58 protein-coding genes and 2 tRNA genes (1 of these 60 running past the window's edge) are annotated in these 57,671 nt (G+C 38.1%); 35 read left to right on the top strand and 25 right to left on the bottom strand.

Annotated elements, in window-relative coordinates; translation table 11 throughout:
- From RM541_RS13385 to RM541_RS13355, 7 genes are all read left to right on the top strand, one after another.
- Positions 1-24, top strand: the 3' portion of a protein-coding gene (locus RM541_RS13385; protein WP_311500646.1) for an arsenic resistance protein. The gene continues 945 nt to the left of window position 1, outside the view; only the last 24 of its 969 coding nucleotides appear in the window; its start codon lies off the left edge, out of view; the stop codon is at positions 22-24.
- 116 nt (positions 25-140) lie between these two features.
- Positions 141-629: an asparaginase domain-containing protein gene (locus RM541_RS13380; RefSeq protein WP_311500645.1), complete on the top strand. Its 489-nt coding sequence runs from the start codon at positions 141-143 to the stop codon at positions 627-629.
- Positions 630-712: 83 nt separating this feature from the next.
- Positions 713-1,546: a helix-turn-helix domain-containing protein gene (locus RM541_RS13375; RefSeq protein WP_311500644.1), complete on the top strand. Its 834-nt coding sequence runs from the start codon at positions 713-715 to the stop codon at positions 1,544-1,546.
- 242 nt (positions 1,547-1,788) lie between these two features.
- The gene (locus RM541_RS13370) at positions 1,789-2,625 is read left to right on the top strand and encodes an RteC domain-containing protein (RefSeq protein ID WP_311500643.1); all 837 of its coding nucleotides are present in this window, start codon (positions 1,789-1,791) and stop codon (positions 2,623-2,625) included.
- A 317-nt stretch (positions 2,626-2,942) separates the two neighbouring features.
- Positions 2,943-3,224, top strand: coding sequence for a helix-turn-helix domain-containing protein (locus RM541_RS13365; RefSeq protein WP_311500642.1), 282 nt, complete (start codon positions 2,943-2,945; stop codon positions 3,222-3,224).
- 6 nt (positions 3,225-3,230) lie between these two features.
- Positions 3,231-3,983, top strand: coding sequence for a hypothetical protein (locus tag RM541_RS13360; protein WP_311500641.1), 753 nt, complete (start codon positions 3,231-3,233; stop codon positions 3,981-3,983).
- Positions 3,967-4,629: a P-loop NTPase family protein gene (locus tag RM541_RS13355; RefSeq protein WP_311500640.1), complete on the top strand. Its 663-nt coding sequence runs from the start codon at positions 3,967-3,969 to the stop codon at positions 4,627-4,629. The genes RM541_RS13360 and RM541_RS13355 overlap by 17 nt, the downstream gene beginning before the upstream one ends.
- Positions 4,630-4,725: 96 nt before the next feature.
- Here RM541_RS13355 and RM541_RS13350 read toward each other — a convergent pair whose 3' ends face one another.
- Complete coding sequence (locus tag RM541_RS13350) at positions 4,726-5,373, bottom strand: N-acetylmuramoyl-L-alanine amidase family protein (protein ID WP_311500639.1); 648 nt, start codon at positions 5,371-5,373, stop codon at positions 4,726-4,728.
- 188 nt (positions 5,374-5,561) lie between these two features.
- On the opposite strand from RM541_RS13350, the gene RM541_RS13345 reads away from it, so the two are divergent.
- From RM541_RS13345 to RM541_RS13305, 8 genes are all read left to right on the top strand, one after another.
- Positions 5,562-5,849, top strand: a complete 288-nt coding sequence (locus RM541_RS13345) for a hypothetical protein (RefSeq protein WP_311500638.1) — start codon at positions 5,562-5,564, stop codon at positions 5,847-5,849.
- Positions 5,850-6,120: 271 nt separating this feature from the next.
- Positions 6,121-8,523 carry a TraG family conjugative transposon ATPase gene (locus RM541_RS13335; RefSeq protein WP_311500636.1) on the top strand — a complete coding sequence of 801 codons (2,403 nt, stop codon included), beginning with the start codon at positions 6,121-6,123 and terminating at the stop codon, positions 8,521-8,523.
- Positions 8,524-8,528: 5 nt separating this feature from the next.
- Positions 8,529-9,098 carry a conjugal transfer protein gene (locus tag RM541_RS13330; protein ID WP_311500635.1) on the top strand — a complete coding sequence of 190 codons (570 nt, stop codon included), beginning with the start codon at positions 8,529-8,531 and terminating at the stop codon, positions 9,096-9,098.
- Between the two features lie 2 nt (positions 9,099-9,100).
- A complete protein-coding gene (locus RM541_RS13325) occupies positions 9,101-9,943 on the top strand; it encodes a hypothetical protein (RefSeq protein WP_311500634.1) in 843 nt (280 codons plus the stop codon).
- A gap of 10 nt (positions 9,944-9,953) precedes the next feature.
- A complete protein-coding gene (locus RM541_RS13320; protein WP_311500633.1) occupies positions 9,954-10,571 on the top strand; it encodes a conjugal transfer protein TraK in 618 nt (205 codons plus the stop codon).
- 41 nt (positions 10,572-10,612) lie between these two features.
- Positions 10,613-11,542, top strand: coding sequence for a conjugative transposon protein TraM (gene traM, locus RM541_RS13315; protein WP_311500632.1), 930 nt, complete (start codon positions 10,613-10,615; stop codon positions 11,540-11,542).
- 31 nt (positions 11,543-11,573) lie between these two features.
- Positions 11,574-12,407 carry a DUF4138 domain-containing protein gene (locus RM541_RS13310; protein WP_311500631.1) on the top strand — a complete coding sequence of 278 codons (834 nt, stop codon included), beginning with the start codon at positions 11,574-11,576 and terminating at the stop codon, positions 12,405-12,407.
- A 7-nt stretch (positions 12,408-12,414) separates the two neighbouring features.
- Positions 12,415-12,780 (top strand): hypothetical protein, encoded by a 366-nt coding sequence (locus RM541_RS13305; RefSeq protein ID WP_311500630.1) that lies wholly within the window; start codon positions 12,415-12,417, stop codon positions 12,778-12,780.
- Positions 12,781-12,835: 55 nt separating this feature from the next.
- On the opposite strand, the gene RM541_RS13300 is transcribed toward RM541_RS13305, so the two are convergent.
- The 7 genes from RM541_RS13300 to RM541_RS13270 form a co-directional block, all read right to left on the bottom strand.
- Positions 12,836-14,203 carry an RNA-binding domain-containing protein gene (locus RM541_RS13300; RefSeq protein ID WP_311500629.1) on the bottom strand — a complete coding sequence of 456 codons (1,368 nt, stop codon included), beginning with the start codon at positions 14,201-14,203 and terminating at the stop codon, positions 12,836-12,838.
- 36 nt (positions 14,204-14,239) lie between these two features.
- The gene (locus RM541_RS13295) at positions 14,240-15,823 is read right to left on the bottom strand and encodes a type IV secretory system conjugative DNA transfer family protein (protein WP_311500628.1); all 1,584 of its coding nucleotides are present in this window, start codon (positions 15,821-15,823) and stop codon (positions 14,240-14,242) included.
- Between the two features lie 9 nt (positions 15,824-15,832).
- Positions 15,833-16,864: a MobB family relaxase gene (mobB, locus tag RM541_RS13290; RefSeq protein ID WP_311500627.1), complete on the bottom strand. Its 1,032-nt coding sequence runs from the start codon at positions 16,862-16,864 to the stop codon at positions 15,833-15,835.
- A gap of 11 nt (positions 16,865-16,875) precedes the next feature.
- Entirely contained in the window at positions 16,876-17,256 is a 381-nt protein-coding gene (locus RM541_RS13285; RefSeq protein WP_311500626.1) for a BfmA/BtgA family mobilization protein, read from the bottom strand.
- 432 nt (positions 17,257-17,688) lie between these two features.
- Positions 17,689-17,886: a hypothetical protein gene (locus tag RM541_RS13280; protein WP_311500625.1), complete on the bottom strand. Its 198-nt coding sequence runs from the start codon at positions 17,884-17,886 to the stop codon at positions 17,689-17,691.
- Positions 17,887-17,908: 22 nt separating this feature from the next.
- Positions 17,909-18,289: a DUF6876 family protein gene (locus tag RM541_RS13275; protein ID WP_311500624.1), complete on the bottom strand. Its 381-nt coding sequence runs from the start codon at positions 18,287-18,289 to the stop codon at positions 17,909-17,911.
- Between the two features lie 75 nt (positions 18,290-18,364).
- Entirely contained in the window at positions 18,365-18,721 is a 357-nt protein-coding gene (locus tag RM541_RS13270) for a single-stranded DNA-binding protein (RefSeq protein WP_311500623.1), read from the bottom strand.
- Between the two features lie 416 nt (positions 18,722-19,137).
- On the opposite strand from RM541_RS13270, the gene RM541_RS13265 reads away from it, so the two are divergent.
- Entirely contained in the window at positions 19,138-19,434 is a 297-nt protein-coding gene (locus RM541_RS13265; protein ID WP_311500622.1) for a hypothetical protein, read from the top strand.
- A gap of 175 nt (positions 19,435-19,609) precedes the next feature.
- Here RM541_RS13265 and RM541_RS13260 read toward each other — a convergent pair whose 3' ends face one another.
- The 5 genes from RM541_RS13260 to RM541_RS13240 form a co-directional block, all read right to left on the bottom strand.
- On the bottom strand, positions 19,610-20,446 hold the full coding sequence (locus RM541_RS13260; protein ID WP_311500621.1) for a DUF932 domain-containing protein: 837 nt from the start codon (positions 20,444-20,446) through the stop codon (positions 19,610-19,612).
- A 254-nt stretch (positions 20,447-20,700) separates the two neighbouring features.
- Positions 20,701-21,108 carry a hypothetical protein gene (locus RM541_RS13255; protein WP_274971848.1) on the bottom strand — a complete coding sequence of 136 codons (408 nt, stop codon included), beginning with the start codon at positions 21,106-21,108 and terminating at the stop codon, positions 20,701-20,703.
- 347 nt (positions 21,109-21,455) lie between these two features.
- Positions 21,456-22,709, bottom strand: a complete 1,254-nt coding sequence (locus RM541_RS13250; RefSeq protein ID WP_311500620.1) for a site-specific integrase — start codon at positions 22,707-22,709, stop codon at positions 21,456-21,458.
- Positions 22,710-22,936: 227 nt separating this feature from the next.
- Positions 22,937-23,011: transfer RNA gene (locus RM541_RS13245), tRNA-Pro, on the bottom strand.
- An 8-nt stretch (positions 23,012-23,019) separates the two neighbouring features.
- Positions 23,020-23,104: transfer RNA gene (locus RM541_RS13240), tRNA-Ser, on the bottom strand.
- Between the two features lie 342 nt (positions 23,105-23,446).
- Here RM541_RS13240 and RM541_RS13235 point away from each other — a divergent pair.
- The 3 genes from RM541_RS13235 to RM541_RS13225 all read left to right on the top strand — a co-directional run bounded on the left by RM541_RS13235 (position 23,447) and on the right by RM541_RS13225 (position 25,632).
- Complete coding sequence (locus RM541_RS13235) at positions 23,447-23,896, top strand: hotdog family protein (protein WP_311500619.1); 450 nt, start codon at positions 23,447-23,449, stop codon at positions 23,894-23,896.
- Positions 23,897-23,994: 98 nt separating this feature from the next.
- Positions 23,995-24,354, top strand: coding sequence for an ApeI family dehydratase (locus tag RM541_RS13230; RefSeq protein WP_311500618.1), 360 nt, complete (start codon positions 23,995-23,997; stop codon positions 24,352-24,354).
- Between the two features lie 75 nt (positions 24,355-24,429).
- Positions 24,430-25,632: a DUF2062 domain-containing protein gene (locus tag RM541_RS13225; protein WP_311500617.1), complete on the top strand. Its 1,203-nt coding sequence runs from the start codon at positions 24,430-24,432 to the stop codon at positions 25,630-25,632.
- A 72-nt stretch (positions 25,633-25,704) separates the two neighbouring features.
- Here the strand turns inward: RM541_RS13225 and RM541_RS13220 are convergent, their stop codons facing one another.
- From RM541_RS13220 to tsaD, 6 genes are all read right to left on the bottom strand, one after another.
- Complete coding sequence (locus tag RM541_RS13220; RefSeq protein ID WP_311500616.1) at positions 25,705-26,883, bottom strand: class I SAM-dependent methyltransferase; 1,179 nt, start codon at positions 26,881-26,883, stop codon at positions 25,705-25,707.
- Positions 26,884-26,893: 10 nt separating this feature from the next.
- Positions 26,894-27,982 carry an AI-2E family transporter gene (locus tag RM541_RS13215; RefSeq protein WP_311500615.1) on the bottom strand — a complete coding sequence of 363 codons (1,089 nt, stop codon included), beginning with the start codon at positions 27,980-27,982 and terminating at the stop codon, positions 26,894-26,896.
- Between the two features lie 22 nt (positions 27,983-28,004).
- A complete protein-coding gene (locus tag RM541_RS13210; protein ID WP_311500614.1) occupies positions 28,005-28,517 on the bottom strand; it encodes a TrmH family RNA methyltransferase in 513 nt (170 codons plus the stop codon).
- Positions 28,514-29,158 (bottom strand): DUF4159 domain-containing protein, encoded by a 645-nt coding sequence (locus RM541_RS13205; protein ID WP_311500613.1) that lies wholly within the window; start codon positions 29,156-29,158, stop codon positions 28,514-28,516. Before RM541_RS13205 ends, RM541_RS13210 begins: the two co-directional genes overlap by 4 nt.
- Before the next feature lie 262 nt (positions 29,159-29,420).
- Positions 29,421-30,128, bottom strand: coding sequence for a 16S rRNA (uracil(1498)-N(3))-methyltransferase (locus RM541_RS13200; protein WP_311500612.1), 708 nt, complete (start codon positions 30,126-30,128; stop codon positions 29,421-29,423).
- A gap of 3 nt (positions 30,129-30,131) precedes the next feature.
- Positions 30,132-31,154, bottom strand: a complete 1,023-nt coding sequence (gene tsaD, locus RM541_RS13195) for a tRNA (adenosine(37)-N6)-threonylcarbamoyltransferase complex transferase subunit TsaD (protein WP_311500714.1) — start codon at positions 31,152-31,154, stop codon at positions 30,132-30,134.
- A gap of 100 nt (positions 31,155-31,254) precedes the next feature.
- On the opposite strand from tsaD, the gene RM541_RS13190 reads away from it, so the two are divergent.
- Positions 31,255-35,655, top strand: coding sequence for a translocation/assembly module TamB domain-containing protein (locus RM541_RS13190; protein ID WP_311500611.1), 4,401 nt, complete (start codon positions 31,255-31,257; stop codon positions 35,653-35,655).
- Between the two features lie 84 nt (positions 35,656-35,739).
- Here RM541_RS13190 and RM541_RS13185 read toward each other — a convergent pair whose 3' ends face one another.
- The gene (locus RM541_RS13185) at positions 35,740-36,087 is read right to left on the bottom strand and encodes a hypothetical protein (protein WP_311500610.1); all 348 of its coding nucleotides are present in this window, start codon (positions 36,085-36,087) and stop codon (positions 35,740-35,742) included.
- 673 nt (positions 36,088-36,760) lie between these two features.
- On the opposite strand from RM541_RS13185, the gene pfkA reads away from it, so the two are divergent.
- The gene (gene pfkA, locus RM541_RS13180; RefSeq protein ID WP_311500609.1) at positions 36,761-37,747 is read left to right on the top strand and encodes a 6-phosphofructokinase; all 987 of its coding nucleotides are present in this window, start codon (positions 36,761-36,763) and stop codon (positions 37,745-37,747) included.
- 3 nt (positions 37,748-37,750) lie between these two features.
- Positions 37,751-38,116 (top strand): methylglyoxal synthase, encoded by a 366-nt coding sequence (locus RM541_RS13175; protein ID WP_311495772.1) that lies wholly within the window; start codon positions 37,751-37,753, stop codon positions 38,114-38,116.
- Positions 38,117-38,271: 155 nt separating this feature from the next.
- Here the strand turns inward: RM541_RS13175 and RM541_RS13170 are convergent, their stop codons facing one another.
- Both RM541_RS13170 and RM541_RS13165 read right to left on the bottom strand, forming a co-directional pair.
- Positions 38,272-38,655, bottom strand: a complete 384-nt coding sequence (locus RM541_RS13170) for a RidA family protein (protein ID WP_311495771.1) — start codon at positions 38,653-38,655, stop codon at positions 38,272-38,274.
- 88 nt (positions 38,656-38,743) lie between these two features.
- Positions 38,744-41,458: a putative LPS assembly protein LptD gene (locus tag RM541_RS13165; RefSeq protein ID WP_311500608.1), complete on the bottom strand. Its 2,715-nt coding sequence runs from the start codon at positions 41,456-41,458 to the stop codon at positions 38,744-38,746.
- Between the two features lie 136 nt (positions 41,459-41,594).
- Here RM541_RS13165 and RM541_RS13160 point away from each other — a divergent pair, with 136 nt between their 5' ends.
- Genes RM541_RS13160 through RM541_RS13145 form a run of 4 tightly spaced genes read left to right on the top strand, consistent with a single transcriptional unit; the run spans position 41,595 to position 45,888 of the window.
- On the top strand, positions 41,595-42,704 hold the full coding sequence (locus tag RM541_RS13160) for an N-acetylmuramoyl-L-alanine amidase family protein (protein ID WP_432264681.1): 1,110 nt from the start codon (positions 41,595-41,597) through the stop codon (positions 42,702-42,704).
- Positions 42,705-42,757: 53 nt separating this feature from the next.
- Positions 42,758-43,708 carry an MlaD family protein gene (locus RM541_RS13155; protein WP_311500606.1) on the top strand — a complete coding sequence of 317 codons (951 nt, stop codon included), beginning with the start codon at positions 42,758-42,760 and terminating at the stop codon, positions 43,706-43,708.
- 10 nt (positions 43,709-43,718) lie between these two features.
- A complete protein-coding gene (locus RM541_RS13150) occupies positions 43,719-45,062 on the top strand; it encodes a 4Fe-4S dicluster domain-containing protein (RefSeq protein ID WP_311500605.1) in 1,344 nt (447 codons plus the stop codon).
- Positions 45,063-45,096: 34 nt separating this feature from the next.
- Positions 45,097-45,888 (top strand): (Fe-S)-binding protein, encoded by a 792-nt coding sequence (locus tag RM541_RS13145; protein WP_311500604.1) that lies wholly within the window; start codon positions 45,097-45,099, stop codon positions 45,886-45,888.
- Between the two features lie 295 nt (positions 45,889-46,183).
- On the opposite strand, the gene moaA is transcribed toward RM541_RS13145, so the two are convergent.
- Positions 46,184-47,191, bottom strand: a complete 1,008-nt coding sequence (gene moaA / locus RM541_RS13140; protein ID WP_311500603.1) for a GTP 3',8-cyclase MoaA — start codon at positions 47,189-47,191, stop codon at positions 46,184-46,186.
- Positions 47,192-47,295: 104 nt separating this feature from the next.
- A complete protein-coding gene (cobA, locus tag RM541_RS13135; protein ID WP_311500602.1) occupies positions 47,296-48,096 on the bottom strand; it encodes a uroporphyrinogen-III C-methyltransferase in 801 nt (266 codons plus the stop codon).
- Positions 48,097-48,265: 169 nt separating this feature from the next.
- Between cobA and RM541_RS13130 the strand changes: the two genes are divergently transcribed.
- From RM541_RS13130 to RM541_RS13110, 5 genes are all read left to right on the top strand, one after another.
- Positions 48,266-49,546, top strand: a complete 1,281-nt coding sequence (locus RM541_RS13130; protein WP_311500601.1) for an alginate export family protein — start codon at positions 48,266-48,268, stop codon at positions 49,544-49,546.
- Positions 49,547-49,742: 196 nt separating this feature from the next.
- Complete coding sequence (locus RM541_RS13125; RefSeq protein WP_311500713.1) at positions 49,743-50,036, top strand: type II toxin-antitoxin system HigB family toxin; 294 nt, start codon at positions 49,743-49,745, stop codon at positions 50,034-50,036.
- Between the two features lies 1 nt (position 50,037).
- The gene (locus tag RM541_RS13120) at positions 50,038-50,394 is read left to right on the top strand and encodes a helix-turn-helix domain-containing protein (RefSeq protein WP_311500600.1); all 357 of its coding nucleotides are present in this window, start codon (positions 50,038-50,040) and stop codon (positions 50,392-50,394) included.
- A gap of 233 nt (positions 50,395-50,627) precedes the next feature.
- On the top strand, positions 50,628-51,656 hold the full coding sequence (locus RM541_RS13115) for an alpha/beta hydrolase (RefSeq protein ID WP_311500599.1): 1,029 nt from the start codon (positions 50,628-50,630) through the stop codon (positions 51,654-51,656).
- 286 nt (positions 51,657-51,942) lie between these two features.
- Entirely contained in the window at positions 51,943-53,181 is a 1,239-nt protein-coding gene (locus RM541_RS13110) for a DUF418 domain-containing protein (RefSeq protein WP_311500598.1), read from the top strand.
- A 440-nt stretch (positions 53,182-53,621) separates the two neighbouring features.
- Here RM541_RS13110 and RM541_RS13105 read toward each other — a convergent pair whose 3' ends face one another.
- Entirely contained in the window at positions 53,622-54,011 is a 390-nt protein-coding gene (locus RM541_RS13105; protein WP_311500597.1) for a hypothetical protein, read from the bottom strand.
- A 107-nt stretch (positions 54,012-54,118) separates the two neighbouring features.
- Here RM541_RS13105 and xerA point away from each other — a divergent pair, with 107 nt between their 5' ends.
- The 4 genes from xerA to RM541_RS13085 all read left to right on the top strand — a co-directional run bounded on the left by xerA (position 54,119) and on the right by RM541_RS13085 (position 57,663).
- The gene (xerA, locus tag RM541_RS13100; RefSeq protein ID WP_311500596.1) at positions 54,119-55,243 is read left to right on the top strand and encodes a site-specific tyrosine recombinase/integron integrase; all 1,125 of its coding nucleotides are present in this window, start codon (positions 54,119-54,121) and stop codon (positions 55,241-55,243) included.
- Between the two features lie 98 nt (positions 55,244-55,341).
- Positions 55,342-55,767 (top strand): hypothetical protein, encoded by a 426-nt coding sequence (locus RM541_RS13095; protein ID WP_311500595.1) that lies wholly within the window; start codon positions 55,342-55,344, stop codon positions 55,765-55,767.
- Positions 55,768-56,809: 1,042 nt separating this feature from the next.
- The gene (locus RM541_RS13090) at positions 56,810-57,331 is read left to right on the top strand and encodes a hypothetical protein (RefSeq protein ID WP_311500594.1); all 522 of its coding nucleotides are present in this window, start codon (positions 56,810-56,812) and stop codon (positions 57,329-57,331) included.
- Positions 57,331-57,663, top strand: a complete 333-nt coding sequence (locus RM541_RS13085) for a hypothetical protein (RefSeq protein ID WP_311500593.1) — start codon at positions 57,331-57,333, stop codon at positions 57,661-57,663. The genes RM541_RS13090 and RM541_RS13085 overlap by 1 nt, the downstream gene beginning before the upstream one ends.
- Positions 57,664-57,671: the final 8 nt, after the last annotated feature.

Below are 57,671 nucleotides of genomic sequence, written 5' to 3'. Positions count from 1 at the left end.
AATGGTGGCAACAATCTATCTTAACTTGTGGTTGTTTGCCACAGGCAATTAGCTTCTCCTGGTCAAAAAAATCCTTATTCAGTATTTACTAAAGAATAAGTACCTTATCTTTAGTACGTAAAATCCCAAATCTTACAATTTTGATACATATACTTACAACAGGTGGCACCATCGAAGGGCTGGATTATGATCAAGAACAAAACACCGGGAAAATTTCACTAAGTAATTTTCTGGAAGCGGCGAATGTTTCATTTTCTTTTTCCATAGAAGAAGTTTTCCAGAAAGACAGCAGATCTATCACATTTGAAGACCGGGAGTATTTGGTAGAAAAAATCCAAACTTCAAAACCTTCAAAAATTTTAGTATCTCATGGTACTTTCACTATGGAAGAAACTGCAAAACATATAGCAGAACGAAAAATAAATAAAACGATAGTTCTCACCGGTTCCTTTATTCTGGGATCCTTTCAAAATACAGATGCTCCATTTAATTTAGGCTATGCAATATGTGCCTTACAATTTTTAAAGCCAGATGTTTATGTGGCTATGAACGGTAAGATTTTTCATTGGAGCAATGTTATCAAAAATTTAGAGACAAATAAATTTGAGCGTAAAGATGAGAAACAATGATGTTTGGCACCTCAATCCATTGGACAACTTTTTTTTACCTGTTGATTGACACCATTATTGTACTTATTGCTGTCATTCAAAATTTGAAACTGAAACGCCTGAGTCTAAGAAGGTATATAACTCTCGGATTGCTGTATATTGCTTATAACTTAACCGGGGGATTCCTGCCAACAGAAAGTTTTCCTGACCCAATAATTGTTCAATACATCATTACTTATGGCGTAGCAATAGCGCTATGTGTATACATAATTTATTATTTGTATAAGGACTATGATATTGAATTTTTAAAATTTGGTTCCACTATTCCCAATATTGCTATACTGATAGGTTGTAGTTTTATTCTGTTATTCTTAATTCCCTACTTCCTTACAAATTCTTTAGATTCAGCAAGGCTTCTTTTCACGATCCCAGTTTCAATTATAGCATTTATTTTTCTCGGCTTATTTTACAGAAGAATTTCAAACATCGACAATCAAAATTCATTTGTTTCTAAAAAAAATAGATTAGCCATCATAAGTATCTCTTGCATAGCCCTTTTGCCCATACTAACAGTTATAGGTGATTATCAATGGTTAACCTTCACCGTAATGAACCTGGCTTTCTATGCAATAACAGTTATTGAAGTAAATAGATTCCTTCGTTTTCTAAAGAATAAGCCTGAAGCCTTCGAAGTCTTTGCTTTTCAAAAAGTAGAAGGAAATGAAGCCCTGAAAAACAAAATAATCTATGGAGATCTGACAAGAAGGGAAGTTGAAATTGCATTATCCATTTTACGAGGATTATCCTATAAAGAAATTGCCAGAGATTTTTTCATAGCAGAAAGCACTGTTTCTAAACATGCCTCAAATATTTTTAAAAAAACTGCGGTCAAGAATAGAGGTCAATTTATATCCCGCTTCGAGCCAAAGAATAAATAGCTTCGGTACTGTATTGAACTTTTAATTCTTGTTCCGTAGGAAAATACGGACTTTTCCGTAATAAAATACGGCATCAATTACTGATAATAACGTTATTTGTAATTATCTTCAAGCAGGTTCTTTAGCTGTCATAAGAGTACCTCCCAATTTCCTTGTGATCATTCGTAGTCGATAGACTCGAATTGACTATCTAACCATTTATATAAAAAAGTGTATGATGCTTTACGGTAAAATTGTTACAGATGGATACAGAATTGCCCTCATACAAGCTATTGGAAGAACTGAAGGAAATCAAACTTCACAGTAAGAATATCCTTGAGCAATCCTATCGCTCTATTGAAGTCTGTCGTAACCTACTCATTACACTTAAAAGAGAAGTCATAGCTAAAGGCTTTGACTCAATTGAAGCCGAAATTGAATTCTTTAAAACGATAAAACAGGCTCCCCTTGTTCATTTAATTTATTTCTCAGAAGTCCATTCCTTTGAAATCCAGTTTCCAAAGGCGGATAAAAACTCCCAGCTTAAATTCATAAAAAAGAAAATTGGTAAGCTAAACCGTTTCTTTCTGTACAATTTAGATTTTGGGCAGTATGTCAATTCCGGGGCAACCCATTTCGACAAAGAATATTACACCCGGGATTATCTGGATAGCTTTCATATAACCACTTCAAAATTCTATTTTCAGGATCCGGATTTTTGTACGCCGAGGGATATGCTCTTAGGTAAATTCAAAGCCTACAATAAATTGGTTATTTATCTGGATGAACGAATGTCCAATCTTGAAAATAATCGTAATGGAAAAGAGGTAAAGCAGCATGCTACCGAAAAAATACAGTGGCCTTTTACTAATTCAGATTGGGTGGAATTGGTTTATGCCCTATGGTATAATGGACTTCGGAACCAGAATGGCCTTAGCATCATCAAGGTTTCCCAAAAGCTTCAGGAAATTTTTGATTATACACCAAGGGATATCTACAAAACCAACCAGGACATCAAGGGCAGAAAAAATAGCAGAACGTTATTCCTTGATCAATTAGCGACTTCACTACTTTCCGAAATGGATAAGAGTGAAGAATAAAAATTTACATTTTTCAATCTTCCAAAATTGTTAAAAAAAGACCGTACTACGGTTGACCTACCGAAATCGGTATTTTATTCCAATCTTCATTTAATTTAATACTATTTGAAGATTTAGGTTTAAAATCTGTAGGATAAAAACAGCCAAAGTCCAACAAATTTCAAGATGTTAATTTTTGACCGTACTACGGTCGTACTGGGGAACAAATTCCAATAAACCTAATCAAATTTGTAGAACGAAAGTCAAACCTTGATAGGGGCTATCAATTAAAAAGATTTAACCATTTGATAGTCCCTTTCTTTAAAAACCGTTCTATTATGCCAACAAGTATTATTACCACCGACGATCTTCGGGAGTTCAAACTAGAATTGCTCGAGGAGATTAGAAATCTCATCACTAAACAGTCATCAGGAACTTTAAAGAAATATTTAAAATCTTCTGATGTGATGGATCTGCTCCAGGTAAGTCCGGGAACTCTTCAAAACTTAAGAATTAACGGCACCCTACCCTACACCAAAGTTGGAGGAATTATCTATTATGATGCCGAGGAAATCCAAAACGTGATGACCGCCAATCGGGTACAAAACAAATTTGAATAATTGATCATGAACTATATTAAGCAACTGAATGCGGCTTTTGAAAAGTTCTTTTTTGATGACCGTTTGAACCCGACCCATATTAGCCTGTATATGGCTTTATTCCATGAGTGGAACAGCAGCCGGTTTGCAAGTGAATTTTTCGTTAACCGCAGGGAACTAATGCGTGTGGCCAAAATCGGCTCAAAATCCACCTACCATCGGTGTATTGTTGAACTGGATAAGTGGGATTATCTCTCATATTTTCCGTCCAGCAATCCGTACAAAGGCAGTAAAATCAAGATGGCCATTATCGAGACAAGTGACGAACCAGATATGGGACAGTACAATCCCAAATTGGAACAGCTTGCGGAACGGTACCATCCCATACGTGAACCAGTAGTGTACCCACACCATCCCACCAATGGACAAGCTGTGTACCAACACCGTCCCGTGAGTGGACAAGCATTGGTATCTAATATAAACAATACTAAACAAGTAAACATTAATAAACAGCCAAAGGACAGGCAGGCTGTTTTATATTTTTTTAAAGAAAAAGGTTTTTCTGCCGATGAAGGAAAAAAATTCTTTGAGCACTACCAGGAAAGAGATTGGAAAACCAGCGATGAAAATGAGGTGAGGGATTGGCGGGCCTTAGCCATAAACTGGATGGATCGTGCTGAATTGTACGGCTCAGAAAACAGTCAAACGAAAAAAGGAGCGTCCCACAACAGGGACAACCTCAAAACCACTAAAATCAAAGACTATGGACAACCCCTCTAAAATAACAGAAGGCGGTGTGGAATATTCGCTGGGAAAGTTTGATGGTAAATCAGTGCTTTACGATTTTCCTAAAATCCTGGTGTACCTCAATGCAAAGGGAAAGCTTCTATTTGGAGAAAAATTCAAGATCTACGAGGAAGACCGAGATATTATACTAAAGTTGAGTTCTTACTTCATCAAAGACAAAAAGAGCTGCCAGAAGTCCGGTATTGATGTTGAAAAGGGCCTTTTGCTGTCTGGTCCCGTAGGATGTGGAAAAACCAGCCTAATGAAACTTCTCCGTCACCTTGTTCCTTTGCAAAGACCTTACGAGATGATTCCATGCCGCAACGTTGTTTTTAGCTTCAACCATCTTGGTTATAAAACCATCGAAGATTACGAAAACAATAAATTATTTTGCTTTGATGATTTAGGGGTAGAACCTCCCGGAAGGTTCTACGGAAAAGATTGTAATGTTATGGGAGAAGTGCTGTTATCGCGCCATGAACTTTTTCTTCAGACAAATCAAAAGGTTAAAACTCACGCCACAACAAACCTGAATGCCGAGGAACTGGAAGAACGTTACGGAAACAGAGTCCGAAGCCGAATGCGGGAATTATTCAATCTTGTTGCTTTTGAAGAGGGGGCTGGGGATAAAAGAAAGTAGTTCAAAGTCTCCAAGAATTATAAATTATTACCACTTCTGAAATAAATTGTCCAATAATTTCCTTAACGCACTTAGTTATTTCAATAAATACTTCTTTCATAATTCATCTTTTAAATAATTAATTACTTCTATTAAAATAGCTGATGCAATGGATTGCTTATTTAAAGGTTCTGAAATGTATTTCAACTCGTCCTTATTCGAAAAAAATCCCAACTCAACTAAAATGGCGGGAAAGAAATTACAGGATTCTCTAATTACTTGAAAATTCGCAAACTTCACACCCCTACTTTCAAACCCCAATTTCTTATTGAACCCAGCTTGCAATTGAAAGGCGAACCAAGTTGAATTATTAGAATGGTTTGATTCATCATTAGATACATATATCTCAATTCCTCTCGCCTTTGGATTATCCGAATAATTACAATGCAACGAAATAAACAAATCAGCTTTTAGAGCTTTAGCTAGCTTAGTTCTATCGGATAAGGAAATTAAGGTGTCATTGTACCTGGTTAAGTAAATGTCTAGTGGCTTATTCAAATTGTTATTTCGTTTCAATATCTCATTTGCGATATCCATAACAACATCTTTTTCCAGAATTCCATTTACCCCGATTGCGCCAGAATCTTTTCCACCGTGCCCCACATCAATAACAACTCGCTTTTGAGTTGCCAATTCCTGTCCAAAAATGAAGCACATTTTTAAGAGCAAAATCACAAAACTGACGTTTTTGAGCACTTTTTTCATTTTCAATTTTCTGGTTATCAACAGCTTGGACTCAAAATTTCATAGAATTTGATGTCAAATAATAGTAACTGAATTCAAACGAAACTAAATAATATTTTATTCACAATTATTTGATTTTCAGATATTTATAATCAAATATATGTATTTTTCCTATATCCAAATCAGTATAATTTTTAAAACCTTTTCTTATGAAAAAATCAAGCTATTTAGCAGCTATCTTCTCTTTTCTGTCTGCTACATCTTTTGCACAAATTGGAGGAATCGAAGAATCTGTAAACGACGTTTCCACTACCATCAGGACCGTCTTTCCAATCATCCTGGGGGTCATTTTTTTAGTTGGCTTTCTATTTAATGCCGGACATTTCTTTGGTGAGAATGCCGATTTAAAAAAGGGGATTACCCGCGTATTGGTCTTTGTCCTTATTGCAGGGGCGGTTGTAGGGATTTTTACCTATTTAATTTCAATCGTAGTTTAAATGAAAAGATTCGAGGTCTATAAAAATATCAGGAAACGGGCGGTCATTTTCGGGCTGCCCATATCCCTGTTTGCTATAATGATGGTATCCATTCTCGCTTCCCTATTGGTCATCATCTTCTCGTTCAGCTTCGGGATTATAATTGGCGTATTCGTCCTTAATTCAGCACTATATATCGCGCTGACCCGAATAACGAGCAACCCACAGCTTTTTCAGGTGGCCAAGGCCTTCCCAAAAATTATCAGTAACAAAAGAAACTCCGAAATCGATTATGAACAAGATTAACCTTTCATCATACAAACCCATCGCGGATATTCAGGACAATATCATTTTTGCCAACAATGGTAATGTGGTCTTGTGCTATGAAGGCAACCTGCCCGAAATATATTCTTTATCAGAAAAAGATTTTGAGGATATGCACGGGGCTTGGTTTCAGGCTCTAAAATCGTTGTCTGTTGGCACGGTGGTTCACAAACAGGATATTTATCTAAAGAAATCCTACGCTTCGGAGCAATTGGCCAATTCTACCTTTTTGGAAAAAGCGACCCACGATCATTTTAAAGGACGCGAGTATATGGAGCACCGCTGCCTCCTGTTCTTTATTCTGACCAAGAATAAAGCGCTCAACAATCCAAAATATGTCAATCCATTTCTTAAGATTTCCAAGAGTATTATCAGGGAACTTGACGATTCTGTGCAGCGCTTTATCGGTTCGGTAAGTGATTCTGTTTCCTTCATCAACAATAGTCGCAAAATGGAATTCCTTCCGCTTGAGGCGAAAGGAATTGAGCAACTGACCAATGGTTATTTCAATGGCTTCAACGAGGGTTTTGATACCGATATTCTTTTAGATAAGAAAAGCGTCAATATTGGAGAAAATTATTTTGATGCCCTGGCCATCAACAGCGAACTGTGCTTCGGCGAAAGTGTACAGAGTAGCAAGACCAATGAGAAATTCACTTCTGACGATTTCGTGTTTCATCAAGGGTTTATTGATGGGCTGGGGCTTACGCTTAACGAGAACCACATTGTTAACCAGATACTATATCTGGACGATAAACAGAAATGGCGTAAGCTGCTGGACAAAAAAGTTGAGGAACTGAACAAAAGTTCCAATTTCGGTTCTCAGAACAAGGTGGTACTCGGAAAAATCCAACATATCCTTGACCAGATCAATGCCGATGACAATGCCCGGATTATCCGTGGCCATTTGAACATCGTGTATTGGGACCGGGAGGCCCGAAACCTGGATAGAATTGCTTCCAAAATAAAAACCGAATTTAAGGAACTAGATATTATCCCCTATTATCCAAGGGGCGAAGAAAGAAAGAATTACATATTGAACAGCTACTGCTGTTTTTCTTCCAATTTCTCGAACAATGATTTATACGTGTCCGATTTGAAACACGCGCTTTGCCTGTTTATCAATAATACAAATTACAAATCGGATGCTACCGGGATCATCTTTAACGACCGGGAACATAACATCCCTGTTCTCAAAGATGTGTGGGATGAACACAAAAAACGAATCAAGGCAAGAAACTTTGCCATTTTTGCACCAACCGGTGAAGGCAAATCGTTTTTGGCCAATAATATTCTGCGCCAATACTTTGAAAGTGGCGTTAGGTTGGTGATTATCGATCTGGGCGGTTCCTACACCAAATTCGCAAAACTTTATCCTGAAAAATATACCGTACTCCGCTACGAGGGTGGGAAAAATTTAGGGATCAACCCTTTTTACATCAGCGATACAATAGACCTAACACCGGAACATTTGGAAGATTTATCGGTCTTTCTATTCGAGCTTTTTGCTTCTGATTTGAAAGTGACCAAGGCACAATCCGTATCTGTCAAGAAAATACTGCGTCATTATTACGATAGCACTGCGGAAAATCATTCGTTGGATGATTTCTACCATTTTATCGAACGCAAACAAAACGAACTTTTAGATCACCTTAAAATCCATCCTGACTACTTCAATGTTACGAATTTCTTGCACGTAATGTCTGAGTATGTTGGCGATGGTCTATACAGCTTCCTCTTTGAGATAAGCGAAGATCAGACCTATAAAATCGAAGACAAACGCCTTATTGTTTTTGAACTGGACGAAGTCAAGGATAACAAGGAAATCCTGTCCGTAATGCTCAAACTGATTAAATCGGCAATACAAAGGACGATTTGGAAAAATAAGGCGGAAAAAGGCATTATTTTGTTTGATGAGTTTGCCAAGCAATTGAAGTTTGAGAACGTATTGGAAAGTGTGGAATTCTATTATCAGGCCATCCGAAAACAGAACGGGGCTATTGGGATTATCCTCCAATCTATCAATCAACTTCCGAACAATTCCACTTCTGCGAGCATCTTAGAAAACACTCAGGTCATTTATAGCTTAAACAATGAAAAAGGCTATGCGGAATTGGTCAAAAGGCTCAACCTATCAAGCCACGACCTGAACCAGTTGAAATCCATCAAAAATAATCTTTCGGGACCTCGCAAGTACACCGAAATGTTCATCAAAATTGGCAAGGAAAGCAACATTTTCCGGCTTGAGGTTCCCAAAGAGGTCTATGCGGCTTACCTCACGGACGGTAGGGAAAATGATGAAATTATGATGTTCTACGCACAGCATCGGGATATGGAAAAAGCAATCAAGGAATATTCATCTAAAAATTAGAAACTATGAAAACAAAACTAGTAATACTCGCAATGGCACTTTTATTCAGCCTGAACATTAAAGCCCAAGGGATGCCCGTCTATGACAACACGAATTTCATAAGCTTGGTCAAATCTCTCGTGGAATCTGCAAAACAGACATCAAACCTCGTCAAGACCGTCAAATTTCTGAAAACTCAAAAGGAAAACCTTGAAAAGGTCAACAATGTGGTCAAACAGTTAAAAGCCGTCGGGGAAATAGGCCGGAACAATCAACGCCTGATCTATGTGATGCAAAATGATCTAAGGGATATTCTCGATTCCCCTTACATCAAACCAAACGAAATAGAACGGGTATCGGAATCATTCAATGCCATTGTTGAAAATTCCTTGGAAACAATGGACTTTATCGATCAGATCCTGTCCAACGATTATCTCAAAATGAGCGATGCCGACCGTGCCGATATTCTAAAGCAAAAGGAAATTGAATCAAAAGAGATGGTATCCAACATAACAGTTAGAACAAGGCGCTATCGCGACATCATTTCCTTCAGGAAAATGCAGGATAAAATCAATAACAGGGAAACAGAATTCTAATTATGACCGCGGCAATCATCTTAGGGATCGGGTTGGAATACGTCGATACCGTTTTCCAGACCATACAAAACAGCGACTTCTCGCAATATACCATTGGGGGAATGAAAACGCTTGCGGTACTTTTCTTTCTGATCAACATCCTCAAAAAATACAATGAGGGCGTTGCCAATATGGATGGCTATACCTGGGGATTGAGTCCGGGGGAACTGGTCAAAAATTTTGCAGTTGTGCTTTTGGTCATTTTTTCAACACAGGTGTTGGGCTTTTTTGATGGCATTCTTGTTTCTATCGAGGCACAATACAGAAACACGGCTCCCGCTTTACTGCCCTTGCAGATGCAGGATATACCCATTGAAGAGGATGTAAATCTAATTGATGCGGCAAAAAATGCAATGACCCTACTTTATGAAGCCTTGGTCACACCATTATTTGGCTTCAAGACATTCGCCTTTATTGGAAGCGTTATCCTATGGATTCTCGATTTATTCATTTATCCGCTGTTCTTGGCCGAACGTTTTTTTCTTTTGGGAATTATGCAGGCGTTTTTTCCACTGGTTATAAGCCTGGCCGTGTTTGAGAAATTTAGGTCATTGGCCTTTAACTTTTTCAAATTGTATGTTGCGGTCTATATGCTAGTGCCAGCCTTCTTTTTGGTCAATGTATTCGTCAATGCGCTTTATACCGAAATAAACACCAACTTTTGGACGAATTTGTTCGGAACGGATATCGGCAGCGGCTTTTTTGCCCCGGTTGTACAGCTTGGTTCGGTGGGGTTTATCGTCTTCCTAAAGTTTAAACTGTACCGGCGCGCTACATCATTTACCCTAAAATTATTTACTGCTTAAACCCGCTGAAATGAAAACACCTTATAAAAATATTTACGTTGTCCTTAGAATAAACCGGTTCATTGTCTTGGCCGTCGTCATCTGTTCCTTATTGTCCAGTTTTTTTGCCGTTTGGATGGTATTCGACATCAATAAAAAAGCCTTGAACAATGCTTTTGCCATCAATACCGATGGAAGTATCATTCCTTTGAAGCTCGTTACGCAAAAGGAAAATTTTAAAGTTGAAGCCTTGGCTCATTTAGAACTTTTTCACAATTATTTCTACAACATCGATGCAAGCAATTATGAAAAGAACTTAAAAAAGGCACTATGGCTTGGGAACAGTTCCGTTGACAACCTCTACCGTCAAAAAAAGGCCGATGGTGTCTATAATCGGTTGTTGCAATATTCATTAATCCAAAAGGTGCTCAGCATTGATTCCCAAATCCAAGAAAAGAATGGGACATACAGCTTTAGAACTGTTACCATTTTTGAAATCAACAGAGGATCGATTATCGATACGTACGAGTTGGTTTCCACCGGAAACCTTATTGCCGTTGATCGGAATTTCCCCAACAATCCACACGGATTATTGGTCACCAACTATTTCGAGAAATCCCTTAAAAAACTGAACAATGAAAATCCATAACCTGCCCGACGGTCAGACGGGTAATTAAAAAACCAATGATTATGAAGATAGAAAAGAAAAAAATAGTCTTTGCGGCCGTATTGGCCGTGATATTAATATTCCTGATTTCCTATTCCGTGATGGTAATAGGCGATGATGAAAGTGAGAACGAGAACCTTAAAGAAACATCGGTTCCAAAACTCGAAGAGGATCAAAAAGAATACGATTCCAAACTGGATGCCATCAATGATTTAAAGGAAGTACGTGAAACCAACGCACCAAGCATCTACGATGAAAAGCTGATTGATTCCCTGGGCTTTTATGATGTAGATTTACCTGAAAAAGAAAAGGAGCGCATTGTGGATAGTATTTACTCCGCAGGAAAAATTAAGTATTCCGAAAAAAATTATAAGAATATTGGCGTTACGAAAGCTGTTGCCAAAGTCGCAAATGTAGTTGACTCCGCAGAAATAAAAGCTGAACAAAAAATTGCTGCCAAGGAATTGGGACTGGAACATCAGTTGTTCTTTGCCTCTTATCCAAAGGAAAGTGATATTTCCATTTCCGGAACAACGGATGCCGTAATCTATGCGGCCGTGGATGGTGATCAAGTGGTCAAGGTCAATTCTCGTTTGCGGATGCGCCTGACCAAAGCCGCTACCATTAATAGCAAACAGATTGCAAAAAACACTCCAATCTACGGTTTTATCAGTTTTCAACCCAATCGGGTGTTGATTGAAATCGAGAATATCGAACACCATCCCACAAAGTTGAAAGCCTTCGACCTACAGGACGGTAGTGATGGCATATATGTGGAAAACAACTTTCGGGCAGAGGTCACCAACGAAGTTGTAGGTGATATGGTGGACGACATTAATATTGCCGGCTTACCACAGGTAAGCGGTTTCAAAAAGATATTTCAGCGCAACCACCGGAACGTAAAGGTTACCGTGCTCAACAATTACAAATTAATCCTAAAACCTAAATTATGAGTCCATAACGGGCATTTAAAAACTCACTCCTATGAAAAATTTTATTCTTATCTCAATATTTTTATTTGGTACTACTTTTACCAAGGCGCAAACGCCCATTATACTCGATACGATTTATGCTAATGACCAAAAGAACGTTGCATTATTCTTCCCACAACCCATCCGCCAAGGAATTACGGGATCTGAAAATTTTGTGTTTACCTATAATCGCGAGAAAGAACAGTATTTCGGGTTGCTCCAGGCAAAGCCGGGAATGGAAAGTAATCTTCTGGTGGTCAATAGAAATGGTTCAGTTTTTTCGTATATTGTAAAGTATAAGAAACAGCTTGATAGGCTAAATTATTTTATACCGAAGTCTAAAAGTATCGGTAATGAAAAGCCCATTGTTGCTGATTCGGCAAAAGTAAATGAGTCTAATAAAGAGTTAGGAAATGAGGTCTATTACTACCAAAAATTCAGTTCCTATCTACTTGATCGAAAACAACGGATTGGCCGAATAAAAAAACGGAACGAGGGCATCGTTTTGAGCATTGAAAATATTGTTTTTGACAAGGATGAGCTTTACTTTGTAATCCAGATTGAAAATAAATCTACCTTGGATTACGATCTGAATTTCTTAAAATTCTCGGTTGAAACGAGACAAAAAGGTAAAAGGAAATCATTGCAACGCCTTTATCACGAGCCAATTTTCAAGTATAATTCGCCCTCCAAAGTAGCAGAAAACGAAACCGTAAGATTGGTTTATGTGCTGCCAAAGTTTTCGATAAGCAATGACCGCAGGACGGTATTAGAGCTTAACGAAAAGAACGGGGAAAGGAACTTAAAACTAAAAATATTGCGTAGATTTATCAACAACCCTAATTAACATCGTTATGAAAAGAATAGCCGTTTTTTTGTCCGTAGTATTTTTTCTGTCTTGTGCAGGAAAACAGGATTTATCCCCCTCAGAAACTGCCAAAATCGTAGCCGAAAGTTTTTATCACGGTGATAAGACAACTTTAAAGGAATATACAACAGCATCTGGATATGCAAATCTTTCCAGTATACAAGAAATGTTTACTGAGGATAAAGATTCTGAATCCAATTTTCAGATAGTGGATAAAAAAACCGAAGGCGAGGTAGCCTGGGTTAAATATTCAACATCGTATGACCCGAAACCAGGTGTTTTTAAAATGGTCAAGGAAGATGCCCAATGGAAGGTCACCCATAATGGACCAAGGGATAAGGGACCGTTTTAAGTCAATTATCCATTGATCTTATAGGCAGGCAATATGAAAATAAGTTTTAATTATTTTAATCCCTTGCAACATTAACTTGCCAATAGCCTCTCGTCCCTTCCTTGCGTTCTAAAAATCCTTTATCCTTTATGGTGTTAATGTGCTTACCCACAGCAGATTCGTTGATACCCAGAGCTTCGGCTATTTCATTATAGGTAATGCCATTATTAGCTGCAATAAGCCTTAAAACTTCTTTTTGCCTTGTGGTAAGTTTTGGATTTTTATCAATTGCACTACCTATTTCACTACTTATTACACCACCTATTACACCACCTTCTTTAGCTTCAACTTGGGCACTATCTTTTACAGCATCTTCTTTAGTTGCAAATGTCATTCTTAGGAAGTTATCTGAAAAAATAAAATTCTCTTTTCCATAATGTTCCAAAATACGGGGAATGCCTGATCCCAATTGCTCCACCAGTTCCAAATCTTTGAAAATACGCATCAACTCCTTGTTTCTTGGTACTGAAAAACCTTCAAAAAATTCCTGTTTGCTTAGGCCTTCCGGTAGGCCGCCTGCCGAGGTGATTTCTATTCTGTCCGTAAATATCTCAAACTTTGGGGTAATTTCATTGGTGTAATTGTTGTGCACAAAGGCATTAATGATGGCTTCGCGCAAGGCAATAGGATTCCAAACGTTTGACTGCTGCCGTTCTTTTGCCGTGATTTTTGTGTTGGTTCTGTTCTCGACCGTAATTTTATCAATTACTTGTTTCGTAGCTTTTACCAGACATTCGTGGCCGTATTCATTGCTTTCTATCAGGTCGGTTCGATTGGTTCCTGAATATTTGGCGACTTTAATGGAAGTATTGTTTTTGTCGGCCAAAAGATAGGCGGCATAGTTGAAATCGCCATCATCTGTTAACAGTTCGAGATTTTTCGCAAAAGCTTTTCCCAGTTTATAACCGGATTCCTCGTAGTAAATTTTTAATTGGCCAAAACTCAAATCTTGTCGTCCGGCTTTGATCTTGCTTATGGAATCTCGGGTACGTTTGGCAAAGAGCTCGTCTATCATTTTTTGGGGCATCGGTTCCGCCGCCGAACCCAAACGGATAAAACAGCCCTTTTCCGACATCCCGTATTTTTTGAGGTGGTAGGGTTTTTCCGGGCCACTCGCTACAATAATCTTTAAGATGTCTTTTCCCTCTCTTTCTTCACTCACGATATCGAATAGTCCCAGAGCGGAAGGCCGGATGTTGTTCTTTATCTTGTCTTTTATTTTTAGCTGGTCACCATCGGCATCTGCCAAGCCGTATGTTCTGCCATTTTTGTCAATGCCGATATATAAAATTCCACCTTCACGATAATTCAGAAAAGCGACAACCTCTTTTTCCAATCCATCGGATAGTTCTCGTTGATATTCTATACGGTTGGTTTCGGTCATAAAAATCCTGATTTTAAGCCATAAAGATACTTATAATTAATTTTTAAATATAGACTTCGCCTCCGCATAAACCCGCTCAAAATTAGCCTCTAAATCAGCCAGGGTAATTTGCTTTGATTCCTCGGGAAGCGCTCTCTGAATCTTTTGTAATTTAAACTGTACCTTTTTATCCTTCCCATCGGCATAGGTGATAAACTCACCCTGTTTTAAGCGAAAGAAAACATCTGCCCTAATTTTTGGAATTTCCTTTTCTCCGGTGGTTATTCGGGTATCAAAATCAAGGTTATGACCACGACTCACGCTTTTGGTAGGGTCTTTAATAATCTCAAAAAAGCGTTCGTAATATTTGGCGGTGTCCGGGTCGTTGACCTTCCCAAAAAATTGATAGGAAAGATTGCTCAATATCGCCTTACTTGCTTTATCGCCGTACATCATGTCATTCTGGATCTTGTCCTGCATCACGTAAATAGTCGCTATATCATAACTCCGCAGCGTTGCCGGAATGCGGTGCATATTCAATAATCGAATAGTCGGCGCTTCCTCCATCAATAGGAACGATGGCTTGGAGTTCCGCACGCTCATTTGTTTTGTAATGGTATGGATAATTGTAGCGATTACAGGCGAATACGAAGTCTCAAACTTGGGATTATTCACTACAGAAAGCAAGCACGGATTTTCTGAATTATTAATATTGAGCGGCACTTCGTCTGCGGACAATGCCATAAAGATGCGTTGGGTGCTAATTCGCTTTAGCGCATTAGCCAAGGTACTTTTTACACCGGCGGTTTGTCGTTCCGAATCTTTCCCACTTATAAAAGCGTCTGCCATTGCCCGGGAAGTGGTATTGGTTTCCAAAAACTGGATAAGGCTGTCCGTGTCCAGATACTGATAAATGGCAATCAAATGGGGAAGAGTACAATATTCGGGATAGGATGTTTTCAGTTTCCATATCAAACCTCCAATCAATCCTTCCGCGGCATCATTAAAAAATTTGGTAGTTCCGCTCGTTCCGAATTCCCGTTGCTCTAATAGGTTTTCTATCAACACCCGGGAAACCTCGTTTACACTTTCCTCGTTATCTAAATAGCGTGGGGCAATGGGATTTACCCTGTGGATGATCTTATCAAAGGAAATGACCTTAAAAGGGATATTGCCATCCCTGAAGAGCGGATAGGCCATTTCGGTCAGCTCAAAATCTTTGTAGTCGTGAATGATCCCACAAAAGCCTTCTTTCTGGAAATGCTTTAAAAATCCATAAACCACGCTTTCGGTCTTCCCGCTTCCGGCAGATCCTATGATGGATGCCCCACGTTTTACATTTTCCAGTTTAAAGTTTCCTTTGGTTGTTGCAAAATTGACCCGATACTTGCGGTCGTCATTTTTGGGTACCTCGGTTTTGTGCAGAAAAACATAGAACCCTGTATTAATTAGCATCAGCGGACAAACCAGAACCAATGAAATTAAAATCAGTTCACTGCTGCCCGATTGATAGAACACCAAAGCCACGATCAAAGCCATATTTAAAATAAATGCATAACGCGTCATTCTGTACAGCATATAAAATAGCGTACTGCTTAAACCAATAATTAAAAGTGTAGTTGTAAGGTTGTCCAGTTGCATAACAAAGATTTAGATTCCGATGGAACTTGATTTGATTGCCACATCCACACCCTTACGCAGCTTATTGAAAATCTTTAGGGCAAGCTGTGCCTGATTGGTCGGTATGCTTGGTATTATCGGGATGTCCGTTTCCCGCATAAGTTTGAAAGCGATTGCCTTTCCATTGATGGGCAATTTCATCAACGATGCAAAATAGGTTTTAGGGTTTTTGATAAAATCCTTCCGGGCCTTGTAGGTTTCCGCAAAGTTCCGTTGGTAGCCAAAAGTCCTGTCAAAGGTCTTTTCTGCCTGGTCAAAAAACTGATCACGGTCAAAACCCCGTTTTACATTTTTACCGTGCATCTCGACTTCCGAGGCCTTATGCTTGCTGCCCGGTGAAAGGCTGAAGGTATTGGATGCATCCTTCCGGCTTACGATGATATGGATATGACTTTGGTTTCCTGCCTTTGGCATCCCCTGGACAATTCGTTTACCGTCTTGTTGGTGGGGAGCTTGGCGTTCCAAATTGGCGACTTCCCGTTCTCTTTTCTTAATGCTTCCTTCCATCGAGCCGTTTTCAATACTTCGGATTTCATTTTTCAGTTGAAGTATTTTGGTGGCAAAGGGTTGGTTTTCCCTAATCTGCCAATCCGTTCCCTTGAAGGTTCGTTGGTGTTCGATCTTTGCATAATATTTTATGTCATCAATAGTTACCGACCGGCCATTGATTTCCCGGTTGAAGGAATTGACGTAATCTTTCATCAACTCGCGGGTGTAATTTTTCAGATCTTCGCTGCTGTTCTGTAACCTGTTCAATTCATATTTGGAAGGGCTGACCGTAATCGAATAGAATTTCGGTTCGGTCTTTTTGAGTTTGGTACCATTTCCATCAATCTCTTTTACCACTTCCTCGGCCAAAATCCCTTCGCCGTATTGATTAAAAAAATGCTCCATATTTTTTTGTTCCAAACCTTGATTTTCTTTTTCCAAATAGCCAACAAAATCTGCCGAACTTTGGGAGTAATTCCCGCCTAATTTTTGAGGTGTGATCGTGATATACATAGCTCAAAATTTTACAGTTCGTTATTGAGATTTTGTTTTTCGCGGAAACGTACTTCTTTCTTTTCCTCCACAAATTTCTTCTCCAAGATCAGGGGTTTCCTTTTCGGTTCTTCGGTCTGAAAAAGGGATTCGATCATTGCCACGGTGGGTTTGGTTTGCGTCTTTTCCATATCCCTCATTATGGCGATTACCGCATTGATCCGTTTTTTTAGATTGGCCTCGATTGTCCTCCCGGTCGGGCCCAACCTTTCCCGTGGGGAGATCTCGTTGTAGAAGAAAAAATCGAGCATCGTGACCATTGCCTCGGTATGCGACTTGAAGTGTGCCTTTGAAAATTCCTGGAAACGTTTCGCCGTTTCCTTTTTGAATCTAATACCGATAAATGAGTCCATAATTCGCCGATTTGTCGCAAATCCTTCCCTAAAAATGGGCGTTCGCAGGGCATTTGTCGCAAATTGTAGAAGGTCGAAAATTTTAAAATTTTACAAATTACTGAATATCAGTTATTTGAAAATAAAAAGGAGTGCTTAACATCGCATCGCGTGTTACCCTCTTGCTACTCCTTTTCGTTCGCCACAGGCGAACAAAAATTCCGTACAATTTGGTCAAAAGCCAATTGCCAATTTCAAGGAAATAATTTCCTGTTATGTAATTTTTCGATGGGCAGGGTTATCGGCGAAAGTCAAAAAATGGATACCCCTACGTAATATTGAATGCTGAATTTCAGCGAAATAAAGATAAGGATTTTTATTGAATCGGTACAAACAGAATGAAAAAAGACCCTTGAAAAATTCAAAGGTCTTTCCGTTCATATTTGGCGGATCTCAAATATTAAATACATAGGTATAACTATAAAGGTTTCGCAATGTTTCTTCTTCAATCATCGTTTCAAAGTTGGTGCAATGTTCCTTTGCGTAGTTTTGAATATCATCGCCAAATTTTTGCTCAACGTCCCTTTTGGAACTTTCCAAAAGGCGTTCCTGGGCTTCCCCGTTCAGGTCTGAAAAATTTAAATAGATCATAATTTTTAGGTCTTTGAATGGGTTAATATTCGCTTGGTAACATCAACGTATTATCCACAAAAAATAACCGCAGTTCATCAAGCGGAAAATCCGTTATGCGATAGCCGTGTTTTCCATAGATGTTCCCATTTCCATCGCTGTAGGTAATTTCGGCTTCGTACCCTGAATAATCCTGATTTTCCTTGGACAACCTTTTAAAGTCGATGGTAATAAAGTAGCTTTTGTCCATTAAGGTTTTGGCAAATGCAGAAGTATCGGTTATCAACCAAAAACATTCCGCAGCTTCCGCCAAATATTTTAATCCATTGGTGTATCGGGTTCTTAATAGTGGGATTTGAAATATTGTTTCCGATCCGTGGAAGTGTTGCAATCCCTCTTTGATTTCTTTAACTTGTGCTTTCATTGTAATTTCTATTTAAGGAGCTAATAATGAAAAGAGGGCGCGACTTTCCACGGAAACGCCCTCTTTGATTTTAGATCAATCGACTGAATTATTGCCGTTGTTCGTTCCCAACAAAAGGATTTCGTTGGCTTCCACCTCGGTAACATAGCGTTTCACGCCCTCGTTGTCCTCATAGCTTCGGGATTTTAATTTCCCCGTTACCCCGATTTCCTTGCCCTTTCCGGCATACTTTTCGATAATTTCTGCGGTTTTTCCCCAGGCTACAATCGTGTGCCATTCTGTATTTTGGACTTTTTCGCCTTTACTGTTCTTGTAATACTCATTCGTGGCGAGTGAAAAACGGGCTACTTTCTTGCCGCTTTCAAGGTTCGTGATTTGTGGCTCTCCGCCAACGTTTCCGATTAACTGTACGTGATTTTTTAAAGTACTCATGATAAAAGAATTAAAGTTTAATTAAAATGCTACCTGAACCATTCAGGCAGTTACTTTTCTATTTTTTTTGAAGTGATTTACTTATTATATCCAGAGCGTTTTCCTTTTTTGTTTTTTTAGCCCCGCTTCCTTTTTGATGTTTTTTGTAAGATTTCATAAGGTTCGTTTTAGATTTACTTCCCATAGAGCCGTCCGCTGTTACCATTTTTTGTTGCTGATACATTTTCAAGAATTGGAATTAATAAGGACTTATAAAAAGGAGGCACGACTGGCTTATGCAGTCCGTTTAATTTCCAATTATTGGTATTTTGCTTACAAAAAAAGGTAGGGACAGCGGCGGTGCGGGAGTAGGTGTAAATGCTTTTGTGAAGTACCAAAACATAGGAAGCGGGACTAAATGATTAAATGGAATTCCGATGAAGCGGACTCCGTTCACGATTTCGTATTGGAATGGAGTGCGCTTCCCGGCAGCGCGGGAAGGGCAAACGAAATGGAAAGCAGAAATTGGGGATGGTGTCCATGACCTTTACAGGGAAGCTCTTTGCCCGGAATGCAGCTTTTCGCGAAATGGAGTGGCAATGTGCTCACCGGGTTACGAAAACCGGTTACTCTTGTTATGTAGGATTCAAAACGGACTTAACTTTAAAGATGTAGATTGGGAATGGAGCGTTCCTGCCTTTTTTCTGGCAGGGTCAGCGCAATGGAAATTGTAATCTTTGAAGTTGTGTCCAAGACCTTTGTAAGGAAGTGCTTTTCCCAGAATGGAGCTTTTTCTGCGGAATGTAGGGGAATGGGCTGAATGGGATTGTAAAGTCCCTTTTCAATTAAATTCTTATGCTGAAATAGAAATAATCCAGTTTGAAGGTACTGGATAAACCTTTAACTAAATTAAGCCATTTCATAAACAGCATCGAATAATTTTTTGTCCAGGCGTTCCTGTTGTGAAAAGCTTTTCTTCAATGTATTGTGAAGCATTTGGTTAAAAGCATTATAGCCTATCCATAAATTAGGTTCATCATTAAGTAACAACGCTTCATTATCCAGAATTTCAAGGATTTCACGGGATTTCTTTGAAGGATCATTGTTCTTATCACTACATTCATACCGGAACAATTTCGTCCTGTCCAAAATTGCCTTCACAAATTCTTTCGTGTCGATGATTTTAAATTCCCTCATTCTGTCGAACTTCTTTGTAATGGCGTAAAATTCATTATCCACGAATTTATCGAACAAATTGTTCAACCTTGGCATTATTAGGTCGGTATTGTTCTTACTGTGCTTGATGGCAAATTCAATCTCGGCTTGTGAAACGTGCAGGCCATTGGAGCATACCTGTCGGTAAAAACCAAAATGTCCAGATGTTTTTTCGCTCCCATCATAGGAATTCTTGAACCGTAGCATTGGCAATATCAAGTCTTTTTCGTTTTTGACCGAAAATTGGCTGTTGTCATCTATGATGAAGTCGGTAATAAATGACCTGTCATCCCTGTTGATTGTCCGTTTCTGATAATTCAGCTGTGCATCAGTCAACATTTCTTCAGCTCTTCTAAAGAACAATTCATTGGGTATGTGGCCATAGCTGTTCGATACCACATTGACGATCTTGCCATTGGAGATTATGGCATTTTCAAGTCCCCTTCGGGATTCCATCTGGGTCAGGCTTCTCAAAGACTTCATTTCTGATGGAACGAAGATTTCATCCTGCTGTAAATTTGATAAATACATAACATTTGATTTTAGTTAAACAATTAATATTTAAGCTATAACCAAACGGAAGATAAAATCTCAGCTCAAAAGGAAACGGAATAAATAGCGAGTGGGGGAGCGGCTTTATGCCGTAGTCTTTTGATGGGAGTATTTTACGGGTTTCCCTTTGCGCTGATATTGATTATATACTATTCACCTCTCTTTTGAATTTAAAGGATAAAAGAAAACCTACTCTTTTGGAGCAGGTTTCCTGTTTTAGGATTTGAAGTTTCCTAAAGTTCAAATTTTACAATTTGTTCTTCAATCTCGGACTTTCGTTCCTCCAAAGTGGACTGCAAGTGTGTTGTAACCAATTTGATAAGGTTCGTATTGGTCGTCTTAAATTCCAAATTGTGGGAGTCCCGGATGTAAAACGACGTAGAATCTCCTTGATTATAGTTGAACTTCGTCAACTCATTCAAGGTTTGGTTCAACCGTTCCCGTTGGGTGGCCAATCCTTTCAGTTTTTCAAAATTCTGGATTCGGTCATCCAGACTAATGGTAGTCTTTTTGGATACTACCGCTTTTTCTGTTGAAGCTGCTTTTCCGATAGCTTCATCGGTCAGCTTTTCCTGTACTTCCTTTTTAACGGATGCATTATCCTTTTTTGCAGTTCCGTTTTGTTTTACTGTTGTTGCCATGATTGTAAATTTTAAGTTAAACATTATTTTAATTGTTTTGGCAGCTTGTAAGGCAACGAGCAATACCAAAACAGGGCATCAACAGCCACGGCAAGGAAGGGGCAAGGTATGAGCGGTTATTTTTCGTAGAAAAATGTTCGGCATCCCGGAGGGTCTGGCCTTGACCAAGCGGTGGGTCGTGGCTACATTTGCCCACCGTTTGGTTTTGATTGCCTCAGCTGACCGGAACAAAAAATGAATTGACGCAGAAATTTATGGCTCAATAAAAAACCAAAATCTGCAAGGGATCAGACGAAAAAAATAAGAAACGACTGGATTAGAACCTAAAAGGTGCTTTCCAAATCGAATTATTGATAATGCACCCTTGTTTCGGCCTTGTCCGTGGTGTTTAATTTACTGCGCAACAAACGCATATCCGATGACACTTTTTGTTCGATAACCCTGGCATAGATTTGCGTTGTGGAAAGCTTCGTATGACCAAGTAATTTTGACACGGTCTCAATGGGCACCCCATTCGAAAGCGTAACGGTAGTTGCAAAAGTATGTCTTGCCGCGTGGAACGTAAGCTTCTTATTAATTTTCAGGATAGCAGCTACTTCCTTCAAATATTTATTAATTTTTTGATTGGAAAATACTGGCAGAAGTTTTTCTTGCTTGCTTTTAGGTTCTTGGTCATACTTTTTCAATATATCAAAAGCTTTATCCAAAATTGGAATTTTTACTGCTTCATCGTTCTTTTCCCTTTTTGTGAAAATCCAGTAATCCCCATCGATACCGCGCACAATATGGTCATCGCAGAGCACTTTTACATCAATATAGGACAGGCCGGTATAACAGGCAAAAATAAAAACATCCCTTGTTTTTCGGTGCTTTTCTAGGGAAAGCTGACTGGATTCCAAAACTTCAAGTTCCGATTGGGATAAAAATGCCCGTTGGTGCTTTTTGAATTTTAAGGAGAACCTTACAAAAGGGTCTTTCTCGATCCACTCCAACCGAAGGCCCAGGTTCATCATCTTTTTCAACCGCTCCAAATGTTTCATAACCCCATTATTTTTGAGGGGCTGGGAACGGTTTATGGATTTTCCATTACGAAGGAACTGCTCAAAATCAATGATGAATCTATAGGATAATTGTTTTAGGTAAACGTCATTGGTTTTTAGTTTGTTCTTTAAGTACCGTTTGATGTAGCGTTCGGTAGTGAAATAATTTTTCAACGTACCGGGTTTAAGTACCGAAACCATGTTCTCATTGTGGTAAGAAACCAGTTGAAGCAGTGTTTTGTGCTGTTCATCTTCCCCCAGGTACCGGGCTTTAATGACTTGCGCAGTAACGTATTTGGATTCGCCCAGAAGCTGTTTGTGACAGTCCAGTAAATCGGAGTAAACCTGGTCTAAATAGACGTTGAGGGCTTTCCCCTCAGAAGTTCTCGAATTTGCCCTTTTGGAACGGGTATTCCAATAGGTAACCGATGTGGATCGTTTTAAACTGATCTCGGCACGTTTTCCATCAACCGTGATGCGGGCATAAATGGGTGCCAAATCATCTTTTTTCTTGGCCATACTCAGCCAAAAATGAATGTTAAAAGTCTTTGAAGTTTGCATAAACCCTCGCTTTAAGTTAATAATCGATTTGTTTACGAAAGTCAAACCGAGGCGAAAGTCAAATCTATTGAATTACCAATGTAGTGAAAATTCTGGTAATAAATCAGGTAACCGAATAGGTAACCTTTCATTTGATAATAAAGCTAATCTTATGATTTCAATAAAAATGAAAATAACTGATTTTCATAAGATTAGCTATATTTTGGTGTCTATTGACACCGTAATTGTCGGGGTGGCAGGATTCGAACCTGCGGCCTCCTGCTCCCAAAGCAGGCGCGATAACCGGGCTACGCTACACCCCGAAAACTAGCGGAGAGTGTGAGATTCGAACTCACGCGACAATTGCTCGTCGACAGTTTAGCAAACTGCTCCATTAACCACTCTGGCAACTCTCCGTTAAATAATGAACTTGGTAATCGTTTTTGCGGATGCAAATGTAGCTTTTACATACATACCTTCCAAACCTTTTATTCCTTTTTTCTGAAGGATATTACTCCAAAAACTATAAAGTATTTTTAAACCCTTTGCCTTCAGAAAATTATGTGTAAAATTAATTTTCTTTTTTGATGTTGATCCTGGAGATAATCCTCATCTGCTTTAGCGAGTAGTGGATGCATTCTTAAAAGGATTTTGAGTTTTTTATTGAGAAAAAGCTGTAAAGGAGTTTTAAAATATTATCTTGAATATTTATTGAAAACAGACGTTCCGGGAACGTTCTCTAGCCTTTAGCGAAAACCATGACAGAAAACATACTACAAGAACCGATATTGGATGCTTCAAGAATTACACAACTTATTCCGCAAAAACCACCCTTTGTAATGGTGGATAGTTTGTATGAATACAGCCATCTCGCTGGAAAAATGGGATTCACCATTCCGGCTGATAACATTCTGGTTCAAGATGGTAAATTTTCAGAACCCGGTGTCATAGAACATATGGCCCAAAGTATGTCACTCCATAGAGGCTATAGAGGGTTTCTTGCGGGACTGGAAAAGCCGGAAACCGGTTTTATTGGTTCAATAAAATCTGTTGAAGTTCTAATCCTGCCCAAGATTGGTACCCGACTTACAACTTATGTAGACATTCAACATGAAATCAAGAATGTCACAATGGTCACCGCGAGAACAGAGGATGAAAAGGGGAACATTATAGCCACCTCAGATATGCGGACAGTGACAGTAATTTGAAATCTGAAGGTGCTATTAATCCTTAGAATTCTCCTTAAGAACTGAGATAATCTTATATTTTCTGCTTATTTTTATTTAACCGTTATACAATAGCTAAAATGCTTTTAAAAGATTTTTATTCGGTAGTTCAAACCACCAAGAAAGATGGACATTTTTTTACTGAAATTAAAATCAGGAAAGACCACGAACTTTATCAGGGGCATTTTCCCGACCGTCCGGTGACACCCGGAGTTATTCTAATGCAGATGTTCAAAGAGGAACTGGAGCGGCAAACAGGGAGGGAATTAAAGTTTTCAAAAGCAAATAATGTAAAGTTTATGGCTGTTGTAGATCCCAATGTAGATGATATTTTAATTTTGGAATCTGAAATTGAAGAAGTCGGTAAAGCCATCATTTTAAGAGGAAATGCCCGAAACAATGGTTGTCTGGCATTGAAAATCAATGCGACCTATAATTAGTTTTAACTTTCTGGAAAAGTTTTATTCACTTTCTGTTTTAAATAAAATTTTTGACCTCTTTTTAAAGCTAATATTTTGAGTAAATCGCCTATATACCAATCCAGGTTCATCAAATTTAACTGTTGTGTCCTGGTTCCAACCTATAACAATGCCGGATCTCTGGCTAGTGTCCTTCAGGATCTTTTGGTATATACAGAAAATATAGTAGTGGTAAATGATGGTTCCACAGATGATACCCGAGATATCTTAACCGGATTTTCTGATCTGGAAATCCTGCATTTCAAGGAAAATAGAGGAAAAGGAGTGGCCCTTAACAGAGGATTTAAATTTGCTCAGGAACTGGGTTATGAATATGCTATAACAATAGATAGCGATGGGCAACATTATCCCGATGATCTGGATATCTTCTTAACCGAGCTGGAAAACAGGCAACCCGGAGACCAGGAATTACTTCTTGTTGGAGATAGAAATATGGGACGCGATGATATACCGGGGAAAAGCTCAACGGGTAATAAATTTTCTAACTTTTGGTTTCTTGTAGTTACTGGCACTCAGCTTAGTGATACGCAAAGCGGGTATAGGCTATACCCCTTAAATGTGGTGAAAAACATTCGGTTTTATACCCGTAAATTCGAATTTGAAATTGAGATTATTGTAAAATCGGCATGGAGGAATGTAGAGGTAAAGAACATCCCTATAAAGGTTTTTTACGAAGAAAACAGGGTGACACACTTTCGGCCTTTCTGGGACATTACACGTATTACATTGCTTTACATGTGGTTTGTACTGGTAAGCTTCTTTTATATACATCCACGCAACAAATATCAGGACTTTAAAAAGAAAGGGTTTAAGAGATTCTGGAAAGAAGATATTGTAAAGAGTCAGGAACCAGCACACAAAAAAGCTGCAGCCATAGCATTAGGTGTTTTTATTGGAATTTCGCCCTTCTGGGGCTTACATACACTCCTGGTTTTTTCCCTGGGCGCTTTTTTTAGGTTGAATAAAGTAATTGCCTTTTTGTTTTCAAACATCAGTATTCCGCCGCTTATTCCTTTTATTATTTACGGAAGTTATCAGATGGGTTCTTTTATTTCTGGTAATGGTTTCGACTGGAAACTCAGTATGGAAAATTTCGATTCTTCGGCTGAAATTTTTCAGAGTCTCGGGCTATATATTCTGGGAAGTTTTGTTTTAGCAGGATTATTTGCGCTGGTACTATGGGTTGTATTCTACTTCCTTTTTTCTTATTCTGAACAAAAACACGTTGTGAAGAGTTAGCGTTCTACTTATTACCGAAAATGTGGAAATTTAAGTGATCACTTTTCTGCTGAAAGTTCTATGAAGATGTTTTTAAATCTTGCGGGATCTTATCACAATATTTTCATTATCCAAATTGGTTGTAAAAAACAAGTAGTCCCTACCACCATCTTTTATCTGAAATTTTTTTCGTATTTCTGAAACCGATTCAGGAAAATTTCTGGTGGTTATATTCGCTTTCTCACCTTTAAACTCTTTCTTCAGGTTCTTTTTATTAAATTGCTTAACATCAATTATTTGAAATATTCTTCCTGGAAAATCTTTTTCTTCATCAGAAGTAAATAGGTGGGAGTTTGGATGTAACTTTTCAGTCTGTGTTTGCCGGCCAAGTTCCGCAAACAATCCGCTTTTCATGATTGCGGGATTAGGTTCATAAATAAATTTTCGCGGCAGGGAGTATTTCAGATCTGCGACTTCTGTTCCTCGAATATTTTCAAAAACCTGATCTCCTTTTTTCTGAAAATTTATAGTCTTAATTCTAATTTCAGAAGTGGAATTTTTCTTCAATATCCACAGCAATTCTTTTACTTCGTTTTCTACGGAAACAATATGGATTTCCACTACATTTTGAAGTTCTTCAAGACCTGCCTTTAAATCGAGTAGGGGAGACGTTTTGATAAGGATATTGTCTGTTCGTGAGAAAAGTAACTCAAGATGCTTCGGAACATCAGGAAGGCAATCCTGAAGCCTGAAAACCTTGCCGCCCTTATTATCACGTCTCGCAGGATCTATAAATATCCAGTCAGATTCAGAAGAGTTTTTTTCTAAATATGTTATTCCATTCCCTGTAACCACCTCAATATTTTCTGCACCTAACTTTTTAAAATTATGAGAGGCAATTTCAGCTAATTCTGTGTTCATTTCGCAGTAAATCACTTCCCTAAGGGTTTTTGTAAAGCAATAGGTGTCTACCCCAAATCCTCCGGTAATATCGATTAGCCGCTCTCCATTTATTATTTCAGCTTTATATATTGCTGTTTTTTCTGAAGAAGTCTGCTCAAGATTTAATTTTGGAGGGAATAAAATTTCCGGTGCATTAAACCAGGTAGGCAACTTTTTTTCCGAAGTTTTTAAGCTCTTTATTTGTACAGCAAGCTCCTGAACCGTGATCTCGGGAAAAGGACTTCCTTTAAGAATTAACTTTGAGAGATCTGAATTTCGGTTCTCCTGAATAAAATCCTGAACATCTTTGCGTAATAAATTTGTGTTCAAAATTAGTATTTTAAAGGTCCCGAGTTAGTCTCTTTACAATTTTGTATTCACTTAAAGATTCTTTTGCAATTACTTTTAAAGCGGTATAAAATGGAACGGCAACCACCATCCCGGTAATTCCAAAAAGTAATCCGGCAATTAAAATAATAAGAAAAATCTCAAGTGGATGCGAGCGTACACTAGCTCCAAAAATCATGGGCTGTGATATAAAATTATCGATCAACTGGCAAATTCCATAACCCAGCATCACATACATTAGCCGTGGTAGAATTATCACTGTAAAATCAGCTCCTAAATTACTTGATATTACAAAAAGAGCTATCAGAATTCCCGCAAATAAAGGACCTAAATAAGGAACCAGGTTTAGTGTGGCGCAAATAAAAGCGATAGCAATAGGATTTCTTATTTCAAAGACACTTAGGAGGATAGTATAAAGGATAAACAATACACTTACCTGCATGGTAAGACCCACAAAGTAGCGCGATAATAAAATTTTAATCTTATTAAATACTCTTTGAAATTTTCCCTCATTCCCCTGATTCGCAAAAACAAGGATGCTGTTAATCATTAATTTACTATCCTTTAACAGGAAAAATGAAATAAAAATTATGGAGAATATAGCGATAAGGGCAGCTCCAAGGATTCCGAAAACGTTGTTTAAAAACTTTGGAATTGCAGTAATATCAAAATTTCTTACAAATTCACTTTGCTTCAGTCCTTCTATGATATTTATTTCTTCCACACCCAGGTAAGTATTAATCTGGGTATTAAGGTCATTTAAATCAGTCCTAAAGGCTTCCATGTCTATTTGTCCCAAATGCTGACTCTGTTCTATGACAATTGGAACAAATACAAAAACAACTCCGGTAAAGAAAGAAAGTACCAACAAAAGCACCAGGATTACAGCCAGCTGGTTGGGAATTTTTAGCTTTTGCTTTAAAAAAATAACCACCGGCCGTCCAATAAGGGAAATCACACCTGCAATAGCAATATATACTAAAACCGACTGGATTTCATATAAGAAATATAGTAGTAATATGATTCCCAGCATAATACCGGTAGCACGTAAGATTCCGTAAGAAAGTTCCTTTGCGTTCACAGCGTAAATATATTATTTTAATTTAAAGCTGAATGCTTTTTCTGATTTCATAAAGGGCAATAGCTGTTGCCTGGGCTACATTCATACTGCTATTGTTCCCAAACATCTCAATATGAAAAACTTTGTTGCAAAGGGAAAGTATTTCCTCCTGTATGCCATTAGCTTCATTCCCTATTACCAGCGATATTTTTGAAAATTCAGAAAAGTCTATGGATTCTATTGCGACACTTTCCGCTGTAATTTCTAAGGCAAAAGGAATATAAGACTCATCCTTGTATTTTTCAACAGCTTCTTTTGTCTGCTCAAAAACTTCAAACCGCACATATTCGTGTGTATTTCTGGCTGTTCGTTTTAACCTGTTACTGGTAAGGTTCGGAAAGTTTCCGCAGAATATTACTTTTTCTATTCCAAAGGCATCGGCCAGTCTAAAAATACTGCCGATATTGGCCTCTCCTGAAACATTATCGAGGATTAGGATTATAGGGCATTCTCTTTTATTAAACCTGGACTGCTGGTGTGAGAGTTGTTTTTTCAATTTTCAAACGCGTATTTTAAGATATTCGCTCCCATTCGTAAAGCCTTTAGCCGTACTTCTTCAGGATCATTATGAATTTCGGGATTTTCCCAGCCGTCTCCCAGGTCACTTTCATAGGTAAACAGACAAACCAACCGATCATTTTCAAAAAGACCGAAGGCCTGTGGCGGCTTATTATCATGTTCATGAATCTTGGGCAAACCGTTTGGAAATTTATAGGAGGTACTAAAAATGGGATGATCGGCAGAGAGTTCAGTTAATGCTTTCTCCGGAAAAACCTTCTTCAGTTCTTTCCTGATATATTCATTCATCCCGTAATTGTCATCAATATGAAGAAAACCGCCACTTAAAAGATATTTTCTCAAATTTTCTACCTCTTCATCATTAAAAAAGACATTTCCGTGACCGGTCATATGAATATATGGATACTGGAAGATATCTGCAGCGCCTGGAGTTACCGTTTCTGGCTTTTTTTCTATTGCAGTGTTGATATTTTTGTTGCTGAATTCAATAAGATTGGGCAGGGCAGTGGGGTTTGAATACCAGTCACCGCCGCCACTGTATTTTAAGACTGCAATTTTCTGAGCTAATAAAGGAGCACTGCAAAAAATGGCAATTATCAGTAAAGATATTTTTTTCATCTTATTAAAATTCGATTAAACTGAAGTAGCACTGTAACTCCTGCAAGGTTTTTATAACCTTGTAGGTTCCTTTTTCATGCCTACAAAATCGAAAAGAGACTTTGCAGGAAAACACAATCTCTTAAGCTCGTAAATTAAAAAAAAATATTTCTGCTAATATAATGCCGATAATTGGCATTTTCAAGAGGTGGCTAAATTTACAGTTTTCGGCAAATAGGTGCTACAATGGAAGTGAAAATAAAATTTCGATTCTAAAGTAAAATTATTCCTGATTTGCCAGCGCAAACGTGTGGCAGGCAACAATAGCAGCGGTTTCGGTTCTTAAGCGGCTGTCACCCAGGCTTACTGGCTGCCAGTTCTGTTCCAGGGCTTTTTCTATTTCTTCTGAAGAGAAATCCCCTTCAGGACCAATAAGCATAACCGACTTTGATTTCGGTTTTATGCTGTTTTTTAGCAAATATCGCTCTTTATCATCTTCGCAATGGGCAATAAACCGATCTCCTTCAGTATGAGCACTTAAAAATTCAGAAAAAGTTAGTGGCTCATTAAGTTTGGGAATTCTAAAATGGAGGGATTGCTTCATCGCACTTTGTAAAACCCGCTCAAAGCGATTCAGTTTAACAACTTTACGTTCGCTGTGGTCGCAAATAATCGGGGTGATTTCGTGAACCCCGATTTCTGTCGCTTTTTCCAGGAACCATTCAAAACGATCATTCATTTTTGTGGGAGCCACAGCCATATGCAGGTAATAAGGAGCAGACTCTTCAGTTTTTACTTCAAGAACTTTGGCAAGCGCCTGATTTCCGGTTTGAATGAGTTCTACCGTAAATAAAAAACCTTTTCCGTTTGTTACTTCCAGCACATCACCTTCTTTTTTCCGTAGAACTTTCGCGATGTGTTTACTTTCATCCTTCGGAAAGATGACCTGTGTATCTTTTTCCTGTAATTCGGGATGATAAAATAATTGCATAAACTAAAATTTGTATCGCGCCTGTGCGGTGGTGGAAAAATCTGAAAAATCCTTCTTTAAAAACTTATAATGACCTGCAATGGCGATCATCGCTGCATTATCTGTAGTATATTCAAACTTCGGAATAAAAGTAGTCCAGCCGTATTTTGTTTCTGCTTCCTTGAGGGCGTTTCTTATTCCGCTATTAGCTGAAACCCCGCCGCCTATAGCGATTTGTTTTATTCCGGTTTCTTTTACGGCAAGTTTAAGCTTATCCATTAAAATGGCAATTATCGTGCTCTGGATAGAGGCGCAGATATCCTTCAGGTTTTCCTCTATAAAATTAGGATTTTCCTTTGTTTGCTTCTGAATAAAATAAAGCACAGCAGTTTTAAATCCGCTAAAGCTAAAATCAAGCCCTTTAACCTTCGGTTTTGGAAATTTAAAAGCTTTTGGATTACCTTCTTTGGCATATTTGTCAATTAACGGACCGCCGGGATAAGGTAAGCCCATAATTTTTGCACTTTTATCAAAAGCTTCTCCAACGGCATCGTCTGTTGTTGTTCCAATAACTTCCATTTCAAAATAATCTGAAACTTTTACAATCTGGGTATGTCCACCGCTAATGGTAAGGGCAAGGAATGGAAAAGTCGGCTTTTCAAAACCATCTTCTTCAATAAAATGAGCCAGAATATGCGCCTGCATATGGTTGATTTCGATTAACGGAATACGAAGTCCCATCGCCAGCGATTTTGCAAAAGAAGTGCCTACAAGAAGGGAACCCAATAATCCGGGACCACGTGTAAAAGCGATTGCAGATAGCGCATTTTTGTCGATATTTGCCTTTTTAAGAGCCTGATGAATAACAGGAACAATGTTTTGTTGATGGGCTCTGGATGCAAGTTCTGGCACTACACCGCCGTATTGCTGGTGAACCTCCTGGGTGGCGACAATATTTGAGAGAATCCTGCCGTTACACAATACGGCTGCAGCGGTATCATCACAAGAAGATTCTATGGCGAGTATGTAAATATTTTGTTCTGTCATTGCGGGCAAATGGGCATAGAAGTTGTTAATTTTGTACAAAGTTAAAACATAAAAGCATATCAAAAAATTCTGGAAAATATTAAAAAAAATAGTAGTTGGGTTGCTTTTATTTTTTATCCTTTTATTGATCTTATTTTCCATTCCTGCCGTACAAACTTCTGTAGCAAAAAAAATCACCAGCTCGCTAAGGGAAAACAGTGACATAAATGCATCTATTGATCGTGTAAGCCTTACTTATTTTGGGAATGTGAAAATTAATGGCATTTTCGTGGAGGATCATCATCAGGATACTTTACTTACTGCCGGGGAGGTCAGGACCTCTATTCTTAGCTTTAGAAACCTTTTTAATAATAGTCCTTCTTTTGGGAACACTGTGGTTCGTGATCTAAGGCTGAATATGAAGCGATACGAAGGGGAGGAAAGGGATAACCTGTCGTTGCTTTTATCGAAACTTAAAAAGGAACCTACCGGCGAACCTTCTGCTTTTGAATTAAATGTGGATGATATTCAGATTTTGAATAGTCATTTTAGCTATTGGGATGAAAATTTGGAAAATCCTGATATTCTGATTTTTGATGACCTCACAATTTTTGCTGAAGATTTAAATATTGATGGTGATATAATTGCCGTGGATATTACCGGATTAACTGCTGAAGAAGCCCGTGGTTTAAGCATCAGCAATTTAACCACCTCTTTTTTATATAGTTCAACCGGCATGCAATTGGAGGAACTTGTACTTGAAACAACTGAATCCAAAATTCAGGGAAACCTGGTTTTTGAATATACACCCGAGCAATTTTCCAATTTTGTGAACGAGGTGCAGGTTACAGCAGATTTTTCTGAATCTATGATTTCAAGTGATGACCTGAAGGTTTTTTATGATGGGTTTGGAACAGATCAATTACTTATTTTCAATACAATCCTTAATGGAACCCTTAACGATTTCAATTTAATTGATCTTCAGCTTAAGGGGATGGACAGAAGTGCTGTAGATGGGGACTTTGTTGTGCAGGGAATTTTTCCACAGGAAACTACCAATTTTCAGATAAGCGGTGAATTTAGTCAGTTTAATTCCAATTATTACGACCTCGTTAATTTGCTTCCGCAGGCGCTATTGGGAAAATTACCGGAAACGCTCCGGGATTTCGGAAATGTCCGTATGCAAGGAAACGCCTTATTAACAGGTAATTCCCTGGATGCAGATGTGATTATTAATACTCAGCTAGGCTCTGCCGATGCAGATTTTGTGCTTAGGAATTTTGATAATACCAGGACGGCAAATTATAAAGGCAATCTTATTTTCAGGGACTTTAATATAGGACGCCTTGTTAATAACCCCACCCTGGGTAAAACAAGTTTTAATCTGGATGTTGATGGAAAAGGTTTTGATGCAGAAAGTATAAACGCACAGTTGCGTGGTGCCATTTCTGAAATCAATTATAATAATTATACCTACAAAGACATAAGAGTGATTGGAAATCTCAGGAATCCTGTCTTTAACGGTAACCTGGTTTCCAATGATCCTAATCTTAGAATGGAATTTAACGGACTCGCAGATATTTCTCAGGATATCAACGTATATGATTTCGAGGCTGCTGTGAATTATGCCGATTTAAATGCTCTCAATTTTGTTACCCGTGACAGCGTTTCTGTTTTTAAAGGAGATGTAATTATGAACATGAAAGGTACTACTATAGATAATGCCTTCGGAAGCATTTTGCTGCTTAACACCTCTTACCAGAATCAAAACGATCTCTATTATTTTGAAGATTTTAGTATCGTCTCATCATTTGAAGGTGAAGAACGTACCATCGCCATTAATTCACCAGATGTAATTAGTGGTCAGGTAGAAGGTGTTTTTCAATTACGGGAAGTCGGCGCACTTTTTGAAAATTCCCTGGGTAGCATTTATACCAATTATCAACCAAGGACGATTACTACTAACCAGTATATGGAATTTGACTTTGATATTTACAGTCAGATTGTAGAAATATTTTATCCCGAAATTCGTGTTGCTCCAAATACCTTTCTTCGCGGAAGGGTAGAATCTGATGAATCGGAATTCAAACTCAATTTCCGTTCTCCAGAAATTGAAGCATTTGACAATTTAATGGAAGATATAAACCTTCGGGTAGATAATACCAATCCTATTTACAATACTTTTTTTGAAGCTGACAGTGTATCCACAGGTTTCTACAATTTTTCTGAATTCAGCTTTATAAATGTAACGCAGCGTGACACTTTATTTATAAGGTCAGAATTCCAGGGGGGTAAAAATAATTCTGATTTTTTTAATATTAACCTTTACCATACTATTAACGAGGAAAATAAATCTGTGGTCGGCATACAACGATCCGATCTCACTTTTAAAGATAATCTTTGGTATATTAATGAAGAAGGAAACAAAAGCAATAAAATTGTTTTTGAGAACAACCTAAGAAATATTGTGATAGATTCTTTGGTGATGAGCCATGCTGATGAAGAAATACGACTTGGCGGGGTAATGCGCGATAGTACGTACAAAGACTTTCGCATGGAATTTGACGATGTCGATATTGGTAAAATAACGCCGGTCATTGATAACCTCGACCTGGCAGGAAGATTAAACGGAAGACTGGATTTACTTCAGGAAAACGGTGCGTACTATCCAAATACTTCTTTAAAAATTGACTCGCTCAATATCAACGAAAATTTACTCGGAAATCTTTTAATAGATGTAGAAGGAAATGAGAACCTTACCAGTTATACCATTAACGCCAATCTAAAAAACAAGGATTTTGAATCTCTCAATGCAATTGGTAGCATTAACGTTAGTGGCAGCCAACCTACAATAGATCTGGAGGTTGAGCTTGATGATCTAAACATGGCAGCTTTTAGTCCATTAGGAGGAGAAGCTATAAGCAATATTCGTGGAAAAGTTTCCGGAAATGCCAGGGTAGTGGGGAATTATAAGAATCCCGAATTTGGGGGGCAGCTACTTATGGATAATGCAGGCCTGAGCATCCCATATTTGAATGTCGATTACGATTTTGATGATCAATCTGTGGTAAACCTGACACAGCAACAATTCGATTTTGATAACATAGGTTTAACCGATACCAAGTTTGATACTCGTGGTATATTGGACGGAAATATTTCTCATAAGAACTTTTCTGAATGGTTTCTGAATCTGGGAGTTACTACAAACAGGCTTTTAGTACTGGACACTGACGCCGAAGAGGATGCGCTTTACTACGGAACTGCTTTTATAAGCGGCGACGCATCTATCGAAGGCCCTACAGACGAATTATTGATAAACGTTAATGCCACGACAGAACGTGGTACTGTTTTTAAAATACCTTTAAGCGACACAGAATCTGTTGGGGACAATTCCTATATCCATTTTTTAAGTCCCGAAGAAAAAGCAGCAAAACAAGCCGGAAGAGAAGTTGTCTTACCTGAAGTAAAAGGAATTGAAATGGTTTTTGATCTTGACGTAACCAACGATGCTGAAGTGGAAGTGGTGGTAGATCAAACCAGCGGAAGTACTTTACGAGGTCGGGGTGCAGGTAACTTATTATTGGAAATTAATACCAATGGGAAATTTAACATGTGGGGAGATTTTATTGCTTACGAAGGAGTCTACAATTTTAAATACGCAGGACTGGTCCAAAAAGTCTTTAGAGTTCAACCTGGTGGAAATATTAACTGGAATGGAAATCCTGTACAGGCAGAGCTGGATGTGAGTGCTGTTTACGAACTAGACGCCAACCCTTCAGTTCTTCTGGAGAATCCTTCAGTTAACCGGAAAATTCCGGTAGAAGTAATTATTAATCTTCAGGGGCAGTTGGCCCAACCGGACATCACTTTTGATATAGGTTTTCCTAATGCCAGTTCAGTAGTGCGTTCAGAATTAGAGTATAGGATAGACGACCGGGCGAGTAAAGAATTGCAGGCGCTCTTTTTGGTAACTCAGGGCTCATTTTACAGTGAGTTCGGTCTTCGGCAAAATGCTATTACGGGTACACTGGCAGAACGTGCGTCGAGTATTGTAAACGATATTTTTGCCGATGAAGATGGAAAATTCCAGGTGGGAGTAAACTATCAACAGGGTGATCGTACGCCAGACCAGCAAACTGTAGATCGTTTTGGTCTTACACTTTCAACACAAATAAGTGACAGGGTATTAATAAATGGCCAGGTGGGTGTTCCTATAGGTGGGGTGACGGAATCTTACATTATTGGGGATGTGGAAATCGACTTTCTGTTAAATGAAGATGGAAGCCTTAGGGCAAAGGTTTTTAACCGTGAAAATAATATCCAGTTTATAGGTGAAGAAATTGGATTTACACAAGGAGTGGGCTTATCCTATTCAGTCGATTTTGACACTTTTAAAGAGTTGATAAGAAAGATCACTGATGCTGAACTAGCTAAAGCAGAGGCGCGTAAAGAAGAGGAGGAGGAAACCCGGGAATCTATCGCCCCGGATTATATCAATTTTCCGGAAAATGGCCAGAATTAAAAGCGCAAATAAAAATAAAAGAGGAACGCGATACATTTCGCGTTCCTCTTCAATTAGAAAATCTTCCCAGACTTTCTAAACTTTTTAAACTTCCCTTAGTTCTTTCTGTACTTCAAGCTTCCTGAAACTAAGGCTGAAGTTTTTAAGTAGGAAATTTGCCCTTTTTCTGGAAACACCCATTCTTAAAAAGTGGGTTAGCAAACATTCTTTTACGCAGGTTTTTACCTCGCCTCTTTTTATACAATGCGATGAGATACGTGTGAAGACGTGATCATATTCTGAAAAAATTTTTGTTGTCACATCCAGGATAATATTTTCTTCGAAATACCTGGCGGAGAAATAATAGTCGAAGTGAATTTCGTTAGCACCTTTAAAGATAGGCTTGGGACTTTGAGGTAGGTAAAGAAAACCCGTGGTTGGTTTGTATAACATAAGGCTGAAGATTTTGGTTGCTGTCCAAAAGGATTCTTAAATATAGTAAATTACTTTTTTATTTTGGGTTTTTAACATTCACATTTACAATAAGTTAACACGATGTTAAAGTATCTGGTGAAAAGAGTACTAATGGACAAAACTTAGATTCCACGTAAGAGGCTAATAAAAAAGGGGGACAATCCATTATGAGATGCCCCCTGTTTAGTCTTTTATATCTCCCCAAATACAAAAGACCTTTAAAATTTTAATTTCCCTTGTATAACATCAACTCATATGAGGTGTAAGTTTCATTTATATTTATAGAGAGGGTCAAAAGTCTTGTGCATGATAATTCTTACCACGATGATTAATCTCTCTTACAAATTAAAAACAAACCTGTGAAGTTCATATATCTCAAAAGAAAATATAAGTAACACAATAACAATAATTTAAGTAGGTATAAATTCTTACGATTAATTATTTTTTTAAGGAAATTTCTTACAGATGTCAACTTTTGCTCTTTTTCAGAACATATTTACTTAAAGATAGTAATTGATTGACCGACACTTTAGCACTTAAACGTTACACATTAGAAACTCCTTTTTCTGTTATAAATAATTTTGCAATCATTTTATTTGTGACTAGTTTTACAGGGAATATCAGGAACTCCATGTATTAAGGATATTTCTCTATGGCTAAAAAGATCAAGAAAATAGGGGTGTTGACCTCAGGAGGAGATGCTCCGGGAATGAATGCCGCAATCAGGGCAGTGGTAAGAGCCTGTGCCTATTACCATACTGAATGCGTAGGTTTTTACCGTGGATTTCAAGGGGTAATTGAAGGTGATTTTGTAGCACTTAATGCACGAAGTGTCCGTAATATCTTGCCCTACGGAGGAACGATACTTCAATCTGCCCGTTCCAGGGAATTTATGACCAAAGAAGGACGTGCTAAAGCAGCGGCCAAAATTAAAGAAGCAGAAGTAGATGCTGTAATATTAATAGGAGGGGATGGAACTTTTCGTGGAGGCCTGGCACTTAGTGAAGAGCATGGTATCCCGTGTATTGGTGTTCCCGGAACCATTGATAACGATATTTCGGGAACTAATTTTACTATAGGTTACGACACTGCCTTAAATACGGTTGTAGATGCAATTGATAAAATAAGGGATACAGCAAGTTCCCATAACCGTCTGTTTTTTGTGGAAGTAATGGGGCGCGATGCCGGATTCATAGCTTTAAACAGTGGTATTGGTGCCGGTGCTGAAGAAATTTTAATTCCTGAAGAAGATCTCGGGCTGGAGCGTTTGCTCAATTCTCTGGAGCGTAGTAGAAGATCTGGAAAAACTTCCAGTATTGTGGTGGTTTCTGAAGGAGATAAAATTGGAAAAAACGTTTTTGAACTGGCAGAATATGTAAAGGAAAATTTGCCTTACTACGACGCAAAAGTAACGGTTTTAGGACATATTCAAAGAGGAGGGAAACCTACATGTTTCGACAGGGTTCTGGCAAGCCGTTTGTGTGTAAAGGCTGTTGAACTTCTTATGGATGGTAACCGCGATGTGATGGTTGGGCTTATGAATAATGATATTGTATATACCAGCATCTCGAAAGCTTTAAAAACCGAACATACTGTAAACAAAGATTTACTTAGAATTTCTGATATTTTATCCACCTGATCAATGAAAACAATAGCAATTATTGCCCATAACGGGAAGAAAGCCGAAATGGTACAGTTTTTAAATAACCATAGAGAAACTTTACAATCTAAAGAAATAAACCTTATTGCTACCGGTACAACGGGAGCAAAAACAGAAGTTGCGGGTTTTAAAGTTGAAAAGTTATTGTCCGGACCTCTTGGAGGAGATGCGCAAATTGCCGCACGTATCGCAGAGGGGTTAATAGATATGGTGATTTTCTTCAGAGATCCTCTGGATAAGCATCCGCACGAACCAGACATATTTATGCTTATGAGGTTATGCGATGTTCATGATGTACCGTTAGCAACCAACCCTGCAACTGCACGTTTGCTTATTCAGGGGATATAGTAAGAACAAAATTCTTTGAAAGCTACCAGATCTGGATTAGTTCGGATACAAATAAATCTCCGGAAGTTGTGCCGTTAATAACTTCTGCTGAGTACCGTTCTGTGAGCCGGAATTGAAGAAAGAAAATTTAGCAGAACTTCCGGTAAGAATCTGTTTTAGTTTTTAACAGCTATTGCGCTTATTTCTACGTTTACAAATTTTGGTAGATTTGCTACTTCCACAGTTTCCCTTGCTGGTGCTGTCTCGGCATTAAAATAAGTTCCATAGACTTCATTTATTTTGGCGAAGTTATTCATATCACTGATGAAAATTGACGTTTTAATGACATCATCAAAAGTAAGTCCCGCTTCAGAAAGTATCGCCTTCAAATTTTCCATTACCAGCTTTGTTTCTGCAGCCAGGTCGTCAATTTCTAAATTGCCGGTTTTGGGATTAATAGCTATCTGTCCGGAAACAAAAAGCATGTTCCCACTTAAAACTGCCTGATTGTAAGGTCCAATTGGTGCCGGGGCATTGCTGGTTTTGATAATTTTTTTCATTTATAATATAATTTAGAATTTACCTGATTTATAGATTCTTAAAAATAATCATTTTTTCTTCTAACGTTTCACCGTTAATACTACAATCCTATAACCTTCGATCCCTGTCTCTTCGTTTCTCGTACTTAATATCACTTAAAATAGAAGATTTTATACCAATAAAGAAATTCCAGGATTTTCTCTGGCTGAAAGGAACCCAGCTAAAGTTTATTCTCCAGCTCTCAAGATCCCGTGCGAAACGCAATTGGGTATAAGTAAATCCTCCTTCCTTTACATCAAAACCAGAGGAAGCTCCTATTGCCCACTTTGGTGAGAGCTCAAGATTTCCGGAAAACATAAGGGAATGCGATGTAATTTCATTTTGCCTTGCGTTGTTGCTATAAGTCATGGTGTAGTTAACGCGTAAATCCCAGGGGATTTTGTATTTATACCATTCACTATTGACTTCTTCTTCCTCTCCATCATCAAAAGGATCTTCTCCATCTTCATAAAAATCGCCGTCCAGATCTGTTCCCTTACCAAAAAGATCATCTGGTCGGCCTCCGTTTCTATACGTTTCATTTTCAGATTCATCTTTATTTTCGGTATCCTTAGAAAAATCCTTGCTGGAAAAAGCATACCCAAAACTTACATTGGCATTGGTAAACCTAAAAAGGCTTCCTCCATTATTAATATTAAGCCTGTCTATTCTGCGATTGTTGTTATCCAGGGCATAGATGTCCATTTGGGCAGCAAGATTTATGGTAAGTTTATTTTCGATGACAGGAATACCTCCACGCAATGATATAGGGGAAAGTTGCAAAGAATCCCCGGCTAAGTTGTAAGAGGTACTCATACTAAAATTGTTTAATAGAGTAACCTTTTTTGGTTCTGTTGCAGTGCTATCTTTATCCCGCACTTTAGCTTCTAACGTGTTGCTGAGACTCAAGCCTAATGAACTTGAGAAATTTCTCCCCGGTGCCCCATATAATGTTCCGTCGAATCGTGAATAATCTACCAGGTTTATTTGTGTTGGATCTGCCGGGTTTATCTGTTCAAACTGGTCGTAGTACTGGTCAAAAGCCGGATTATTGCTATAACTTATCGAGGGCCGCATCACATGCCGTATGGCCTGTATTTTTTTATCTTTCCCAAAGCTTTTTAAACCATAAAGTGTTGTTCCAACGCTGGCATTAAAATTATAAGTCCTAAAGCTGTCAAAACCTTTTATAGTGTCCCGAACAACGCTGTTGGTTTCTTCATCATAAGAACGTTCATAAGTTTCGAAAACCCAGTTTTCTTCAAAACTAGCCCCCGTACTCACACTTAAATAATTAAAAAGTTTAAAGTTTGTAGAAACGGGAATAGAATGTTGTGCGCCATATACCGCTTCATCGAACATTTGTGGTGTGAAGAAAATAGAATCATAAGTAGCAATTCTATTCTCTGCCCTTAAGTTATACTGAAAATTTATGTTTTCTATAATTCCTTTCTTTGCTCCAACTTGTGGTTCAAAAGGATATATTCTGGACATGCTAGCAGTAAGTGTGGGCAGGGTCAAATTAACTATTCCTGTGTTGGTATTCTGTGAATGTCGTGCCGCGAGGCTGAGATTTACCTGAGGTTCACCTTCAAAAGTTTTAGAATAGGAAACAGAGGAGTTTAAGGTATTGTTTAAGAAGTTACCTGTATTTTGCTGATTTACAGACTCTCTGTAGTAATCACTACTACCAAGATTCACTGAAGCACTAAACCTGGAAGAAGGGCTTGCCTTTGAATCCTGGCTGTGCGACCAACGGATATTATAATTAGAACCCTCAGCAAAATCCGGAAATCCGCGTTCACTTTCCAGAAGCCTTTCATACCGGAAGCTCACATTTCCACGGAATTTGTAACGTTGATTGTAGTTAGATTCAAGGTTTAAGGCATAACTTCCGTTAGTGTAATAATCGCCTATCGCCAATAAGTCTACATAGTCACTTATCGCAAAATAATACCCACCGTTTTGTAGATAATATCCACGGTTATTACTATCTCCAAACGACGGTATAATAAAACCAGAAGTTTCTTCTTCGGTCATAGGGAAATATCCAAAAGGCAGCCCCAAGGGCGTAGGTACATCTGCTATATACATATTTACCAAGCCGGATACGATTTTCTTGTCAGGTACAAATTTTATACGCCGTGCGTAAAAATAGTAATCTGGATTATCTACATTTTCAGAGGTAGTAAAGCGCACATTTTGCATGAAGTAAACAGAGTCATTTTCCCGTTTGGTGACTTCTCCTCTTACATTAAAATTGGCTTCCTGGGTTCTGGAATTATAGATTAGCGCTTTTTCGGTATCAAAATTAAAACGGATAGAATCCGGCTCAACTGTTTTCTGAGCCTGTTGAAATATAGGTTTTTGGGTATATTCGCCCAGAGAATCCGGAATACCAAAGGCGTAAACTTCATTTTTGTTATTGTCAATAATAATGAGGCCTGCATTTAACACAATATCGCCATAAGTGACCTGAGCGTCGTTATAGAGAAACATCCTGTTTTCCTTTTGGCTAAGCCTTATGTAATCTTTTGCTTTGTAGTCAACACGGTCGGAGAGAAGACCATTTCCCTGTGGCTGGGGGATTGTATCTCCCAATATGCTGTCCTGCAGTTTAATCGTTTGAGCCAGGGGGATACCTTCTCCTACAGAAACAAGAGTGTCCCTTTCAGCCTCAATTCTAATGCCGCTGATGGTGTCAAGTTCCTGAGCCGTTATAAATGAAGGTGATAACAGTATAAAAATACAGCAAAAAAGTATATAAGGTATATTTGTTTGCAATGCTTTAAGTACTATTTTTGTAAAGAGTGGCTTGCTTTTTGCGAATTCAAAATTACATATATTTTTCCACCTGAGTTTTGTGAACAAGTGAAAAATAGTAATAAAATATTTATCCAAATCTTAGCGTTAGTTATTTATGAGAATGAGCCAGATTAAACTTTTCTTATCAATTTTTTGTGTCACATTTTTTATAATCCCCTTTTTCGCCAACGAGGTGCCAGATGTGGAACGCTTTGTTGTTGTACTTGATGCTGGACACGGCGGTAAAGATCCTGGTAACATCGGTAACGGTTATAAAGAAAAGGATATTGCTTTAAGCATTATTCTTAAAGTAGGGAAAGAACTGGAAGACCAGGGGGTAGATGTTATTTACACTCGTAAAACAGATGTTTTTATTCCACTTAAAAGAAGAACTCAGATTGCCAACGAGGCCAAGGCAGATCTTTTTGTTTCTGTTCATTGCAATGCCCATAGCTCACAGGCAAGTGGGACCGAAACATTTGTTTTAGGTTTAAGAAGAAGTGATGATAATCTTGAAATTGCCAAACGGGAAAACTCTGTAATTTATCTTGAAGATGATTACGAGGTGACTTATAATGGGTTTGATCCCAATTCTCCGGAATCCTATATTGGGCTGGCACTAATGCAGGAAGAATATTTAAACCAAAGTATACTCCTGGCTGATTTTATTCAGAAAAAGTTCACTAATGAACTTAGTAGAAAAAACAGGGGTGTAAAGCAGGATGTTTTTCTTGTTTTGAGAGAAGCAGTAATGCCAAGCGTTCTTATAGAAACAGGATTTCTAACCAATAACCAGGAGGGAGCTTTTCTCAATAGTGGTAATGGGCAAAATAAAATGTCTGCAGCAATTTCAAAGGCAATAATAAATTACAGTAAAAATATAAATCTTTCTACTTTAGAAAGTATTAATGAGACCGAAGGAAATATCGAAGCCACACCTGTAGCCTCGTCTATTTATGATGGTATAATTTTTAAGGTTCAGGTTGCTGCGGGATCTAAAAAAGTGGAAACAAAATCTTATAATTTTAAAGGTTTGCAAAATATTAATCGTGTAAAGGAGGGGAAGTTATTCAAATACTACCTGGGTGAAACTTCAGATTACCTAAAAATTCAGAATTTACATCAAGAGGCCATAAGCAGTGGTTATTCTTCCAGTTACATTGTCGCTTTTAAAGACGGCAGGAAGATTACAGTTAATGAGGCGTTAAAATCTAAGCTTAATTAGACCTACTCTTCTATTTTATTTCTAAATTTGTCCGTATTCTAAAATTTTAACTTTTGAAGTATTCTAAAGAGGTAAAGACCGGCATACTGGCTGTTATTGCAATACTTGTTCTTGTTTTCGGTTATAGTTTCCTCAAAGGAAAAAATCTTCTTGATTCAAGTAGGATTTTTTATGCTGTATATGAAGATGTGGAAGGCTTGTCCCGCTCTTCAGACGTAACAATTAACGGTCTTAAAGTAGGACAGGTAACAAAAATAGACTTTCTTAACGAAACAGGCCTATTGGTTGTAACGTTCACGGTTGATAATGATTTTCCATTTTCAGAAAACAGTTTGGCTCAAATTTATGGTGGTAATATTATTGGAGGAAAGTCGCTTGCCATAGTTCCAACTTACGAAAAAGGTAAACTAGCCGTATCTGGTGATACCCTCCAGGGAGATAGCGAAGAAGGATTAATGGAATTGGTAAATGACAGGCTTACACCGCTTCAGTCAAAAGTGGAAAACACTATTGTGAGTGCAGATTCGTTGCTGACAGCGTTAAATGTCATCCTTAATGATACTACAAGGAATAATATAAGGCAGACTTTTCAGGATTTGGGTGAAACAGCACGTTCTATAAAAGGAACAGCTCAAACGCTTGAAGGTATTGTGCAAGGAAATTCAGAAAAACTAGACAGGACTTTTACTAATCTGGATGAGATGTCAGGTAATCTTAATAACTTGTCAGATACAATTTCGAATATTGACGTTCAAAGAATGGTTACTGATGTAGAAAATGCCATCTCTAATTTTGAAGAAATATCTTCTAAATTGAACAGTGGTGAAGGTACAGCCGGGAAGTTGCTGAACGATGATGATGTTTACAATAATCTGGATCGGGCTACCAAACAACTTGAAGAGCTTCTTCAGGATGTAAAACTTAACCCGAAACGCTATGTTAATTTCTCTATCTTTGGAAAAAGAGCTAAAGGCTATACAGAACCCGAGGATTCTTTAAGATAATTTAATCTAAATGGAATTTATTCCCCAAATCCTTTTTGCTATCGCCCTTGTGGCGGGTATTGCATTCTTCGCTAAGAATATCCGCCTGATTATACGGAATATTAATTTAGGAAAGAAAATTGACCGTAAAGATAACAGCGGTGAACGTTTTGCAAAAATGGCCAGAATTGCTTTTGGTCAAAGCAAAATGGTGCGCAGGCCTGTTTCCGGTATTTTGCATGTAATTGTTTACCTGGGATTCATTATAATTAATATAGAAGTTCTTGAAATAATTATCGACGGACTTTTTGGTACCCACAGGGTTTTATTTGCCATGGGTGATGTTTACGGAATATTAATAGCTGCTTTCGAAATTCTGGCTTTACTTGTGCTACTGGGGGTAATTATTTTTTGGACAAGAAGAAATATCTCCAATATCTACAGATTTCTTGGACGGGAATTAAAAGGGTGGCCAAAGAACGATGCTAATTATATTCTCTATTTTGAGATGGTACTTATGGCTCTGTTTTTAACTATGAATGCTGCAGATTATCAGTTGCAAATAAATGAAGTAAAACCATATTATAGCGAGGCCGGTTTAATGGGGTCTTTTCCTGTCAGCCAGTTTTTGCTTCCCATATTTGAAGGAATGGGTTCTTCGACTTTAATAATTATTGAAAGAGCAGCATGGTGGCTGCATATCCTTGGAATTTTGTTTTTCCTTAATTACCTGTACTATTCAAAGCACCTGCATATTTTACTGGCATTTCCAAATGTCTATTTCTCAAAGTTAAAACCAAAGGGAGAATTTGACAATTTACAATCTGTTACAGATGAAGTAAAGTTAATGATGGATCCCGATGCCGATCCTTTTGCTGCACCGGCAGAAGAAGATGATACTGCAGAACCTGAAAAATTTGGAGCTTCAGACGTAATGGACTTAAACAGGGTTCAGCTTCTAAACGCATATACTTGTACCGAATGTGGACGGTGTACCTCTGAATGTCCGGCAAATAAAACCGGCAAGAAACTTTCTCCTAGAAAAATCATGATGGACACCCGTGACAGGTTGGAAGAAGTTGGAGAAAATATCAACAAAAATGGCAGTTTTCAGGATGATGGAAAACAGTTGTTGGATGATTTCATTTTAAGAGAAGAATTGTGGGCGTGCACTACCTGTAATGCCTGTGTAGAGGCTTGTCCTGTAGGAATAGATCCACTATCTATTATAATGGATATGAGGAGATACTTAGTCATGGAACAAAGTGCAGCACCAAACGAGCTAGCAGTTTCAATGACTAATATTGAAAATAATGGGGCGCCGTGGCCATATAATCAAATGGACAGGTTAAATTGGGCAAAGGAGAATTCCTAGACTGGAATTGTTTAAATTTTTAAGTAGAAAAGGTATGGCAGAAGCATTAAAAGTTCCTACAATGGCCGAATACATGGCAGAAGGTAAAAAACCGGAAGTTTTGTTTTGGGTTGGATGTTCCGGAAGCTTTGATGACCGTGCAAAAAAAATAACCAAGGCTTTCGTGAAATTGTTAACCAAAGCAGGTGTGGATTTTGCTGTTTTGGGCACAGAAGAAAGCTGCACCGGAGATCCGGCAAAGCGTGCCGGAAATGAATTTCTTTTCCAGATGCAGGCGATGACTAACATTGAAGTTCTTAACGGATATGAAATAAAAAAAGTGGTCACTGCCTGTCCGCATTGTTTCAATACTATAAAAAATGAATATCCTGCCCTTGGTGGGAATTATGAGGTGATGCATCATACGCAGTTTCTCAAATCCCTGCTTAACGAAGGCCGACTTAAAGTTGAAGGAGGTAAGTTTAAAGGAAAAAGGATTACTTTTCACGATCCATGCTATCTTGGCCGCGGAAACGGTGAGTATGAAGCTCCCCGTGATCTTCTAAGAAAGCTGGAAGTCGAACTTGTGGAAATGCGCATGTGCAAACGCAACGGACTTTGTTGTGGTGCGGGTGGAGCACAGATGTTTAAAGAGCCGGAGCCGGGAACTAAAGATGTAAATGTAGAGCGGACAGAGCAGGCTATGGAAGTAAAACCTGAAGTGATTGCAGCAGGATGCCCTTTTTGTAATACGATGATGACAGATGGTGTTAAGAGTAAAGATAAAGAGGACAGTATTGCCGTAATGGATGTTGCCGAAATGATCGCTGAGACCCAGGATCTGTAAACAAGCAATTATTTCCTCTCTCCTTTTTTTAGCTGAAGGTTTTTAGAACAACATTCTGGTCAAATTTCTGAAATTTGGTTAATACTAATTCTTTTCTTCATATTATCTGAATTAAATCGGTTACCATTTGAACAGTAGGTCGAAAATTGACATTTTGGAGGCCTCTCTTAGATGGCTATATATAAATTACCAATCGCATTAGGAAAAGTGGCACCTATAGAATACGCAAAAATTACTATACTATTAGAAACCACAAATAAAACAAAAAAAAGTCAGTGCTCAAAAATGGCAATTTTCAGCCTCCAATAGAGATCATGCTTCTGTTTTTGTTGTGCTTTTCCGGGTCATTTAGCTTCTCAAAATCATCCATTCCTGCACGCACCTTCTTTTTCTGACCCAGAGACTTCAGAATAAGCTCTTTTACATCCCGTCCTTCTCTTAAAGCTGTAAGAAGATCTAATTCGTGATTTGAAAACAGGCAATTTTTGATCTTTCCGTTGGCGGTAAGCCGAATCCTGTTGCATCCGGAGCAGAAAGGATTGGTTACAGAACTAATAATCCCGAATTTGCCTGTAAAGCCTTCAATTTTATAGTTTCTGGAGGTGAAATGCTGCTCATCTTCCAGTTTCTGAAGATATTTGTCACCAAAAAAGTCGGTTACCTCTTCCAGAATCTCCTTTTCGGTTACCAGCTTGGATTTGTTCCAACGATTACCGTCAAAAGGCATAAATTCAATAAAACGGACCGTAATTGGGGAATTCCTGGTGAGCATCAAAAAATCCACAATTTCATCCTTATTGAAATCCTGCATTAAAACAGCATTAATTTTTACATTAAAACCTTCGTTTATCAATAACTGGATGTTTTGGTAAGCCTTTTTAAACTGATCACGGCGCGTGATCATCTTAAATTTATCAGTTTCGAGGGTGTCAAGGCTAACATTAATATCTGTTAGTCCGTATTGATGAAAAGTTTCAATAAACCTATCTGCAAGTATTGCGTTTGTGGTGATGGAAAGCCGGACAGGAAGCGTGGCCAGTTTCTTCACAATATCGGCAAAATCTTTACGCACCAGAGGCTCTCCGCCGGTAAGCCTGATTTTGTCCACACCCTGTGAAACAAAGATTTTGGCCATTTCCAGGATTTCATCTGCATTCATCAGTTCCTTTTTTGGAGTTAAAGGAATGCCGGCCGCTGGCATGCAATAATCACATCTAAGGTTGCATTTTTCTATTAGGGAAATTCGGAGATAATTGTGCTTCCGACCAAAAGAATCATTAAGCACATTGGTTGTTTTAATCATTTAGTATGGATTTTGCTCGCGCAGAATTTATTTTTAAAGATGATTATTTCAGAGTGGCAAACGAAAGAATCCCTATGGGCCAAAAGTTACTTCCGAAGAAAAAATTATGCAGAAAGAGGTTCAATGTCCAGGTTCTGATAAATAAAATCATCCTCTACAAGGGCCGACAATTGATTATTGCCCACTCCCACAACCTCTCCAATCACGATAATTGCAGGTGAAGAGAGGTTTTGTTCGGCAACCTTTTTTTCAATAGTTGAAAGTTTTCCTATGGCGCGACGTTCATTTTCTTTTGTCCCATTCTGAATAATTGCAACAGGAATTTCTGCTTTTCCGTGCTTTGTAAAGATGGAAACAATTTCTGAAAGTTTGCTCATTCCCATCAGGATCACAACCGTGGCTTTGGATTGTGCTGAAAGTTCTACGTCTTCAGACAACTTGTGATTTGTAGTAGTTCCCGTTAAAACCCAAAAACTCTGAGCAACTTTCCTGTGTGTAACCGGAATGCCGTTGCTCGCAGGAACCGAAAGCGCCGAAGATATCCCCGGAACAACTTCAGAAGGTATTCCTGCTTCAGAAAGATGGTTCATTTCCTCACGGCCACGTCCAAATACAAACGGATCTCCACCTTTTAGTCGCACTACATGTCCATATCGCAAGGCGTAAGCGACCAGTAAATCATTGATCTGGTCCTGCATATAAGAGTGGCAGCCTTTTCTTTTTCCTACGAAAAGTTTAACGGCATTTGGTGCATACTTTAAAATTTCTTCATTTACCAAAGCATCATAAAGCACAGCGTCGGCATTTTTCAGTGCCTTAACCGCTTTTAGAGTTAACAAATCGGGATCGCCGGGTCCGGCGCCAACTAAAGTAACTTTGGGATTAATTTCTTCTATGGTTTTCATAATTTCAACTGATTATTTTTAACGCCCGGAGCTTCATTCTTCTTCCGCAGGTGTTATTTTCATTTTACAAATATACAATGAGAATACGTAGTATAAAAATAAAAATAAGTATTTATACGTAAATTTGAATTTTCATTCTTATTTTTGAAGCCAACCAATACTTCTCGATATGAAAAACCACTACTACACTTTTTTATTCTTTTTCATTTTTACAGCTTCGGCTTTTTCACAGACTTTTACTTTGGATGCAGACATTAGGCCAAGGTTTGAATATCGCCATGGATTTGGAAATCTTTTTCCCGATAATACAGATCCTGCTGCTTTTGTTACGCAGCGTTCCCGGTTGAACTTTGGATATGCAGCAGACAGGCTGCAGGTTATGGTGAGTGTTCAGGATGTGAGCACCTGGGGCGATACGCGGCAGATTTTGATAAACGATGGCAATGATTCTTTTTCCCTGTTCCAGGCTTGGGCAAGAATGCAGCTGAGTGACAACTGGGCTGCGAAAGTCGGCCGGCAGGTAATTTCCTATGATGACCAGCGGATTTTTGGCGGACTTGATTGGGCAATGCAGGGACGATTCCACGATGCGGCGCTTCTTCAGTATAATAAAGGTAGCATCGCTATGGATATGGGATTTGCTTATGGGCAGGAAGAACAGCGGCTGTTTGGCTCGCCTTATACCATTTCAGGGTTTTTTACTTATAAAACAATGCAGTATGCTCATCTAAAAAAAACCTGGACCAATAGTGCGGTGAGCTTTTTATTTCTGAATAATGGCTTTCAGAAATTTACTGGGCCAGACGGCAATGTTGCAGATGGCGTTTATAACAGGCAAACTGCCGGATCCTACTTTCAATTTCCGCTGTCTTCGCTAAAATTGTCCGGTAGTGCTTATTATCAGTTTGGGAAGGCGACTCCATCTCAAGACTTACGTGCTTACCAGGTTGCGCTGGAGGCAGTTTACAAACCCGGAAGCACGCTTTTTGGACTGGGAGCCGAATTTCTTAGCGGTACAAACCAGGGAAGTACAGGAGATAATAATTCGTTTTTTCCGTTGTATGGGACAAACCATAAATTCAACGGATTTATGGATTACTTCTACGTAGGTAACCATGCCAATAATGTGGGGTTAAACGACTTTTACGCAAAGACTATTTTGAAAACAGGAGCAACGTCTTCATTACTTTTAAAAGCGCATTATTTTAGCTCGAATGCTGATTTAGCAGGAGATGCAGATAGTTATCTGGGAACTGAAATTGATGTGGTTTTCACCCGACCTGTGGTAAAAAATGTGGTGCTTAATCTCGGATATTCCCATATGTTCGCTTCAGAAAGTATGAGCCTGATAAAGGGAGGAACCACTAATGAAAACACCAATAACTGGGGATGGGCACAGCTAATTATTAATCCGCGTATTTTTCAGTTTCAGTTTAATGCCGAAGATTAGGGTGAAGATAGTTAGTGTTTGAAATTGTAGGTGTGGCTTAGGTAAAAAGATTTGCGTGGATAGCTCATATAATGCATTTGCATTAGATTAGTAGAATATGCGGGATTGCATTTATTTGTATGTTACCCTTAATGCGGAAAAAATAGAAGTTATCATTTTGGTAACTTTGTTGTATATTAGCGACAAACTCTTTAACGTGAAAATATTTTCGAGGGGTACAATAAGGGATTTTTGGGAAAAGCATGGCGATTGCGAACTTCAGCTAAAAACCTGGTATCGTGAAACCGAAAAATCCAATTGGGCATCTATTAGCGAACTTAAGAATGAATATCCAAGCGCAAGTATTTTAAAAGATAACCGGATTGTTTTCAACATCAAAGGAAATGATTACCGACTGATTGTCAAATTTAATTTTGAATATCAACTTGCCTGGATAAGGTTTATTGGGACACACGCTGAATATGATAAGATTAACGCAAACGAAACTTAAGATGAAAATAAAACCAATTAGAAACGAAGCGGATTACCGAAAAGCACTTGAGCGTTTGGAAGTTATTTTTGATGCAAAAAGAGGAACTGATGAAGGCGACGAACTGGAAATTTTAGCAATCGTTATTGATAATTATGAAAATGAGAATTTCCCGATTGGAATGCCCGATCCAATTTCGGCAATCAATTTTAGAATGGAGCAAATGGGCTTAAAACAAAAGGATTTGGTCGAAATGATTGGTTTTAAAAGTCGTGTCAGCGAAATAATGAACAAAAAGCGGAAACTGACTTTGGAAATGATTAGAAAACTGAACGCCAAATTGAATATCCCAACGGATGTTTTGATTCAGGATTATTGAGAAAGATTGCGGAAAGAACTAAGGGCAACCAAAGAACTGAGATAAAAAATAATGCTTCAACCGTTTTTAAATCGGAACATCGTGCTCACTTGCTCAGCGGATTTTCCTGCGGCAACCCAATGCCTGCTCCGACCATTTGGAAATCTTAATCATTAAACTACTTTTTACGAAACAAAAAGAATCGGGATTCAATTTTTATTATTTTTGAGGTCATCAGTTGTTCTTCCTTAAATATGAAAAAAAGATATTGGATTCTTCTTATAATCATAATTGGCCTCATTATTACTTACTTCACCGGTCCTAAGATACCGACACCTGTATATTCTGAAGAACTTCCTGAGCTTCCGGATGATTTAAAAACACTCGACAGTCAGATAATTACCACAGAAGCGAAAAAGCCTGTTCGGGAAGACAACCAGGCGAGAATATTATGGGCAAATGGAAGTCCGGAAGTAACTGAATATAGCATCGTTTATCTGCACGGATTCGCCGGAAGTTACCGGGATGGTTATCCCGTGAATGTTCAGGTTGCTGATACTTTGGGAGCAAACATCTATTTATCCCGCTGGGCCGGCCACGGATTAAAACCTGAGGAGGCTTTAGAAACTTTTTCTCCGGGAGCTGCCTGGGCATCGGCTAAAGAGGCTCTGGTAATAGGTCAAAAAATCGGAAAAAAGGTAATCATCATGAGTACTTCTACCGGAGGGATATTAGCCTTAAAACTGGCAGCCACATATCCAAATTCTGTTCATGCTCTCATCAATATTTCTCCAAATATTGAGGATGATGTTAATGGAACTTTGTTGCTAAGCACACGCTGGGGTTACGAACTGGCAAACCTTGTATCTTTAGGTAAGCACAGGGAAATTGAGTTGGAATCTAAAGCAACGGCACAATATTTTGATACCATATATCCTTCAAAAGCCCTGGTGGATTTACAGGTTTTGCTGGAAACCACCATGAAAAAGGAAACTTTTAAAAACGTGCACTGCCCGGTGTTGACGCTTTACTATTATGAAAACTTCCTCAAGGAAGATGAACATGTAGAAGTCGAAGTTTTTCCTGCTGTACACAGCATGATTTCTACTCCAGAGGATCAGAAGGAACTCGTTCAACTGGAAACTCCAAAGACGCATTTCATGGGAAGCAATTTGAAATCAAAAAACACAGATGCTGTCCTGAAAGCAATAGTAAATTTTCTACAGGAAACACTGGATGTACTCTTTCAGCCTGAACCTGAAGTTTGGAAGGAACAGATTTAAAACAGAATAATTGATTTATTTTTAAAAAGCCTTCATTATAAAAATTTTTCATTTGGTTTGACGGAAATCCAAAGCTTTTTAGGCCGAAAATTGCTATTTTCGGGCGTTCTTTAAACTGCGGAAACTAATAACACTTGTAACTTCTTTTCCGCATCCTCTTTATGAGTGTTATTTTTGGCATGTATTTAAAAATAATGAGCGAGAGTTAAGCAGGATGAGATATTTTTTTGTGAGATGGACAGGTATTTGTATAAACCTGATTTTTTGATATGTGCGATAGTTTTCTATGGGAGAAAGTTCTTTTACAACCTCTAAAAAGAGGATTGAGACTATAGATGTTTTAAGAGGATTTGCATTGGCAGGCATCTTGTACGCCCACATGATCATCTGGTACACTGGAGCTGCATTGCCGGCAGAGGTTTACGCGAAATACGACAGTACACCAGATGGAATAGCAATGGGTATTTTTGGTGCGCTGGTATTCGGAAAATTTTTCTCAGTTTTTTCCTTCTTGTTTGGGCTGAGTTTTTACCTGCATTTTCGCAAAAATAAATCAAATATCCGTTTTTTTACGATTTACAGCTGGCGCTTATTTCTGCTGTTTCTTATTGGGGTTGTTCATCATATCTTGTGGCGCGGTGATATTCTGGCGATCTATGCAGTACTGGGAGTGGTACTATTATTTTTTCGAAATCTTTCGCCAAAGCTGCTTCTGGCGCTTTCGGTAATGTTGATAATAAATTTTCCCACTCATTTTTACGAGCTTTTCCAAAGGCAGGAAATAAAGGCTGAAGTCAGTTTTCCTATGGAAGAGGAGGCAGGAAGATATTATGCTCTTGTTCAAAATGAAGATTTTCTCTCTGTTCTTAAAAGCAATTGGGATTCCGGGCCGGCAAAAATTAAATATCAGTTGGAAAGCGGAAGGCTTCTAATGACCTTTGGATATTTTATGTTGGGTTTTTATGCCGGCTGTACAAGACTGTTTTCTGCTATAGAACAGAATATTTCGAAATTTATGAATTGGAATAAATCTTCGGAAAAAGCTGTTCTTTTCCTGCTGTTTATTGGATTGCTAATGTATATGTTTAACCTGGTTACTATTCCGGGCATTACGGTTGTACCGGAATTAAAATGGCTGGCAAGTTTCCTGTTTAGTATTTATAATGCCTGTCTCACGATATTTTATATCACAGGAATTACGCTCCTCTTCAGGAGCAGTTATTTTTATAAACTACTAAAGCCCTTGGGAGCAATGGGCAAGATGGCTTTAACAAACTATTTGCTGCAAACAGTGTTTGGTTTGCTCCTTTTTTATCAGTTTGGATTAGGATTATTCGATACTACATCGCCCGCCATAAATGTGGTTTTCGCTGTGTTTATCTTTTTTTTACAGCTGAAATTAAGTGAATATTGGTTAAAATATTTTAAGCAGGGCCCGGTGGAGTGGTTGTGGAAAGGACTTACATATTTCAGGTTTTCCTCTATAAGAAAAAAACATTCCGGCGGTGGAGGATCTTCAGAATAAAAAATGTAAGCTGAAAACTTTCAGCAGTAAAAACCTTACGTATATATTTCGAAAATTGCTGTTTTGGAACACCAACTATAGTAAAATTTGGATAAGAGTTAGTGGTATTGAATTTTTACAACAGCTCATAGATTTACAAGGGCAAAATTTTTTCCGTCTTGAAAAAATAATGAGGATTGTAGAGGTAAAAAATTCTCTGGTAAAATAATCTAGGAAAGACAAGCACAATAGTTAAGACTGAATAGTAAAAAGGAGTTTTGCTGAATCCATGAAATTGGTAAGGAAGTAGGGGATAAAAAGTAAGTTTTGCCTTTCGCAATTTTGAATTTTTTTAACATATATTAGCCGCATTGGCTGATAAGAAAATGGAACTCAGCAACCGAAGGACTACCCGAAATTTAATTTCTATGAAAGTTGTTGCAGGCTTAGCTTCTAATTTATTAGAGAAGAGATTTTTCCATATAAGGTTGCCAGGTGACCAGGATATACTTCTTTTTACCATTTTCCAGACGGGATAGGAAACCGTACTCATAAACGAAAAGATAAACATCACCGCTGCTGTTTTTCCAATAATGAGTAAAGAAATTTGGATTGAAGCCCTGGCTCAATAACACCTTAGATCTGACAGTAGCTTTACCTGCTTTATTAAATTTTTTCAGGATTTTACGATTCAGCTTTAACTGCCGGTCTACTTTTAAATAAAAGCTTCCTGTGTCATCGCGCGATTTATTATAATGATACGCACTTTTGCAATAGGCGTCACAAAATTTTTTGTCACTCCTTCCTTCGAGCTCTTTATTGCAGGACAGGCAAAATTGATAAGGCTTCATGATTTTTGGATGTATAGACGTTTTATTAGACGTATAATATACGTCTAATCTACAGATATGGAACACGGGGTTCTTACTTTTATCAGTATTAATGAATACCTGGATCCATGGATAAGAAATTTATCACCCTTAAACATTTGCTTATCGATAAGCAGAAGTGCATTGGATTACAGTTTTATTCAGACAAAGTTATAGAAGCGTTGGCAGGAAACCTGCCGGGTGTACAGTGGAGTGAAGACTTCAGGATGGTTTACGTTAAAAACACCACTGGCAACCTGGATCTTATCTATAATCAATTTAAAGGTGTAGCCTGGATTAATTCCAACTACTTTTTTCCAAAGAGTGATTTTGGAAGGGAAAACGATTCTTTTGATGTAGAATGGTTTAGGAACAGGGAGAAATCTGAAGGTTTAAAAGCCTGTCCCGAAAATTATCTCGCTAAACTGGAACTTAAGCGTTATGCAAACAACACCGTAAGAACCTATGTATCCTGTTTTGAAGCTTTTATTAATTATTTCGGAGATCGTGAGCTGTCTGATCTTGATGAAAATGATGTGAGACTTTATTTGCAGAAGCTTATAGCAGAAAATAAATCCCATTCCTATATTAACCAGGCCATTAATGCTATAAAGTTTTATTATGAAGTGGTCATGGGAATGCCTAATAGGTTTTATGCCATAGAAAGGCCCAGGAGAGAAGAAAGGTTGCCAGAAGTACTGGTCAAAGAAGATGTGCTCTGTATTATAAATAAAACCCGGAATATCAAACACCGTTGTATTGTAAGTTTACTATACTCTGCCGGCCTTAGGAGGAATGAAGTACTGTGTCTTAAATTGAATGATATTGATGGCAAAAGAATGCTTATTAAAGTGAGATCTGGGAAAGGCAATAGGGACAGATATACTATTCTTTCTGAAAAACTTCTTAAAGATCTAAGAACTTACTATTTAGAATGGAGGCCAAAGAACTTTCTATTTGAAAGCCCTACCGGAAATCAATATTCGGCTGAGAGTATAGCAAAAATCGTAAGAGAAGCAGCGCGGAGAGCCGGAATAAGAAAACGGGTAACACCGCATATGTTACGACACTCCTTCGCCACGCATTTACTGGAAAGCGGCACAGATTTAAGGTATATCCAGGTGCTTTTGGGACATAAGAGCACAAAGACAACAGAAATCTATACTCATGTTGCCACAAATATTTTTTTCACAATAAAAAACCCTTTAGATTAGTAAAGACAAAGTAGATATAAAGGTACCGGTGCATTTTACTACAAAAATATAATGCACTAGTGCATTTATTGATACGTTGCCCAACATTTGAAAAAATCATGAAAAAATTATTTGGAATCGCAATTATGCTCGTTTCTATTGTTTCTTGTGAATACTTATTCCAACTTGAAAATGACGAAATTCTGAAAGACAAAATCGTGACGGGATTGAGCTCTCAAAGCGGTAAAGTTGATTTGGCAAAAATTACAGATTTTGAATGGGACAGTTTAATTATCCTTGGGCCATACTCTCAAATCGAAAAGATTGAAGAAGAATTAAATTTAAACTTGTCTAACATAAGACAAAACGGAATTCAACATTCTGATTCTTATGATTTGATCGTTTTTTTAAAAGATAAGAAATCTGTGAATATTGTTGAACTTGGTCGAGCAATGAGCCCTGGCGGTAATGGAAGAACAGTGATTAGTAAAGAGAAAAGTACCTTTTTAAAAGGAAATGACGGGACAGTAAGATTACTGAAATAAAACGTTGGGCAACACTGTATAAAAAAAATGCTCAAACCTGTCTCAATTCGAAAGTCCGTGCTCGCTTGCAACGCCTGATTGTCCTGCGGACAATCAAGCTCGCCAGCTCGCACTATTTTTTATACGGGACGTTGTGAAAAATGCCTCTGACAAACAAAACGAAAGAAAATTTAAAACTAACTCGGATAAAAATCTGACTTTTAAAATGCCATTTTTGGAAGGAAAGATAAATCGAGTTTAAATGGCGACGGACTTCTCACTCAAACGGAGAAAAAAAGAAACGCGAAAAATATCATTTTTGAGAGGTAAGAAAAATTCATTTTAAAACTAAACTGTAACGGATTTTCTCACTCGGACGGACAAAAAAAGAAAACGCAAATTTGCCCTTTTTGAGAGGTAAGAAAATATAAACTTTAAATTTGAAACGCAGCGGATTGAATAGCAAACCGGCTCACTCGGACGGGAGGCACTATTTCACAACACTGTATAAAAAAAATGCTCAAACCTGTCTCAATTCGAAAGTCCGTGCTTGCTTGCAACGCCTGATTGTCCTGCGGACAATCAAGCTCGCCAGCTCGCACTATTTTTTATACGGGACGTTGTGAGGCATCAAGGGCAGAGTAGGGGCAAAAATCGAATTTTCGGCTATTTTGATTTAAAAGGTTTGGTCTGTAATCGGACTTTGAGACGGAGCCAATCAGTTTAATAAAGGTCGATAATTGCCATTTTTAAGACTTCTTTGCGACGGACGAAAATCTGCAAATTTTAGCTTATTGGTAGTTGCCAGGTTTTGCGGGAAGTAAAAAAAGCTACTGGTTAGAATCCTCACTCAAACGCAATTGGCGCTTTTTTTCGGTAAATTTGGATGTTTTGGCTCGCGGATAATTAAAAAGACGCCTCACAACAAAATATAAAAACAATGCTAAAACTTGTGCCAAATCAAAACTTCTTGCGTACTTGCTGCGCCTGATTTTCCTACGGAAAATCAAGCTCGCTCGCGCACTGTTTTTATATGAGACGTTAGGATGCAATTTTATAAAGAATGGAAGAAATTTTAAAAGAAATTCAAGCAAATCAAATCCCTTTTTATAAAGACTGGGGGTTCTGGATAAGTTCAGCACTGAGTGCTGTAGGTGTTTTATTTTCAATATTTGCATTTATAGAAGCAAAAAGGGCAAAAAATGCAGCAAATGAAGCAGGTAAAGCAGTTAAAATTCAGACCATTACTATTGAGTTAACAGAAATCATCCAAAGGCTCGATAAATTAGACATTAATATAACGTACCAGGATGCCAGAGATTTTTATAGTGAGATAAATAGAAAAGTTCGGAGAATACTTGCTCCATATAAACAAGAAAAAGATTTTGAAAAAGAAATAAATGAAATCGGAACTTGTTTAAATGAATTAAAATCAAGTTTATCTGAAGTAAAACCTTTTAATAAAAATCAAGATGATTTGGATACTGGAAATACTGTTTACTATGCTGTAGAAAGTGAATTTTCTACATTAAGTGGTAAATTAGCAGAATTAACCGGTTTGTTAGAGCAAAAAAATATTGAGTGATGAAAATAGAGGAAAATTTAAAAAGACTAATTGAAGGAACTGAAAAAGGAAAAATTGTTTGGGAAAGAAAAAACCCAACAACATACAATTGGAAAACAGCTTCTTCGGATGGTACACATATTAATATTATCCTACAGAAATATAAGTCAAAAGATCAACCGGATATGCTGTTCAGATTATGGAATTTAGATGATAGATACTCTCTTTTAGATTTACAATATAAAGATGCTAGTGAGGAGACCAAAAGGCTTTTACAGGAACTATATGAGAAAGTTAGTGGTAACGATTTATATATCAAAGACATCTTCTCAGACATTTTAAGAGATATATAAAACTGCAC

Origin of the sequence: Autumnicola psychrophila, from assembly GCF_031846645.1 — a bacterium.
Classification (GTDB): domain Bacteria; phylum Bacteroidota; class Bacteroidia; order Flavobacteriales; family Flavobacteriaceae; genus Autumnicola; species Autumnicola psychrophila.
The sequence above is the reverse complement of the archived record's forward strand: the minus strand, read 5'-3'. Positions and strand labels throughout refer to the sequence as shown.

Excerpts from the sequence above, each read along its gene's own strand:
- RM541_RS13160 (WP_432264681.1), top strand. The coding sequence starts at position 41,595 with ATGAGAATGAGCCAGATTAAACTTTTCTTATCAATTTTTTGTGTCACA.
- RM541_RS13170 (WP_311495771.1), bottom strand. The coding sequence starts at position 38,655 with ATGAAAAAAATTATCAAAACCAGCAATGCCCCGGCACCAATTGGACCT.
- RM541_RS13090 (WP_311500594.1), top strand. The coding sequence starts at position 56,810 with ATGGAAGAAATTTTAAAAGAAATTCAAGCAAATCAAATCCCTTTTTAT.
- RM541_RS13345 (WP_311500638.1), top strand. The coding sequence starts at position 5,562 with ATGAAAAAATCAAGCTATTTAGCAGCTATCTTCTCTTTTCTGTCTGCT.
- RM541_RS13330 (WP_311500635.1), top strand. The coding sequence starts at position 8,529 with ATGAAAACAAAACTAGTAATACTCGCAATGGCACTTTTATTCAGCCTG.
- xerA (WP_311500596.1), top strand. The coding sequence starts at position 54,119 with ATGGATAAGAAATTTATCACCCTTAAACATTTGCTTATCGATAAGCAG.
- RM541_RS13115 (WP_311500599.1), top strand. The coding sequence starts at position 50,628 with ATGAAAAAAAGATATTGGATTCTTCTTATAATCATAATTGGCCTCATT.
- RM541_RS13335 (WP_311500636.1), top strand. The coding sequence starts at position 6,121 with ATGAACAAGATTAACCTTTCATCATACAAACCCATCGCGGATATTCAG.
- RM541_RS13255 (WP_274971848.1), bottom strand. The coding sequence starts at position 21,108 with ATGGCAACAACAGTAAAACAAAACGGAACTGCAAAAAAGGATAATGCA.
- RM541_RS13360 (WP_311500641.1), top strand. The coding sequence starts at position 3,231 with ATGAACTATATTAAGCAACTGAATGCGGCTTTTGAAAAGTTCTTTTTT.
- RM541_RS13300 (WP_311500629.1), bottom strand. The coding sequence starts at position 14,203 with ATGACCGAAACCAACCGTATAGAATATCAACGAGAACTATCCGATGGA.
- RM541_RS13350 (WP_311500639.1), bottom strand. The coding sequence starts at position 5,373 with ATGAAAAAAGTGCTCAAAAACGTCAGTTTTGTGATTTTGCTCTTAAAA.
- RM541_RS13285 (WP_311500626.1), bottom strand. The coding sequence starts at position 17,256 with ATGGACTCATTTATCGGTATTAGATTCAAAAAGGAAACGGCGAAACGT.
- RM541_RS13250 (WP_311500620.1), bottom strand. The coding sequence starts at position 22,709 with ATGCAAACTTCAAAGACTTTTAACATTCATTTTTGGCTGAGTATGGCC.
- RM541_RS13095 (WP_311500595.1), top strand. The coding sequence starts at position 55,342 with ATGAAAAAATTATTTGGAATCGCAATTATGCTCGTTTCTATTGTTTCT.
- RM541_RS13280 (WP_311500625.1), bottom strand. The coding sequence starts at position 17,886 with ATGATCTATTTAAATTTTTCAGACCTGAACGGGGAAGCCCAGGAACGC.
- moaA (WP_311500603.1), bottom strand. The coding sequence starts at position 47,191 with ATGATTAAAACAACCAATGTGCTTAATGATTCTTTTGGTCGGAAGCAC.
- tsaD (WP_311500714.1), bottom strand. The coding sequence starts at position 31,154 with ATGACAGAACAAAATATTTACATACTCGCCATAGAATCTTCTTGTGAT.
- RM541_RS13260 (WP_311500621.1), bottom strand. The coding sequence starts at position 20,446 with ATGTATTTATCAAATTTACAGCAGGATGAAATCTTCGTTCCATCAGAA.
- RM541_RS13185 (WP_311500610.1), bottom strand. The coding sequence starts at position 36,087 with ATGTTATACAAACCAACCACGGGTTTTCTTTACCTACCTCAAAGTCCC.
- RM541_RS13265 (WP_311500622.1), top strand. The coding sequence starts at position 19,138 with ATGAAGCGGACTCCGTTCACGATTTCGTATTGGAATGGAGTGCGCTTC.
- traM (WP_311500632.1), top strand. The coding sequence starts at position 10,613 with ATGAAGATAGAAAAGAAAAAAATAGTCTTTGCGGCCGTATTGGCCGTG.
- RM541_RS13355 (WP_311500640.1), top strand. The coding sequence starts at position 3,967 with ATGGACAACCCCTCTAAAATAACAGAAGGCGGTGTGGAATATTCGCTG.
- RM541_RS13320 (WP_311500633.1), top strand. The coding sequence starts at position 9,954 with ATGAAAACACCTTATAAAAATATTTACGTTGTCCTTAGAATAAACCGG.
- cobA (WP_311500602.1), bottom strand. The coding sequence starts at position 48,096 with ATGAAAACCATAGAAGAAATTAATCCCAAAGTTACTTTAGTTGGCGCC.
- RM541_RS13235 (WP_311500619.1), top strand. The coding sequence starts at position 23,447 with ATGACAGAAAACATACTACAAGAACCGATATTGGATGCTTCAAGAATT.
- RM541_RS13175 (WP_311495772.1), top strand. The coding sequence starts at position 37,751 with ATGAAAACAATAGCAATTATTGCCCATAACGGGAAGAAAGCCGAAATG.
- mobB (WP_311500627.1), bottom strand. The coding sequence starts at position 16,864 with ATGTATATCACGATCACACCTCAAAAATTAGGCGGGAATTACTCCCAA.
- RM541_RS13325 (WP_311500634.1), top strand. The coding sequence starts at position 9,101 with ATGACCGCGGCAATCATCTTAGGGATCGGGTTGGAATACGTCGATACC.
- RM541_RS13120 (WP_311500600.1), top strand. The coding sequence starts at position 50,038 with ATGAAAATAAAACCAATTAGAAACGAAGCGGATTACCGAAAAGCACTT.
- RM541_RS13105 (WP_311500597.1), bottom strand. The coding sequence starts at position 54,011 with ATGAAGCCTTATCAATTTTGCCTGTCCTGCAATAAAGAGCTCGAAGGA.
- RM541_RS13150 (WP_311500605.1), top strand. The coding sequence starts at position 43,719 with ATGGAATTTATTCCCCAAATCCTTTTTGCTATCGCCCTTGTGGCGGGT.
- pfkA (WP_311500609.1), top strand. The coding sequence starts at position 36,761 with ATGGCTAAAAAGATCAAGAAAATAGGGGTGTTGACCTCAGGAGGAGAT.
- RM541_RS13110 (WP_311500598.1), top strand. The coding sequence starts at position 51,943 with ATGGGAGAAAGTTCTTTTACAACCTCTAAAAAGAGGATTGAGACTATA.
- RM541_RS13230 (WP_311500618.1), top strand. The coding sequence starts at position 23,995 with ATGCTTTTAAAAGATTTTTATTCGGTAGTTCAAACCACCAAGAAAGAT.
- RM541_RS13310 (WP_311500631.1), top strand. The coding sequence starts at position 11,574 with ATGAAAAATTTTATTCTTATCTCAATATTTTTATTTGGTACTACTTTT.
- RM541_RS13305 (WP_311500630.1), top strand. The coding sequence starts at position 12,415 with ATGAAAAGAATAGCCGTTTTTTTGTCCGTAGTATTTTTTCTGTCTTGT.
- RM541_RS13370 (WP_311500643.1), top strand. The coding sequence starts at position 1,789 with ATGGATACAGAATTGCCCTCATACAAGCTATTGGAAGAACTGAAGGAA.
- RM541_RS13295 (WP_311500628.1), bottom strand. The coding sequence starts at position 15,823 with ATGCAACTGGACAACCTTACAACTACACTTTTAATTATTGGTTTAAGC.
- RM541_RS13200 (WP_311500612.1), bottom strand. The coding sequence starts at position 30,128 with ATGCAATTATTTTATCATCCCGAATTACAGGAAAAAGATACACAGGTC.
- RM541_RS13275 (WP_311500624.1), bottom strand. The coding sequence starts at position 18,289 with ATGAAAGCACAAGTTAAAGAAATCAAAGAGGGATTGCAACACTTCCAC.
- RM541_RS13365 (WP_311500642.1), top strand. The coding sequence starts at position 2,943 with ATGCCAACAAGTATTATTACCACCGACGATCTTCGGGAGTTCAAACTA.
- RM541_RS13270 (WP_311500623.1), bottom strand. The coding sequence starts at position 18,721 with ATGAGTACTTTAAAAAATCACGTACAGTTAATCGGAAACGTTGGCGGA.
- RM541_RS13085 (WP_311500593.1), top strand. The coding sequence starts at position 57,331 with ATGAAAATAGAGGAAAATTTAAAAAGACTAATTGAAGGAACTGAAAAA.
- RM541_RS13205 (WP_311500613.1), bottom strand. The coding sequence starts at position 29,158 with ATGAAAAAAATATCTTTACTGATAATTGCCATTTTTTGCAGTGCTCCT.
- RM541_RS13130 (WP_311500601.1), top strand. The coding sequence starts at position 48,266 with ATGAAAAACCACTACTACACTTTTTTATTCTTTTTCATTTTTACAGCT.
- RM541_RS13145 (WP_311500604.1), top strand. The coding sequence starts at position 45,097 with ATGGCAGAAGCATTAAAAGTTCCTACAATGGCCGAATACATGGCAGAA.